We start from the raw sequence: 57,671 nt of genomic DNA, 5'->3' as shown, positions 1-57,671 counted from the left end.
GGTTTATTTTAGCAGCATCAACACCGGCGGCACCCGCTAAGTTTTTCAAGAAAAGATTTGCTTCACCAATTGTCCGGTAAGCTCCTGCCCACGCTCCGGCAGTAAAACCTTCACTTGCTGTTACAGAATTAAATAATGGCAGCGGACTAAAATAGCTTGGAGGGTTAACGTCTGTACCTCTTACATCTACATATATGAGTGCGCGCCCGCCAAACCAGTTTGCGTTTTGTAGCTGATCATACATACCCACAGCGGCTTTCTCTACACGATCAGGGCTTGAAAAAGCAGAAGAAGGTGATAAACTGGTATATGGTTCCTGGAACAGTTGCTTGCGGCAAGATGTCCCAGCTACAGCAATAATAATCGATGAGATAAGTATGGCTGATTTATATTTAATTATATTTTTCATGTCTTTACTTTTTAAAATGAAGCATTTACGCCCAAAGTGAAAGTCCTTGGTTGAGGAACTGCACGGTTATCCAGGCCAGTTTGAAGATTGGTGTTATTTCGGTTACTATTTACTTCAGGATCTATTCCGCTATATTTTGTAATAACAAATGCGTTATATAACTGAGCTGATATCCGAAGATCTGATAAACCCAAGCGGTTTAGTGCTGTTTTAGGAACACGATATCCTAAAGAAACAACTCTTAACCGAGCAAAATCACCTTTTTCAATGAAACGATCAGACCCTTGGTTGCTATTTACATCCAAGCTATAAACACGTGGCACAGAAGTGATTTGTCCGGGAGTAGTCCAACGTTGCAAAATCCTGGCATCGTTATTTTGGAAATTGTTTGTTAACAAACCGGAGTAAGTAACGTTATAAAGGTAGTTACCACCAGAGTATACAAAAGAGAAATTAAAATCGAAATTTTTGTAAACCAGGGTATTATCGAAACCACCATACCAAGTTGGTGTACCGGTTTTGCCTTCCAGATATGATTGATCGGTTGCTGTTAAAGCAGCGATAGCACTACCATCTTGTGCAGTGTATTTTTGCAATACCTGATTCCACATTCTTTTAACACCATCAGCACCATACCACATGGCATAACCTGTAGCCGGGTCAACACCTGCTGAACGGTAAACTTTATATGTACCCAACGGGCGACCTACGCTTGCTACAGTATTACCTGAAGTAATATCAGCATTGTTATTTGATGTAACTAAGCTTAATACTTTATTAGCAACATGTGTATAATTAAACGAAGTAGTCCAGCTAAAATCCTTCAAAGTAACATTTTTGGTGTTTAAGGTAAACTCGACACCACGGTTTCTCATTGAACCAATGTTAGTTGTAATCGACGATCCTGGCACACCAACCGTATACAATACAGGGGCAGCTAAAATTAAACCGTTGATATTATTGTTAAAATAATCGGCATCTAAAGTGATGCGGTTATCAAAGCCTGATATGCTAAAACCGATATCTGTTTGTAACTGAGTTTCCCAATGTAAATCGGCATTGCCTAATTGACTGCTGGAGAAACCATTAAGTGCGGCATATAAACCACCACTATATAGTGTCCTTGCAGCATATGCACCTACACCTCTGGAGTTACCCACTTTACCATAGCTGCCTTTAATTTTTAAATAACTAATGTATTTATTGTCTTTCAAAAAGTCTTCTTTTGAAACAATCCAACCTGCAGAGACGCTTGGGAACGTGCCCCATCTGAAGTTAGCGCCAAAACCAGAGAAAGCATCCCTACGAATAGAACCTTCAAGGGAATATTTTTCATCAAAGCTATAACCTAAACGGCCAAAATATGATTCTAAGCCGCTGGTAAATAATGAACCGCCTGATGCTAATAATAATGCGCCCGATGCAGAGCTTGGATCAGCACCGCTATACGCTCCATCAATTATACTTGTAAAAAAAGGATCGGCAAAGTTATTTGCTGATGCATAAGTAAGCTGCTGTTTGGTAAATTGATACTCACTACCTACAGTTGCAGAAACTCGGTGCTTTTGTGCAAAGGTATGATCATAGTTAATATAGTTTTGCCATACAGCCTGGTTACGGGTAGTGTAATAATCTTGCACTAAACCTAAGTATGATGCACCTAAACCTGCTATTACAGGGTTACTATATTGGTCTTCAAATGATTTTAAAAGATCAACGCCATATTTAGTAGTGAACTTTAAACCAGTGATAGGCTGTATTTCAATAAAGCCATTGGCAACTATGTTTTCAGGCGTAATATTATTACGTTGTAATGCTGCAGACGCTAATGGATTATAAATACGGTTACCAATTAAGCTTGTACCGTTAATTGCTAAAATATTGTTTCCTAAACCTAAATACCCAACACCACCTTCTTTTGCGCCTGTATTGGTTAAGTTATAGCCACCCTGCAAAGTTGTGCCTGCGGGGTTATATGGAGAAATGGTTGGGAATGCATTATAACCGGAAATGGTTGCACCCGCCAGGTAATTGTCTGTTAAAACCCCTTTGTTGAAAGAATGTGTATATGATAACTGAATACCACCATGAACATACTTATTAGGTGTCAGATCAAGATTTACCCTTGTTTGTGCAGTTTGCAAACGGTTGTTAAATACGATACCCTTTTGATCTGCATAACGCACCGAACCGTAATAAGCCGATTTATCAGACCCTCCTGATAATGCAAGCGTATTATCAGTAGTAAATCCTTGATTAAAAACCTTTTTCATCCAATCGGTTCTATCTGGGTTACCATCACCATCAATATCACTGTTCACTGCAACTGTTGGGGCTGTACTACCGAAACGATTTTTAACTTTTTCGTTATTGATGGTCATAAAATCATCAGCGCTCAAAAGGTTTTGAACTTTTGCCGGATTAGCCCAGCTTTGTTTCGAGTCGATACTGATTTTTGAAGTTCCTTTTTTACCCTTTTTGGTAGTAACAACAACTACACCATTAGCTGCACGCGAACCATAGATAGCACTTGCGCCAGCATCCTTCAATACATCGATAGATTCAATATCGTCAGGGTTAATTAAAGCTAACGGATCAAAACGTGTGCCGTTTCCCCCATTAAACAAACTTAAGTTTTCTACAGAATTGGCAGGGACACCATCAATTACAAATAATGGCAACGAACTGGATGATATCGAATTAACACCACGTATACGTACACTAACTCCATCGGCTAATGTACCTCCTGCACTTGAAATTTGCACACCGGCGGTTTTACCACTCAGTGCTTTTTCAAAGCTTTCAACAGGCTGTGCAGCAACACTTGAGCCATTTACATGGCCAATTGCCCCATTTTGTTCACGTATTGGTTTTTGTCCGTAACCAATAACCACAACTTCATTTAATTGCCTGTTATTTTCAGTCAATTTTACGTTTGACAGATCTGATGCAGCAGGTAATTCAAGCGTAGTAAAACCTATAAATGAAAATACTAATGTAGAATTGCTTGAGGCATTTACAGAAAATTTACCGTTGCTATTAGTTGATACAGCGGTACTAGTGCCTTTTACACGTACAACAACGCCTGGAAGAGGCAACCCATCGGAAGCACTGGTAACCGTACCAGTAATTGTCCTGTTTTGTGCCCAGGCACTTCCCAGTGCCAAGGAAAACAGCATGAAAAATAAAAGTAAATTTTTCTTCATTTTTGTTAAGATTGAATTAATAATAATTTCTAAAAGGGCGTAAATTATGTTTTATTTATGTTTGTAGCAAAAAAAATAGGTAAAAATTAAAACAATGGCAATTTTATGACCTAACGCTTTATAGGTTATAAGTTATAATTATAGCAATTTATGATAAAAAATATTACAGTAATTGGTTCAGGCACAATGGGAAACGGTATAGCCCACGTGTTTGCCCAGCATGGGTTTGCTGTGCAACTGGTGGATATGAAAGTTGAGGCGCTTGAAAAGGCAATAGATACTATTACCCGAAATTTAGACAGACAATTAAACAAAGGCGCCATCACCGATGAAATAAAACAAGCTACGCTTAAAAATATCAAAACGGGAACCGACCTTGCTAATGCTGTAGCCAATGCCCAATTAGTAATTGAAGCCGCCACCGAAAACCCCGAAATTAAACTGGGGATATTTAAACAACTAAGCGACCTGTGCGGGCCCGATACTATTTTAGCTACCAATACATCATCTATTAGTATAACCCGCATTGCCGCTGTTACTAAAACACCGGGTAATGTAATAGGGATGCACTTTATGAACCCCGTACCCGTAATGCAACTGGTTGAGGTGATACGTGGTTACGCCACAACCGATACGGTAACCAACGCTGTGATGGAATTGAGCAAACAGTTGAATAAAGTACCGGTAGAAGTGAATGATTACCCTGGCTTTGTAGCTAATCGCATTTTAATGCCTATGATAAACGAGGCTATTTATACGCTGTTTGAAGGTGTAGCCGGCGTGCACGGAATTGATACCGTGATGAAACTGGGTATGGCGCACCCCATGGGCCCGCTGCAACTGGCCGATTTTATTGGCCTTGATGTTTGCCTGGCTATATTGAATGTATTGTACGATGGTTTAGGCAATCAAAAATATGCGCCTTGCCCGTTGCTGGTTAATATGGTAATGGCAGGGCATTTGGGGGCCAAATCGGGCAGTGGGTTTTATAAATATACTGCCGGCAGTAAAGAGCTGGTAGTGGCTGATAAGTTTAGCAAGGGATAAGTTTTAAACTATCCGGAAGATCGCTTGTCTTATATTTCATTAAACTACTTAACTATGAAAACGACAAGCAGAATATTAATAGGAATTGCCCTTGCCGGTAGTTTGCTAGCATCGTGCGCGGGCAGTTATTATGTAGCCGAACGGCCTGCTGAACCGGTTTATTACCGCCCTGCAGCGCCTTATCCGGGTGCAGTTTGGGTATCAGGCGAATGGACATGGCGTAATGGCCATTATGTATATACTAACGGGTATTGGACACGCCCGCGTAGTAACCGGGTTTGGATATCGGGAACCTGGGAAACCGGTTCGCGTGGCTACTACTGGCGCCGTGGGCATTGGAGATAATATTAATTTGATTACACCGATTGGTGGGTTGATTACACCGATTTAGGAAGCCGTTCTGGATACCAGGGCGGCTTTTTCTTTTATCATCCTGAAGGAAACCTGGATTTCATTGATTACAAACGCGTCATGTTTAGCCACAGCGAAACATCTCCGGCTTGCATCGCTAGTAATAGTAATCGTATTTGCTTTGATTAAGCATTACCGCTACATTTATGCATCAATAACAAGCGAATGAATAGCAAAGCAATTAGATTACTAAAGATAGCACTAATACTAACTGTAGTAATGGCCAATATTGGCTGCGACCAGGTATCCAAACATATTGTGCGCGAGCGCATCAGCAGCGCTGATTACATAAGTCTGGCCTATAATCATTTTCACCTGATGAAAGTGGAAAACACCGGCGCGTTTTTGAGCCTGGGCGATGGCATCCCCGCACCCATAAAATTTGTGCTGCTGACCTTGCTACCCATTGTCGTATTATTGGGCGGGCTCGGTTACCTGATCTATCAAAAAAAGATTGCCACTATACCACTGATAGCCGCTTGTTTTATTATAGGTGGGGGTATAGGTAATGTGTACGACAGGCTGCTGTACCATTCCGTTACCGATTTTATGCACATTGGCTTAGGCATCTTCCAAACCGGCATCTTCAATATGGCCGATGTTTCTGTTAGTGTTGGGGTAATTGTCTTCCTGGGGTATTATTATTGGCAGGGGAGAGGTAAAAAAAGAGCGATCGTAGAAGTTTAATATGTTGTTATGATAATATTGTCATTGCGAGCGATAGCGTGGCAATCTCATAGTTGGTATATCAAGTTAGGAGATTGCTACGTCGCCCCAACGCACGTTTCCGAGGCAGGCTCCCCGCAATAACAAGCTTTTATTGCTCTTCCTTAAAATACACCTTATAATAATTCATAGCTCTATCGTCATCAAAGCCCTTTTCAATCAGCTTGTTATCGCCGTGTATGTAAATGTGGAAGTTTTTGTCCAGCTTTAATACGCTTTTATAAACCCGCTGCTGCTTTTTTACTGCGTTGCCGGATATCTCAAAATTGTCGTTTATCGGGCTGTCAAACTCCTGCTCGTAATTGCTTTTAAAGCTTTTGAACGATTGTATGGCTTCGGGGTTGCCAATAACTTCGCCGGTAAATTCATCAAGGTCAAATGTCTCCTTTTCTTTAAAATACTTCATGCTGCGGTTCAGCAGGTCAATCTTATCGGCCTTACTCATTTCAAACTCATCGTCCAGCTTCTGGGTGACGAAGTTTTTGTAGATGCTGAGCGTATTGTTGGTTTGGTTAAAGCTATCGTTACGGATCTTCAGCTGTAGGAACTGGTCTTTCCAGTAAACCGCCGCGTCTTGTCCGCTGTTATTTTTGTCGATAACCACCACTTTATAACCGTTCTCTTTTTCTATGCTGAAGATCAGCACGCCTTTGTCCAGCTTATTAATGTTAATTGCGTTCTCTTCGTAATCAACCGTAAAGCCGCCGGTATCGGGATATACTTTTAAATAGGTTTCCTTGTTTTCCGATTTAAAAATGCCCACCACATCCAATTGGTTACCCTCAATCTGTACGTCTTTAAATAACCCCACATACAATTCGCCGGGCTTAATATTAGGGTGATTGGTGACATTATACAGGAACTTGGCGATCTGTTCGCTGGCATCGTGAAACTTATCCGGTTCTTCAAATATCTGCGTAGCAAAATGATAGATGGTGTTCAATTCCAGATCGCTGGGGTGCATCAAATGGTAAACCTCGGTCGATTTTTCGAATGGGGTCAAAAAGTATTGCATCAGTAACTTGCTTAGCAGTTCATCCTTCAGCGCTAGCGGTTGTTTGGATAGCGCATATAACTCGTTTAAAGATTGATTGCCTACGTGGTGCACAGAGATACTCTCCAGTGAAGCGTCGAAAAAAGTTACCATATACCGGCGAAGTTACTAATTGTCGTGAAGCCGTTTCGTCATTAAGTCATTTTTTAGTTATCGAACCTCATGGAACGCCGAAAATCATGGTTTACACTTTTTAGCCCAAAAAAATCATAAAATATTGATTATTAAATACTTGTAGTAGAATTACACCCGAATTTTGTAAACCATGTAAACCATGATTTGGAGGGCTTACCCCGCCCCGACACCTTGCCATATAGGAAGATTGCCCATTTATACCGACTTTTGTCTCAATGACCCAACACCAGGAAGATACCATAGTAGCCCTTGCCACCGCTAACGGAGTTGGCGCCATTGGCGTTATCCGCCTGTCCGGCCCGCAGGCTATTACTATTGCCAACAGCGTTTTTAAGGGTAAAGACCTGAGAAAGCAGGCATCGCATACCATCCATTTTGGACACATCATGGACGGTGACGTGATACTGGATGAAGTGCTGATGTCGCTGTTCGTAGCGCCCAAATCATACACCCGCGAGAACGTGGTGGAGATATCCTGCCATGGGTCTAACTATATTATTGAATCCATCATCAAGCTGCTGATCAAACACGGGGCCCGCGCCGCCAGGGCAGGTGAGTTTACCATGCGCGCCTTCCTGAACGGTCAGCTCGATCTATCCCAAGCCGAAGCCGTAGCCGATTTGATAGCGGCCAATTCTAAAGCCGCCCAGCAAGCCGCTATGCAGCAACTGCGTGGCGGGTTTAGTAACCAATTACAGGCCCTACGCGAACAGTTGGTCACCTTCGCCTCGTTAATAGAACTGGAACTTGATTTTAGTGAAGAAGATGTAGAGTTTGCCAACCGCGAACAACTGCGCAAGCTGGTGCACGAGATAGTGCTTATCATAGGCAAACTGATCCAATCATTTGAGTTAGGCAATGCTATTAAACAAGGGGTAAACACCGTAATTGCCGGTCGGCCAAATGCGGGGAAGTCGACACTGCTGAATGCTCTCCTGAACGAAGACCGCGCTATTGTGAGCCATATCCCCGGCACCACACGCGATACTATTGAAGAGGTGCTGAATATTAATGGCATCAACTTCCGCCTGATAGATACTGCCGGTATCCGCGAAGCAACCGATACGATTGAACAAATAGGAGTACAGAAGACGATGGAAAAGATCAGTCAGACCGCTGTGCTTTTATATGTGTATGATGTAAATGCGTTATCGGCAACCGACCTTACCGCGGACATTGCTGAACTGGTGAAACCTAGTATTCCAGCTATCATCGTTGCTAATAAAACAGATTTACTTGCGCCTACTGCTGCCACTATTCAGGTGCAACTTCCTGATGGCACTGATCTTGTGCAGGTATCTGCTAAAGAAAAGCAGCATATTGATGAGCTGAAACAACTGATCTATCAGCGTACCGTAAAAGGTCAGCTAAGCGCCGATGAAACGCTGATCACCAATATCCGCCACCTGGAAGCCCTGCAAAAAACAGAGCAGGCGCTTATGCACGTCCTTGAGGGCATCCAAACCCAAACCACCTCAGACTTTCTGGCTATGGACATTAAACAAGGCCTTCATTACCTTGGTGAAATAACCGGCACCGTTACTACAGATGATTTGTTGGATAATATATTTAGTAAGTTCTGTATCGGCAAATAATTGATTTTTAATTGTTTACATTATTTTTCATAAAAGTAGATTTTCTCTCATTTGTTCTCATTTTTTGCACTATCTTCAGCTTAAATGTAACATTTTATGGCCGTTCGATCCTGGCAAGCGCGCGGATAATTTCCGGTGAATCACCCCTTGAGCAATTAGGGGCAACCTCCCCGGTTAGCCTTAATGATTACCGGCTGTTTGACTCCGCCTGGCCGATAGGGGCAGCAAAAGCACAGATATTGCCGATGTCAGGAAATGCCGGAAAAGCTGTTGCAGAATTTTCAGGTGTTGACGCAATCACCCCGATCAATTGGCTACCCAGACATCATCACCACTTAAATACCGCAAGGAAAGGATTTATGCAGGCAAAAGCCATCCTCGACGAATGCCTGCATAAAGGTCTTCGGTTATTTAACGGCCAGTGAGAAAGTTTTGACCACACTGCTGCCCGCATCATTTGTACCGGTTACTTCGATGACCACTGGTTTGGTCAGGTCGAACGTGCCCGTGTCGGCGACATAGACCATCGTGATCTTACCGGAAATATCCGAAACATTGGTCGTGCCGGTGAAACGGCCGACAGCGATTTGCCCGCCGCTGGAGTTTGTCTGATAGGCCCTGACGCTTACTGCCGTGCCCGGGCTAACGGTACCCGTAGTTCGTTTCAAGAAAATATTGAAAGAGATTCCCGATCCAGTCTGGTCTACGCTGAGCGAACTAGGTTCCAGTGTCATATCATCCGGGTTCGCACGAAGTACCGTATAAGTTTGGCTCAGGCTCAACGACAGGTCAGCGATGTTCGCAGTCAGCACATAAGTTTTCGGATCGTTGCCAACCATCAGGAACTGATCAGCGGTACCAGCCTGACTTAAGCTCGGGGTGACACTTTTTGGGGTCTGCGAACCTTGGAATACCCCGTCACTGACCGTGAGTGTAACGGGATGTGTCAGCGGTATCCCGGTGACCGCCGTACTGATCTTCAGTAAAGACACGCCATCGGCCCGCAAGCCTGTCGTTGGACTGAAAGTAAATTTCAGCACATCGGTGGGTTTCAAAGCTTGTACGGCAAAGATCAGGTCAGAGGTATAGAGCGGCTTCGTTTTCAATTGCGCATTTACCGTATAATTAGCCGCAGTTGTTCCGAGTGTCAAATAGGCCCAGGCTTCGTAATGGTTATCCATCGGATTTTGCAAGACCGCGGTAACGGTCTTGGTCGATTTATTGGCATCGCTCACATCAAAGGACCCGGCAGAACTGATGAAAACCACTTGCAAGTCATTATTCAAGGTGCTCAACGGGAGGGAAGCGATGAGTTTGATGCGGGTGACGCCATCCGCTTTCAGCAAGTTCCCGGCCACCAGCGCCGCATAATTATCAATGCTAAAGGAAAGCAGGTCGCTGACATTCATCGCAGGAACATTGATCGTTGTATCGCGCTCATACTGCGTTTGGTTTTTGATCAGGGCGCTAATCGTGTAAGGGCCCGATACCGTGCCCAGGGTCAGTACCGTCTTCGCTTCAAAATGCTTGCCGTCACTCGCTGGTATCGCCAGGATGTCCACCTGCGTTGCGGAAGCTCCCGTTGTATTGAAAGTCCCCTGCGAACACTTGAACGTCACCGTACGATTGGCCGCATCGGCATCACCAGGCAAAGTCGCCACCAACTGCAGCTTCGTCGCGCCATCGGCGTGCACCTTTTTGGCATCCGAAAGTGTTTTGTAGTCCGGCAAAGTGAGTTTAATTATATTATCGATTGGCGTTACCTCTGGCACCTCTGTTTTACAACCTGACAGTACGGCCAGTATCACTATAGCCAAATAAAAGACCCGTTTGATTGCTTCCATAGTTTCTGTTATATTTTTACGACATTGTAGACCAAGTCTGCCGGTGTGGTTGGCTGGTCGAACTTATCCTGCACAGCTGCCTGCATCGCCATTTGGTCACTTGGGTCATCTGTATCACAATTGACCGAAAAGGAAATGGTCGCTTCATCACCATCCGCCAATTTACCCAAAAGCGAAGTTATTTTACGCCTGCCATTACTGAAAGTAAAATGGCCTGGAGGTAAATTTAGCGTGGCGAGCACCTTGGGCACCTCGTCGGAAGGGTCTACGGCTACTTTTACCTGTAGATCGATATTGGTGCTGGAGCCTTTCTTTGAACCGGCGGGATAAGCTAACTGAACAGGTCCGCCCTGGGATACGATCGTGATGTTGACTGCTGACATGATTTTATTATAATGTAGATAAAGATTTGATCAATTTCCCAAGCGCGATATCGATCGCTAAAGTTACCGCAGGTGCGACCTTGACCTGTGTCGAGGTGACCAACGGGTTCAGACTCTTTTCCCGGTAAACCAGGCCAGCGAAATTCAACCGCGCCAGGGTACTAAAGCGCCAACCGATGCCAAACAAAGCGCTGGTCTTAAATCCGCCGTCATTAAAAAGATTCGAGTAGCGATCGTTGACATTGCTGGCAGAGATAGTTTGTGTAAGTCCCACGAAAAGACTAAAGGTTTTTCGGATCCGGTCCCAGCCATGGAGTGAAGAAATGGACGCATTCCTGTTGATCGGACTGAGGTAAATATTAAGCCCTTCATGTACGAAAAAAGTATTAATGCCAAAAGCATTACCCATCCCGATATCGACACCAACATACAGATTTTTATTCGCATCAACGTTTTGGTCGGCGATCGACGCGCCGCTTAGCAGATAAGTTTTTTTAATATAAGTATCGGCCATCAGGCGGGCGAACTGATCATTGAATGTCGTGTAGTCCTGCAACTCCGGTGCGATAGCGTTCAATTTCGCTAAATAGTAAAACAAGCGGTTGGCGATCAGGTCAGTATGCATAACCGGACTAAAAAGTTGACCCGGATGTGCAGCATCCCCAAAAAAAGCTTTGGTGTCCAGTAAACTAAAAATGCTGTTCAGTACTTGTAGCGACGGAATGCTGACTTGCCCGTCCACCGTGGGCTCAATGGATTTAAACGTTCCGCTGATCTTGCCGCTGCCATTGATCAATGCGGCAAAGATATTTGGGTTCGCAAAACCATTATCCAGTAGCGTAAGGGCATCCAGTACCGTCATCGCCTTATAGTCTGGGATCGATGCGTTGAGTGGCTGGTCCAGTAAATTTTTGGTAGCGTCCGATAAATTTGTTTTGGCAATGGCCTGATCCAATTTGACCGTGATAGGGGATCCCGGGTCATTCAGTAAGCCAGGCGACGCGGTGGACATTTCTTTGGCGATCTGTTTGAGCGATTCCGTATCGCCAGTCGATGCCGCAGCGGACAGGACTTCCATATAGCCCTTGAACCGATGGAATCCAGTGGTCAGGAAAAGCGGTTTAGGGGAGCCTCTACCATAGGTTGCCAGCATTTCGTTGGCAGAGATCGTCTGACAAAAAAACCATAAGGCGGAAATGGATGCCGGATCGACCGCACCGGGCCCGGTGTTTGCAAGCGTACCGTCAGGGTTGATCTTTTTATCGCCTTTGATCACATCGAGGACCTTAGTGCCATCAGCGACTGTTGTGGCGATATCACTTAATTTGCAGGTGAAACCAGGTACCGCCGCATTCCATATTTTTTTGGCATCAGGCGTTAACACCGCGGTACCCTTGCTGATATCCGTAATGTCGTCGGATAAGCCTTGGTAAGCCGACAAAGCTGCACCCGGCAAAAAGGCATCGATTTTCTTGAGTAAACGGTCGATACTTTCCTGTTTAGCAGCTTTAAGCCGCGCCACCCGATCAGATGATAAAGCGAGCTGCGTTTTCAATTCCTTGAAAGGGGTTTGAGTAAGATCGATCAGCAGTGGCTTTTGATCACCCATGACCAGATCACCACGTTTATCGGTATAAGTACGTATGACAGCCGTTGCGGCCTGACCAAGAGCTGCATTATCGATCCCCTGGCGTTTGTTGATCGTCTCAAAGGTAATCTGTGTCTTCAGTAAGGCCACGATCTTTGCGGCCAGTTCTCCTTGCTTGGCCCCGATGTTATTGGCCAGGTAGACCCGGAAACGGAAATTGTATTTCAAGTTATCGTGTAATGGCCCGGCATTTAACGAGAAAGTGGCCGTTGCATCGTCAGGACGGTTCCACACCTCGGGAACCCTTGTAAAACCATCGGCTCCGATGGTATTTACGTTTGGATAATAATGGGGAGATTCGATAAAACTGCAGCTTATCGGAGGCGTTACCGCGGTTTTAACCAAGGTATAATTTTGATAAGTATATTCATCCCCCGTACCAGCGCTTCCTTTCTCTTTGATGGTAAACTTGACGTTGTGTTTTCCGGTATAGCCAAAGTCGCTTTCATTGACGGTAATGTATAAGGAGTCATTTTTGGTCGCCCAATCGATACCGTCCTTGTCTCCAGTGATCTTATATCGTTTCCCTTTCACTTTAAGTCCAATGGCGTACCACCGGCTGTAATTTGCGTTTCGGGGATCGATCCGGTAGGTCAACTCTATCTTTTCAATACCTGTCGCCGAACCGGCCATGACAAACGCTTCGTCGAACGGTATCCCGGAACTTGAAGCATCTGCTGCTAGCACAGTACCGCTGATATTGACGGAAACGATCACCGGTTTGCGGAGCTGCCCGGAAGCATTCCATGAACCCAGGCAAAAAAAGAGCGCAAAGACAGGTATAAGGCGTTTCATAGTTGATAAAATCTTTGGTGCTTTAAATTTTAAAAAAAACATAATAGGTTAAGGATCAGTAACTTTGTGCAATCGACAGGCTGCAGCCGCTCCCGCCACAAGGAACACCTCGAATATCGAAACTGGTTAGTGTTTTTTAATGAGTCAGCGATCAAGGGGCTGAGTGGTTCAATGCGTTCGACAAAAATCGCGTCACCGGCGGCGTTTTCGTCCGCGTAAAGATCAGCGGGCAGACCACGCTGTTCCTTATTCGTATGCAGTTCATACCAGTTCGATTCCCGGCCTTCTCCAATGCCCGGTAATTGCTCGCGAAAACGCTTAAGCGAACTCTTCAAAGAAATCGCAGGTACCCGGCTTTCCGCTAAGGCATTACGAAATTGCTGGCTTCGCAGATGGACCCATCCGCCTGCGGTATTCATAAGCAGACAATGGAACTCCAAGAAAATATCTTGCACGTCCGAATCTACTTTATCTACGTAAGCGTAATAGCTACTCATAGTTTAGCCGTTAAAAGTCATTTCAATATACTCAGGGGTAACTTTGTAACAGCTTTCGAACGCTTCATTTTCGGCATTGGTGAATTTGGCTCTTTCCGCGACCGCTTCGGTCGTTTGGATCAAGGCTTCATCAATTCGGAACACCCGGCCTTTGGTCTTGCTGATTAGCGTACCGAGCACCCCCGGCGAAGGCATGGTGTTTTTCCAGATCGTATTGATATGCCCGTAATCCAAAGTGGCGACGGACATTAGCTCGGGGCTTTCCATCAGGTCAAGCCCGCTCCGCGAAGCCGTACCGTTATGGCTCAAATGATGACCGACCTTATAAAACACCGTGCGTTTGAGCAGGTCTTTCGCCGTCACGGTGATCTCCTGCCCGTTCTTTTGCACAGTCCATTTCAACGCCGGATTATGCCAACTCTCCCAATTGCCCGATTGCGCATCGCCCGGGAAAAGCAATACCTTACCGCTGCTCGTAAATTCGATCGCCAGTACCAAACTGGTATTATTGATGTATTTTTCCAGCCGGATGGCCAAACTCCCGGCATAGTTCAGCCAGTCGCAATCGATATTGCGATAGCTGTTTTCTTTCTGCCCGAAAAACTTTTCTTTTGCCGCTTTATTTTCAGTTTCGCCCATGGCGAAACAATCAAGAAAGGGAAGACTGTCCTCGTTCATTACACCAGCCAGCGCCATGTCGAAACCGGGGTTATCACCAACCGAGGTTTTCCTGTCGTAAACATCATCCTTGACCTCTTCCGTTTTGAGGGAGAGCTCACTCTCCGGTGGCCCCAGTACATAAAAACGGATACCTTCGGTACCAGGCAATTCCGGCACCGGTATACCCGGCTTACAATAGAACGGCGCTTGGCCACTTTTAGCCCGAAGAACATTCATCACAAAATCCATCGCACGCGACATTTCTGTCGCGCCGCTACCATCCGCTGCCGCTAAGGGTTCCTGATAAAGTTCTAGTGATTCCTGCAAGCTGTCAGCGAACCTTTGCTTGGCATCTAAAGTTTGCGCCATACCGAACTCCCCGCCGAACTTCGCTTTATAATCCGGGTCCGCTAAAAATCCGTTCATCTTGCTGATGGCAGATTTCAGGGACTCGACATTCTTCCCGTATTTCTTTTTGAGTGTGGCGGCCAGCTCATTGGTCGGGTCCTCGGTCCAGCCAACCCAGACCTGCCCAATCGCGATCTTATCGAATTCGGAACGGGCGCGGGAAAAACCAATGATATGGTCCAGGTGCTCGTGGGTAATGACCAGCAGGTCGATATTGCTTTTCAGATCGTCATTGATGAGCGCGACGAATTTTTTAAAATAATCGCCATCGCCTTTACAGGAACCGCAATCGATCATCATGGTAAAAGAAACCGTTCCTTTTTTCAGGAATTTCAGAGTAAAACAATCACCGGTACCGATCCGGTAGGTGCGCAGTATGATCTGGTCGACTTGTTTTTCCATAATTAGCAGCTTTGGTGGATAAGGGCGAATGGCTCGGCCGGCGAGCTTTGGAAAGCATCGCCGAAGTATAAACTGAAAGCATTGAAATTATCTTCGTTGCACATGAATCGGAACTGCTTTTTTAATCGGTCCTCGTTCAGCGCCTTGACCCCGTGCGCCATTTGCGACAGGTCGATCAGCGGTTTACTGATCACATACTTTAACTTCAAGGTATCCAGGTCAAAGATCAGTGTGCAGGACCCCCGGAACTCGAAACAATGCTCCGGAAAGGGGGCCGCAGGCTGCGGATCGACACCCGCGAAGGTTACCGAATCCCAGTCATCCGGATTTTTGAAGCTAAAACGCACGACGCTGCGCTGGATCATGGTAAGGACGATCTGGTTAATAATCTTGCCATCGGGGCCGACCCGGTTCGCCAGTTTAAGGCTATCAATACTGAACGAAGGCGCTTCAAACCCGTGCGCCTTCGATGTTTTGATGCCCAAAGCTTGCCAGCCATCGGTAAAAACCAGGCCAGTAAGCTTTTCGAACTCCGCGGAACCGTCGAATTTAGTCGTAATCCTTTGATGTAAACCCATGATCCTGCCATTACCCGTGTCGCCGCCAGCGATAAAAGCATTGGTGATCTCGAATATCTTAGAACGGTTATCCGTATAGTAAACTGCTTCCCGAAATTCCCGTAAAAAGACACCCAGAATATCAAATGAGGAATTGAGTGTGGGTATATTCTCTGCTTTGTACAACAAGCTTTCGACTGAAAGGGTCTTGATTCCGGTAGGGTAGATGCCCCGTTTGCGGAAAGCATCGATAAAGGCCAGCCTGTAGCCCCGTGTATCTTCCCGGATACTGTCCACATCCGCTGTGATCAGTGCGCGCAGATAATCACCGAAGTTCAGATCGGTTGGCGGGCAGTAATCCAGCGCCCGGATACACATCCGCAGGACATGCCCGGAGGTCTTGGCCGCTTCGTCCGCCAAACGGTCCACCAGATCCGGATGGATCTGCCCCTCCGGTAAAATACCCGTTCCGCCGGTGTAGATCCGCAGCAGGTCAGCGATGCGGTTTTTATAGATGGATAAGAACGCTTCGAAGATGGCCGCCACCAAAATGCTGCCCCGGTCATGCGGTTCGAACGTACTGGTATAAGCCGTCGGGTCAGGTACCTGCGGCTTCCACTGTCGGGTCACCGGGTCGATACCGCCGATCGCATCCCGCAGCGCGCCATAATGGCCGATCGCCTTGCCAAATTCCTGCGCCAGTTCGCCCAGTAAATTCTGACTTTCCAGGTCACCTCGGGTTTTGCGGATCTGGTGCTTGAGCACGTCGGGAAAAGTAAAATGCTGGAAAAGGGCGACAATATCCGCGAATGCTTCATGAAAGGCCAGCATATCCGGGTTGGCCGGTGTTGTATAACTGCTGTGCATCCCATCCAGCAAAGCATGACTGGTCTCGTGCGCGACGATATCATGGCTCAGGCAGGTAAAGACCAGCGATCCCGGCATCTGCAGGGTTACATCGTCCGGACTCGCTGAAAAATAACCGAACAACAAAGCCTTTTTCTGCGGACTGTAATAAGCGTTCGCCTCCCGCAAAGCATGCGGGTAGATCCGCAGTTTTTCGACGAATTGATTATAATAGGCCCCTTTTTCATTATCGATTTTACGATTGCTCCACATCGCCCGCCTGCCTAAAGCTTTTTCAAAATTCTGTATGGTTGTCATCGCAACGGCATACACCATTTGCTGGTGGAACATCGGGTTGCTTTCACTCGTATCCAAACCATCGGACGCCAGGATATGCGGATGGTTGAGATCGACTCCCGTATAAAATTTCCCGGTTGAAGGGTCATAATCCACGACCTCCAAATATTCGCCTGAAGGCCCTGTTTCCAGCCCTTCTTCCCAGTAAACTTTGTAAACGATCTCGTTGATCACGACCGTGTCCATCTTTAAAGATAGGGAAGGGTCGAAGGCATAACCCCGCAGTTTGCGGTGGTCAGGTTTGCGGATCAGGTAAGGTGCGCTATTGCTCATGGGCTTCAACTATTAAAATAGAGAGGGGCAGTACAATCGTAACTGGATTTCGGTCATCGCCGCCGAATGGCTGATCATATCCTCGATCAAGGTTTTATTCAAACAGGTGAGGTTCGTGCCGATTTGCCGGATCGCTTCCAGCCGATCTGCACCCAAAGGGATAGCATCGGCAAAACGGCAATTAGCCTCCAGCTGTGCCGTAATCTCTGGCCGAAAGATTTTTGGATCGGCGACCCAGGCAGCAGGCAAACGATGTGCCGTCGTCAAGGCGTCTGTGATCTTGCCGCCGATCATATTGTCTACAAAGCCGCTGACCAGCTTATCCAAGCCCCACCCCAAAGAAACATAAGCGATGTCTTTCCCGCTGGCATTCTGATAAATGTTCTGTGTTATCTGCACGTTCTTGATCCGTGCCATAAAGACATCCACTGTACGCAGTAGCAGGGTAAAGGTATTGTTATAGGCACGTTCGAAAGGCAATTTGTTCCCTGCATCGCTCACCAGTACGATATCACAATTGAAACGGGATTTTTCCTGGGTCAGTTTATGCACCCCCTGGTTATCGAACACCCCGCCATCGACCAGCTTGGGATCGATCCTTTTTGTCTGTTCCTGATCCGCAAAAAATTCCGGGGCGATAGACACCGGCGTAAAAGCGAAAGGCACGCAGGAGGAGGCCATGACCGCTCGGGCGACCGGGAAACCATTGTTCACAAAAAGAACCGGCGGTTCTGCTTTGGTATAAAAGGAATCGCCCATATAATCATTGGAGAACGTAAATGGCCGGGCGCTCTGTAAGTTGGTCGAACCGATGGCGATCTTCGGCCCGAAGCTCAGCGCAGGCAATTTGGCACCATGATAGAAATACGCGTCGTAAGCACGTTCTATTACTTTCCCTGCCGGGAATAAACGGAACTGGAAACGCACCAAAATATAAATCAGCAGAAAGATCGGAACGGCCGCCAAAGGTGCCCAATGTGTAAAACTCAAAGCGACCGAGGCAACAATGAACAGCAAGGCCAGCAGTACCGTCCGGACAAATTCCCAGGAACGCAAGGCATAACCTATCACGCTTTTCGTGGAAAGCGCTTCGATCATCTCCGCCTCGAATTCGGCATAAGGCTGGTCAGTCATACAAAATACGGCCCCGGTGATCGAACCACCTGAGATCGTCGACAAGACATCAACTTTTGACAATAAACCCAGCTCGTTCACTTTGCGAAGCGTCCCGAGATGAAACCCCGCCGCTCTATACCCCCCGCCCGAAAGCGCGATACCGAACCTTAAACTCCCCATGTTTTTTCCTCCTTTAAATTGGGGGTACCGTCCGTCACTTTCAAAACGAACTTCGTCAGCGCCGCATCAGTTGGCTGGTAATCAAAACTGATGTCCGCAGCGGTCACCCTGGGCTTGGCGACCACCTCGTCATTGATGGTCACCACGATCGTTTTCGGATCCAGGTTCGCGCCTGGTATCTTGACATGGTTAACCGCTTTCGGATCAATCTTGACCGGAACGACCTTACTCATGTCGACCGAAACTTTCTTGGCCGCAGGATCACCATTGGGGTTAGGGCCGCCATTGCCGCCAGCACCGCCTCCTTTGCCGTCGCCCGGCGGGGTCCCGGTCGGATTCGGACCGCCGAAAACAAGAGCGTCGAAAACGATCTTTAACTTTTGCAGTGCGACATCGGTGAACAGCCCGGTCAACCCTGCGGTCAGCATGATGGTAAACAGATTGACCGGGGTACCGGCAGCCGGTACCGAACTATTGGTCGCTAAATAAACGATGAGCGCCAACCCGGCAGCCATGAAGGGCTTGATAAAATACCAGGCGATCCAGCTCCGCTGGAACAGCTTCATTCCGATATAATAGGTCAGTGAACGACTGACATGGATCATATTACCCAAAAAACCAAAGGCTGCCACCAGGATCAACAGCAAATTACCCAACTGTATGGTGCAATGCGGTTTGACGCCCACCAATTTCATAGCAGCCGCTTTTTCTTTTAGTTTGGTCAAATTATCCTGTAATTCTTTCTGTAGCTTAAGGTCTGCTTCCAACGTTTTCTTAGCGACCGTATCGGTGGGTTTACCCAGTTTGGTGATCTCAACTGTCAGTACCGCAAGTTTTTTCTGGGCCGCATCGGCCTCTGCAGTGCCCGCAGTCGTTGCAGGAGCGCTGACCGGCCGTACGTGGAACGGACGATTGACAAAGGAGGCGTTCCGGTCTAACCCGGGATCGGCGGGCCACCAGGCAAATATGATGAACAATAAAAAAATAAAAGTCCCCAGCACGATCGCGACCGCGCCTGTCTGCTCCGTGGAGCTCAGTTGTGGAACATCGGGTTGCCCCGTGTCATTTGCCATGATATCAGGTTTAGGTATGTGTTAATAAGGTTGTTACAACTTGTTATGATAAAAATAAGTAATAATAATATACGATGTACAAAAAATGATATTTTTTATTTTATCGTTGACCTTCGAAGAATAACAGACCGAAATTATGCAAGCCTACCAACGCATCTCCAGAACTGGCTCTGCCAGCAGCAAGACAATTTAAAGAAGTTAGCTGGCTTACCAGCACCCCAATTCCGGCAGCTGCCTTTTGAGAGTAAAGCCATTAATGAAACATGCCTTTACTGGCAAAAGGAATTACAGCAGCAATGGCCTGACCAACAAAACACCGATACTTTATTTTTTCCAGCTTACCAGCCGATATCTTCCTGGCCATGTCCGGCAACAAAAAGGCTAAAACCCTGCTCAAAGTCCTCGCCGTACAATTTCCTTTAGTGGAGATCAACTTTGACCTGGAGGATCAGAAAAGGTGCTTCGGCAAAGGCCTGTTGATCTGTACAGACGCGGTCATCAGCCTCGTCACCGCTCAGGGCTATGAGGGCGAAGTATTGGAACAATTAAATTTGATAAACCCAAATTTAGCATGATCGCCCCGCGATATCATTATATGACCGCTTGCATCAGAGAATGACCTGATCGCCGTCTTTTTAATTATCATTCATTTTTTGGTAATTCATTGGTCGCCATACCAAAACAATGGCTGTAGCCATCATCATCAACCAAAAAGAATTCGGATTGACCATAATCCTGCGCTACAATTTCAGACACCCCATAACCCAAATTTTTCAAATGCCGGTGTATGCCCAACAGATCATCTGGCGTCCAGTAAAATCGCACACCCTCGCAGTGCTCCGGAACAGGCTCCCCCGCCCGTTGGTTCAACCAAAAGAACATAGCTTCTCTGTGCACCATACAACCAACCAGGCGACCGTCTTCGCGCATTTCCCGGTCTGCGGCCAGGCCCAAACCTTCCGTCCAGAACCTTAGGCTTTTCTCAAGGTCTGCGCTCGGGATCACCGGCATACAATAATTTACATTCATCAATTTAGCCTTTTCATAAATGTAAGCAATAATTACCCCAAAGGGTGCCTGCGTTAAAGCGATTGGGCTAAACCCACCAACAGTCCTTCGGCACCTCTGATATAACAAAGCCGATAGGCATTTTCATATTGTACAATCTCGCCAACCAGCGTTGCGCCCTGTTTTTGTAACCGCTTCACCAGTTCATCAATATTCGTCACTGCAAACATAGCCCGCAAATAACCAAACGCATTGACTGGTGCATTGCGGTGATCCTCAATGACCCCGGGATCGAGAAAACGCGATAACTCTAAACGGCTATTTCCGTCCGGCGTCACCATCATCGCAATTTCTACCCGCTGGTCAGGGAGGCCTGTGATCCGGCCGGCCCATTTACCTTCGACGACCATCCGTCCCTCCAGCTTCAGGCCGATCTCGGTAAAAAAAGCAATCGCTTTATCCAGGGATTCCACTACAATCCCCATATTGTCCATTCTTAATAATTCGCTTGATGCCATAAACTAGTTGGAATAAAATTTGTTAACTATTAACTAATTATTAATAACAAATATATTGACCTATGAGTACAAGAGGAAGTAAAGTGGAAAGGAATTCCGTTTCGGATCAGCCCCACGAGATCAAATACGAAGCGCATAAAGAAGGCACCAGTGCTAAAGCCATCAAAGAAGCCAAGAAATCGGTAGGCAACCAGCGCGCCGCCATTGAAAAGAAAGTGAAATAGCCGGTCATTTGTAAAGAGGGCGATGCCGATCAGCGTAAAGATGTGGCAGCGAACCTGGCTTAGCTGCGCTTCTTTTAAACGGGAAAATGGCCGCAGGTATATGAACAGTACACGCCGTACAGTAAGAAAAACCAGTGGCAAATCATATAGCTAATGAACATACCAGAAAAAAATAAAGAACAAACCGATGAGATCGGTGATGACTTAGAAAGCGGCAATGAAGTAAACCAAGCGATCGAACAACAAGGTGATGACGCTACTGCTGGAATTCCGCGTGATACCGATGCGGCTAAACATGACAAGCCAGCCGACAGCAACCGTGAATTGCAAGGTGCGCCATAAATAAAAAAGGAGGATTTATGCCCTGGTACAACGGCGATTACCCGCCATCTTATAAGAACCAGCCGGTCTATCTGCGTGAAAAGGCGGTAGAGATCGCCAATGAGATTATCAAAGAAAGCGGCGATGAAGGCATTGCTATTGCCACGGGATTAAAGCGTGCACGGCAGTATTTTGAAGAACATCCGGACGAAATACCGGAAAATGAAAAGTGACCATGCCCTCGGCCGTTATCAAAAAATATAGTTACGATGCCGCCAGTGAAACCCTGGAGATTATCTATCATTCCGGCAAGGTCTATCATTACCTTAATGTGCCCGAAAAGGTCTTTAGGGAAATGCGCTCCACCATGGTCAAGGGCATTTGGTTCAACCGGCACATCAAAGGCAAATATCCGTTTGAGGAAGCAACGCCGGGTTTAAACCAAACGAATTTATTTGAAGATCAACCGAAAAGGCGGCCGTAAGAATGTCTTGTTAATGCTGGTACTGCTCCTCGGTAACCTGCTCCATCCAGTCCACGACCTTGCCATTCAGGTTTTCCTGAATGGCAATATGGCTCATCGCGTTGGTTGCCGAAGCGCCATGCCAATGCCTTTCATTTGGTTCGAACCACACTACATCGCCAGGGCGCACTTCTTCCACCGACCCGCCCTCGCGCTGTACCCAGCCCAGCCCGCTTATAATGATAAGTGTTTGTCCAAGCGGGTGTGTATGCCAGGCGGTTCTCGCGCCCGGTTCAAAGGTCACAGTTGCAGATGCGCCGCGCCTGCTTCCATTCGCATCGAATAAAGGATCGATCCTGACGGCACCGGTAAACCATTCGGCTGGGCCTTTCATTGAAGGTTTGCTTGCTATTCTTGTAATTTCCATGTTAGTTGAATTTGATTCCCGTCAGTTCTGCACAAGTCGCTAAAAAACGGTCCTGTAAATTCGTATCGTCGGCTTCGGGATTGTTTCTTTTTTCTTGTCTGTGAAAAAAATATTTGCCACTTGGCCCATCATGTGTAGCCAGCCAAACCTGAGTTTCGTAGCCCTGGCGCAAATCATCCGGCGCACCTGCGCCGCCCATTTTGGTCGGCACCCATCCCGGATCAACTGCATTTGATTGCACATCCGGCCATAGCCGTGCTACCGCTTTAGCTAATAATACTATGTGCAGCTTGGTATCAGAATAATTAACCGTTTTAAAATCCGGTTTAAAATGCCCGCCTGTATGCATTCCCGAACTCAGATAGATCAGTCGTTTAGGATGATGCATCAACCCTGTCAGCACATATGGCGCCAATGTATTCACCGCCAATAATTGCGAGGAAGGCACCTGGTAAACGCCGGCATTATGGATTACCGCATCAAAAGTTGCCAGTGCGTTGGCCTTTGCTGCCAACTCTTTAACCGCGCCCATATCAGCTAAGTCTGCTATAAGCACATCCTTTGCGCCTGGCACTTGTTGCAACGCTTCCTCTCCACGTTTTTCATTTCGGGCATGCAGCACTACGTCGTGTCCCTGTTTTATTAATTCCTTAGCCGCCAGCTGGCCCAAACCATCTGCGGAACCAGTGATAAATATCTTTGCCATTGTATTTTACAACAAAGCTAAATTATCTTTGTTGTGATGAAAAAACCCATGCCTTTTGATTTTCTGCTGGATTACCTGCCCGCTAAAGTGGTCATTAAACCCGCTATCGGCATGTATTATATTTATTTTGAGGGCAAGATCGTCCTTATTTTCCGCAAGGTCAATAAAAACCCGCAACACAATGGCATCTGGATCGCCACCCAGCGCGAAGACCACACCAGCCTGAAAGCAGCAATCCCTGCGCTTACCGATTTTGAATTTGAGGATCACGTTACCGAACCCAACTGGCTTTTGCTTAAAGACGGCCACGAAGATTTTGAAGAAGCCGCTATTAACCTTTGCGAATTGATTGGCCGCCGGGATAAAAGGATCGGCAAGGCTACCGCGAAAGCTGTGCAGCTCACTTCCTGACATCCAAATAACATTATTTTTTGCTCTTGTGCTTATCTTTGTATGTTAAAGATTTACAGCACCTTCTCCCGCAAGCACCAGTATTCACTGTAATCTCTCTGAGAACTATTTTGCTCATCGCGTATACTAAGGCACCAGATCTTTAGCATTCACATTTAACATTTACATACATGAGGCAACTTAAAATAAGTGAGTCGATCACCAATCGGGAAACCGCGTCGTTGAATCAATATTTGTCAGATATCGCAAAGATCCCGATGATTACTCCGCAGGAAGAGGTGATCTTAACGCAAAAAATCCGTGAAGGCGACCAGGCCGCTTTAGAGCGGCTAACAACTGCGAACCTAAGATTCGTAGTATCGGTAGCGAAACAATACCAAAGCTCGGGGCTGACCCTGGGCGATCTGATCAATGAAGGCAATGTGGGACTTGTTAAAGCCGCCAAGCGCTTTGACGAAACCAAAGGTTTCAAGTTTATATCCTACGCTGTATGGTGGATCCGGCAATCCATCCTGTCGGCCATTAATGAGCAATCACGTATGATCCGGCTACCTTTAAACAAAGTTGGGGACCTCTCCAAAATTGCCAAAGCCGCATCAGCTTTAGAACAGCAGTATGAACGGCAGCCAACACCGGAAGAGTTGGCTGAAAGCCTGGAGATCACCGTGGAAAAGGTAAGCGATGTGTTGGGCCATTCCGGCCGGCATATTTCCTATGATTCGCCCTTTTCGAGTGAAGAAGATAACACTTTACTGGATGTGCTGCAAAGCCCCGAACCTGGAACGGACAAAGCACTGATGACCGAATCTTTATCTACCGAGGTTGCGGAAAGCTTACGGGTACTGGGCGAAAAAGAAAGAGATGTTTTAACCCTATTTTTCGGTCTGGGCGATGGTCAGGCCCACAGCCTGGAAGAGATCGGGGATAAATACGAGCTTACGCGTGAACGGGTCAGGCAGATAAAAGACAAAGCACTGGCCAGGCTGCGGGCTAATTCCCGTACCTGGGTATTAAAAGGATACTTAGATTAAGCAAACCTCCATTCTTGCGCTGTTGGTTTATCTGATATTAACGAAAAACTAATTAAGCTGCGCCGTTACTCCGCCCAGGGCGAATGCAAGATCAGCTCACAATAGTCTTTTGGCTGGTAGTCCGGCATCATACAGGCACAAATATCGGCGTTGATGCTGCCGTAGGTGGTATGGGGTTTATGTTTAAACCCGTCAAAAAAAGTGGCGATCATCTTTTTCTTTAAGTCATTGCGCGGGAATTGGCGGACAATTTCTTCACGGATGCTGTCTGGCAACTGATCATAGCCCTTGCCGATAACATCCAGCGCCGCGCCATAATTGAGTAAGGCAACCTCTGGTTCTTTATATTCCGCGATACCCGGCGAGGTATGCAGCGCGATAGTATCCCAGACCAATTGAAGTGCTTGTGGCGAAACGCCATAGCCACGCAGAAAATCGCGGGCAGCGTTTGCCCCATCCACTTCGAAACGTTTGTCCTCGCTGCGGTAATGCGGAGTAAGGCCCAGGTCATGAAACATGGTGCTCACATACAACAATTCCGCGTCGTACTGAAGCTTGTTTTGCTGGCCATTGTGGGCAGCGAACAAAAATACCCGCAAGCTATGGTTGTATAACAGTTCACTCCCATGTTCGCGCAATAATTCCGTGGCCTGGCTGGCCATGGCACTGTCGGGTATTTGGATACCGGCTATTGTTTTCATAATGCTTGTGTTTTAGTAGATACCCCAATGCGGTTTAAAAAGTTCATATGGCTGATCGCTATCATTATATCGGCAATTTCCTTTTTTGTAAAAAATGCCTGTAGTTTTTCATACGCCTGATCGGAAAGACCATGCTGGAAAATCAGCGTCATTTCCTCGGCCACTTCGAGCACCGCTCGTTCGGTATCAGTGAACAGCGGGCTTTCCTGCCAGGCAGGCAAAGCAAATATGCGGCGGACGGTCTCGCCATGCTGTAATGCTTCCTCGGTGTGGTAATCGATACAATAGGCACATTTGTTGATCTGTGAAACCCTGATCTTGATCAGATCGATCAGATTTTTTGCTAGGGTAGACTCCTGAAGGCGCTTGTCCATTCCCGACATGAACTCCCAATAGCGGGGCTCTTCCGCCCATACATCCAACCGGTGTTTAATTACTTTTTTCATCACGAATTAATTTATGTTACACAAAGGTGAGAAACATAAACCCTGAAGTTCTTAAACTGGTTTAAGAAATAAACTTCTTCCGCAATTCACTCAGGTATTCCGGTGTGAAACCCAGGAAAGAAGCCAGCAGGTATTGGGGAACCCGTTGGGTAAAATCGGGGAATTGCTGAAGGAAATTCAAATATAATTCCTCTTTGGAAAATTCATATAGATACCTTAACCGCATTTGAGACGCGGCATAAGCCCGCTGGAAAACCAGATGAAAATAGGCCTCTATTTCTGGCAATTGTTTAAGTAGTTGGCATTGCCGGTCTGCACTGATGCTTAACACGTCAGTATCCTCGGTGGCCCGAATGGAAAATTGCGCGATACCGCCTTTAGGAAATGCCGTAAAATCAGAAATCCACCAGTTTTCTATGGCAAAATCAATCGTTTGCTCCGCTCCGTTTTCTTTCAGGTAACACAACTGGACACAACCTTTAATTAAAAAGAACTTTTCAAAGCAGTGCTGTCCTTCGGTTAACAGAAGGGCTTTTCTCTTATAGTGCTTCTGCTCAAAAAATGGTTCAATTGAAGCACTCTCCACCTGGATCGAGCAACATTTCCTGATATGACTTAGCAGTTGTGGTATCACTATACCAAAATTACAACTTAATAAGTGAAACCAACCAATGTGCGAAGAGTCCTTGGCTATCGGGACCTTAATAATGAACAAGCACCGGATCAAATGAAAATTGATAAATATTGCTTGCGCACACGTTGTTGTGAAACGGTAGGTGGTATTGCTCTGTCTTGCTGTATTGGGATAAGTTAATAAATAAGCCCTTGCTTTTAGGCAAGGGCTTATTATTATGAAGTGCTGTTACTGCACTTTTAAGCTAATGGTAGAAGTGGCTGTTAACGAATTTTTATTGACAACTTGCGCCTCTACAGTAATAATTGTTCCTACAGCAGTCCCCGCAGGAACCTGGTATTGCAGGTTTAACGAATCGGTGCGGGAAACAGTTGAATACGCTTTTTGATATGCTGTACTTGAGATATTTGCTTTACCGCCACTACCTACTGTCGCATTCAGGTTGATCTTATCAATAGGGTCATCCGACCAGTAACGCAGATCCAGCTTAACAGTGCTGCCGGCTACCGCAGTGGTGGTTCCGGCTGGGGTAGTGGTAAAGCTGGCAATAACAGGATTATAGCCTACAATGGTCACATTATCCTTTAAAAATTGATTTGGGGCAACTTTTTTACAGCCCGTTGCAATTACTGCTACTATAACTGGTATAAATAGCAGTTGATATATTTTAAATTTCATGACATTCATTTTAATTATTGAAATAACCAAAGTTTTGTTGTCTGATCTAAGTTCTTCGGAACGTTTGGATTAACACCAAATTCACTGTTTGAATAATTTCCACGTTGCACCCATGGGCCGCCTGGTAACAAATTTCGGAACGGTTTAGTCAGGTTCTTATAAATCGATGTATCATATTGATATCTCCGCATGTCTGTCCAGGTTTCCATTTGCAGAAATAGTGCGATATATTTTTGCAGCATAATGTCTGACAAGGTGAGGTTAGCAGCACCTTTTGATATCAATGGGTTATTAACGTACGTATTCATATCAGTGGTAGTTACGCCAAGCTTGGTCATATTGCCTTTAATACCATTAAGATATGCTGTGTATGCGTTAGGCTTGTCATTTAGATTAAAATAAGCTTCGGCCTTTATAAACTGTATTTCAGCATAGGTAATAATTGGCAGTGGCGATATATTCTGGCCATAGTATGTATTTGAAGTAATATCAACATTTGCCAAATTTGCGCCTTGCTCGTTATCCTGGGTACCTACCGGCCGGCCAATATAAGTTGGCTTTCCACCATTATCAACCAGCTTGGGCAAGCGTGGATCTAACAACCCGGGATATAAGCCCGCGGTTGCATCGCCATTCATTAAATTGACGAGATAATTTGATGGGCGTACATAACGGCTGGTTGCTGCAACGTTTGAAACGTTTGTAAACCACGGATTTTGCTGAGTGGTGTTGTATTTTAATTGCAGATCATTTGCGCCATTTAAATCGGCCGCATCGGTAAATGAATTATTAACATCATTTATAGCCAATTGATAATCTGCAGCTGTTTTCTTTGCCAGATGCAGATAATACCTTGCGCGGGCGGCATAAGCAGCTTTCTTCCACTTGGTAATATCACCGGCATAGATCAGGTCTGTAGTGCCAACTTTTAGTGAAGCTAAAGCTGGTATAGGCTGATTCAGATTATCGATAGCCTTATTTAGCAGATCAAGAAGGGATGTGTTATAAATATCCTGCATGGTATCATAATGCGGGGTAATATTGGCCGTTCCCTGGAAAGCTTCTTTATAAGGCACATCGCCCCAAACATCAGTGCTTTGCATTAAGGTTAGCGCCATCATTAACCGGGCTATACCTGCATATTGGGGGGCGCCGGCGGCGTCTGCACGGGTAAAAATATCTTTGTAATTTGGCATGGCAGATAAGTAAGCCGAACTCCAAAGCTCATCAAAGCCATAAGGGTTGTATGAGTCGATATTTGCTGCATAGCTGGCATTGCCCGCTAATTGCTGCGTATAAAAAATACCGTAGCGCGAAGCACCATAAAATGCTGATGCAAGGTACTGCTCGCCAGATGGTAACAGGTTGTTAATTGTAGCCTGCTCTGGTGAAAGTTTGTTAGGGTCGGTATTAATATCTAACGCCTTCTTACATGATGCTGATAACACACAACATATAGTTGCGGTTATTAGTGAATATTTTGTATGTCTGGTCATTTTAGTAAGATTAGAAGTTTACATTAAGTGCCATAAATATGCTGCGTGTTGCAGGTATACCCGTGCCCACATAGCCTACAGCGTTTGAAGCAGCCCCATAGGTGCTTGATTCGGGGTCAAAACCAATAAACGGAGTACTTACCCATAAATTATTTCCCGTTACAGATAGCGTAGCCGACTTGATAAACGTTCTGCTTAATATTGATTTTGGCAGGCTGTATGACAGGCCAACATTTTGTAACCTGATCCATGAAGCATCCTGAAAACCGTTGTTCTCTGTAGCAACTTCATACTCGTACAGATTGCTAAACAAGCTTTGTGTAATGTTAACTGTTTGAGTATTGGGAGCATAAACCGGAGCTGCGGCAGTACCAGTATTAACCACGCCTTTATAAACTACAGCTGCATTTCTAAATTGTGTCTCAGCGCCAATACCCGTTATGTAACGCTGGTATCGGGATATATCAAATACATCGCCGCCTTTGCGGAAGTTGAATTGGAACGACAGGGTAAAGTTTTTATAACTAAATGTACTGCCTATACCGCCCACCCAATCAGGAAAGGCGTTACCAACCAGGTAATTAACAGCAAGATTTTGATTTACACTTGGGAAACCATCAGAACCGATGATCAGTTGCCCATTGTACGGGCTGTTCGGGTCACTAACACGCTGATACGGCCAACCATACCAATCGCCTGGCCTGCCACCGGTTTTAATAATCTCTTTTACCCAGGGCGTGGCCGGTTGAAAAGCAATTTCACTTACACCCGGAGGCATAGTTAATACGCTGCCTTTTGTACTTGACCAATTGGCATTTGCTGTCCATTTAAATTTATCATTGTTAAATACAGTTGCGCTCAATAGTAACTCAATAGAGTTATTTCTGATTTTGCCGGAGTTAGTTACATAAGTATCAAAGCCCGAAGCTAAACTTGTAGGCACCGGTACAATTTGATTAGTACTGTAAGTGATAGCATAGTTGGCATCCAAAGTAATCCTGTCATTTAAGAAATGGAATTCACCACCAAATTCAGGGCCTGCATTACGTTCTGGCAGTAAATTGGAGTCACCAATTGTTGTTGCCTGCCTGATGCCACTTACGCCATTAAAAGCTTGGACTGTTTGATAATATAACCCAATCTGATACGGATCAGTATCCTTACCCACAGCAGCATACGATACTCTTAATTTACCGAAATTGAATATCGGGTTGTTTTGCATACCCAAAGTTTCTGTAAACACATAAGATAAGCTTGCCGATGGATAGAAGAATGAACGGTTACTTTCCGGTAGGGTTGATGACCAGTCGTTACGCCCGGTTACATCTAAATAAAGCGTGCGGTTATAACTTAAATTGGCTTCTCCAAAAACACCGAATATATTCCTTTTACTTGATGAACCTGTCGGCGCATAAACAGAATAGTTATTGATACTGATGAATTTATCTACAATAGCTTGTGATGCATTTGTTGATAAGCTTGAGCTTTTTATATTGGTGAAAGCTTGCCCAACAAGTAATGATCCTGACCACTTGCTGTTAAATTGTTTAGTTGCTTTGGCTATAAAATTTGAGTTGATTTCATTATAGCCCAGCCTCTGCTCGTCCATTGAACCTAAACGGCTAATGATTAACCCTTTTTCGATATATGCTTGCCTAAAATCAGTGTAATGGTCTACACCTACTTTATAATTAATGTCCAGCCAATTGGTAGGTGTAAAATCGAAACCTAAAGTTCCGATTATACGGTTCACATTAGTTTTCAGATAAGCATTTTGCGCGAAATAGAAGGGATTATCAATACTGGCATTATATACTTTTTGTGTACCATCGGCATTCAGGTAATCTGACGGATCGACAGTATTGGTGTGTTTCATCAGGTAATAAATGGCGCCAGAACTTACTCCTGTACGTGGGTTTGTTGAATTGGCATTAATGTAGTTTGCGGTTGCATCAAATTTAAGTTTATCCGATGCCCGTAAACTTGTATTGATACGGAAAGAGTTTTTATCGTAGGTAGAATTAGGTACAACACCTTTTTGATGGGCATTATCAAAAGATGTATAGTAAGATATTTTATCAGTACCGCCACTTGTAGTAAATGCATTTTGCAGCATATGGCCTGTTTTAAAGAACAGATCATAAGGGTTATACACAGGGGTACCCGGTGCAATAGGAGGCCCCCAGGTATTTAAAGTAATTGCATTAGCACCAAGGTTACCGTTGCCATAAGTAGTTTGAATAGGAGGGGTACGTGTTACATCATCAAAGCTAAAGCTGGTTTTATAGTTGAAGCTGGTTTTGCCGGCTTTGCCTGATTTTGTGGTGATAACGATAGCGCCGTTACCTGCACGTAAACCATATAGCGCCGAAGCTGCCGGGCCCTTTAACACGGTCATTGTCTCAATATCGTCGGGGTTGATATCGGAAAAGCGGTTTGAATTTTGAAAACCATCACCACTGGCACCGCCAAACTGGTCGGTATTGTTTGATACGGGTATACCATCAATTACAAACAAGGGCTGGTTATTTGCCGATGGGCTTAATGAATTGATCCCCCTTATCTGTATCCTGGTACCAGAGCCGGCCGCGCCACCATCGCTGGTTATCTGCACCCCAGCCAGCTTGCCTTTAAGGGCGTTCAGCGGATTGGTTTGATTGCTTTCTGCAATATCTGCAGCATTTAATTGCTGTGCCTGATAACCCAGGCCACGTCTGTTTTGTTTAATACCTAAAGCAGTTACAATTACCTCGTTCAGGCTTTTGGTATCTGCTTTTAGTTTTACATTGATCGGGCCGCTGCCTGTTACGGTTTGCTCAACAGGTTGCGTACCCACAAAAGAGAATACTAATACCTGGCCCTGGCTTGCTTTGATAGTGTAAGTGCCATCTACACTGGTTTGTACCCCGGTAGTTGTGCCTTTGACTTTTACAGTGACACCAGGCAATGGGGTATTGTCTTCGGCTGATGTAACCCTCCCGCTGACTGTATTTTGCGCCAGGCTTTGCATAGCGCAAAAAAGCAGCAGGAAAACGAGCAGTAAACTGTTTTTCATACTTGCGTTGTTTGGTTAATTAATAGGTTGTTTGTAGGTAATGTAATTAGGCGTACATGCAGAAAAACGCATAATTGCAAAACTAATAATAAAGGTATATAAATTATTAATTAAAAAATGAACGTTTATGCCAATTTTTATTTAAAAACATGCAGAAAAACGCATTTTGCAAACGTCAAAATGAAATCGAATCCAATGATCTGTACTGGGAAGGCAAGTCATTGATTACCAGCGTCCATATAAAGGGCTTAGTGTGCAGTTTATAATTTCCTCATTCTGCATTTTTTGAGGCTTGGGTGGTCAAACCAACCTTGTGGCCCGATACAGCAAAATAAAGAATGAAAATATAAGATGGCACCAATATCCAATAGGCTTGCTGCGTGTTGAATACATCAGCCAGGCGGCCATAAAGCAAAGGCAGGATGGCCCCACCAGCAATTCCCATTATAAGTAATGATGAACCAATTTTGGTAAACTTCCCTAAGCCGTTAATAGCCAAGGGCCATATAGCCGGCCACATAAGCGAATTGGCCAGACCAAGTAGCGCAATGAACATGACAGATGTATAACCATGTGCAAAAATAGCTACAATAGAGAAGATGACCCCTATTATTGCTGATATCTGTAGGGCCTTTACCTGACTGATGTATTTCGGTATGCCGATAATGCCAATAATATAACCAATGATCATACATATTAATGTACAGGTGGTAAAAAACTTGGCGGTAGACAAAGCGATCCCTTGTGATGCACCATAACTAATGATAGTATCTCCGGCTAATACTTCAACACCGGTATACAAAAACAGGGTTGCTACCCCTAAAAGTAAATGCGGGAATTGTAATATACTTGTTTTAGCAGTACGGCCAATAGCGCCGCTGCTATCTTCTTTATCCGTATCTATCTCTGGAAGAGTGGATAGGTATACCATTAATGCAAGTATCACCAATACAACAATGATGCATACATATGGCCATATCACTCTGGATGAAAGTGCATTGAGTTCAGCTGTTTTTTGCACGGGGTTCATTTGTGCTATGCGCTGAGTAAGGCCATCGGTATTTTTTAATGTAATTGCTGCCAGAATGATCGGCGCAATGGCTCCGGCAACTTTATTACAAATACCCATAATGCTGATGCGCCGCGCGGCGCTTTCGGCCGGGCCTAATATGGTAATATACGGGTTTGATGCTGTTTGTAGTACTGCAAGGCCCGTACCCTGCACAAATAAACCTAATAGGAACAGTCCATATACACGTGTAAATGCGGCAGGGATAAAAATAAGTGCGCCTGCAGCCATAACTATCAGGCCGCATGCCATACCATTTTTAAAACCGGTCAGTTTTAATAATCGCGCCGAGGGAATGGCCATTACCAGGTATGAAATATAAAATGAAAACGCCACCAGATACGATTCAAAGTTGTTCAACTGGCACGCTATCTTCAGATAAGGGATCAACACTGAATTTACCCAGGTAACAAAACCAAAAACAAAAAATAAGGCACCAATAATGATGATGGGTGACAAGCCTTTTGCATTTGGCCGGCCGGTTTGTTGTGCAGTTGTCATAGTGTTCTTTTATCTAAATTATATTGGTATGTTAATTACGGCTTTACTTCAAATGCCGCATTTTGAGGGTTTATTGCGGTCGAGCTTACCGGACTGATCTGTTTTTGCCCCCTAAAATTAGCCGATTTGATGATTGCGGGATATTTACGCTCAAACGGGTGTGTATATATGTGTATATAATTGTGAGGTAAGTGTAGGTTCACTACCATCGGTAGTGTAATGGATCTGGGGTTTGTAGCTGTCTGTAGTCAGGGTAATGGTAGCTTCATCAGCGCCATTGTTAATATTGACATGCTGCCACACGTTATAGGCGCTTTTTGAATAATTAATGCCTAACTGATCATAACGCTGATATTCAGTTTCCATGCGTTTCTTGAAATCCTCCCAGTTTTTCAAAGCAGGTTCAGTCCAGGCAACCTCGGCCATGGCCGCAAGCCGGGGGAAAGCCATGTACTCCACCTTTTGAGGCGAATGAATATACTCCGACCAGATATTGGCTTGCAATCCTTTAATGTATTTTGCTTCAGTAGCGGGCAGCGAATCGGGTACCGGATTGTAATCGTAAACCTTTTGTAGTGTGAGCAAGCCGCCTATAGCTACAGGTTCCTGGTAGGGTTCTCCCTGGTAGTAGTCAAAATACATAAAGCTTGATGGGGTCATGATCACATCATGATGCAATTTCGCAGCTGCGATACCACCGGCAATGCCCCGCCATGACATCACAGTAGCATTCGGCGCCAACCCACCTTCCAGTATCTCATCCCAGCCAATTATGCGTTTATTTTTGGTGAGTAAAAAATCTTCAATGCGCTTTATAAAATAGCTTTGCAACTCGTGCTCATCTTTAAGCCCCTTAGCTTTGATGTGGGCCTGGCACTTAGGGCATAATTTCCAGCGGTCTTTAGGGCATTCGTCGCCGCCAATATGTATATAAGGGCTTGGAAAAAGTGGTATGATCTCGGTAAGCACATCCTCCAAAAATTTAAATGTTTGTTCGTTGCCGGCACAGTAAACATCTTTCTGAATTCCCCATTGTACAGGCATTTTAAACGGCCCGCCAGTGCATGAAAGCTCGGGATAAGCCACCAGGGCTGCCAGAGAGTGCCCCGGCATCTCTATTTCGGGTACCACATTAATGTATCTTGCAGCGGCATAGGCTACAATTTCCTTTATTTGTTCCTGGGTATAATAACCTCCATGCGGGTTTTTGTCTATTTGATTGGGCGAGCGGTCAAATTGGGTTCCGGCCCGCCAGGCACCTATCTGGGTAAGTTTAGGGTATTTCTTTATTTCTATCCGCCAGCCATGATCCTCGGTTAAATGCCAGTGAAATGTGTTTAACTTATACATAGCCATCAGGTCGAGATATTTTTTTATAAAATCGACCGAATAAAAATACCTGCCGCAATCAAGCATAGAACCACGCCAATTGAACCGTGGTTTATCTGTAATATTTACACATGGGATGCGTGCAGCCGATGAACGAACTGGCATTAGCTGCTCTAGTGTTTGCGCAGCGTAAAATATACCTTTTGGGTTATTCGCTGCTATTTTGATGAAGTTTGATGTTGCAGCTATTGTATACCCATCATTGCCAAGCGTATCGGCTGCGCCTTTTAATGATAAGAGAATGCTATTACGAACATTTACGGCCCCGGTTTTTACAGCGATCTTAAAACCAGTTTTTTGCCTGATAGCCTCTGATATGATCCCGGCGATAGGCGACAGGCCGTTGCCATCAATTATAATAACGGTTTGACTATTGATTATAAATGTACCAGGGGCAATATGCAGGTTTGAAGGGTAAGGGATAAGGCTTAAGTTATTGTTTGATACAGTACTGATTGAATTTTGTGCCTGTACAATTAACCCGCACAGGGCAACAAGGAATAAAATAAATAGCTTTTTCATACGCTTAATTGATCGGTTATATCTGTAAAATAGCCCTCACCAAAAAATTGGGGCAGATGGAAGTTAGGTTCATTTGATACGATAGTATTCCAGGCTAAATAATGTGGGACCGGTAGTTCATCGCCGCATTTATAAAAGTTCATCCGGCAAACTGTATTGGCCAGCGATGAAACATTATGATGCTGGAATACCCCAAATGGGATAATTAAGGTTAATTCCCAATAAATGCTAAAATTACCCGTAATGTGTTTAAGATAGGGAAGGCAACTGATATTGCGGATAACGGTTTCGGCTAATAAATGCCTGTTCTCCCTGTTAGCGCCGTAGCCAGCCTGGCATGTACCCATGCAATTGAATTCGAAATTATAATAAGCTGTTTCATTGCCAAAACCGATGAAAAATTCTACACAGGTATCGGTATATACGGGAGAGTTGATTTTGCGATGAAGTGCACGTATGTTATTTTCTTTAACATAGTATTTCAAAAAAATACAATCAACCCCATGCGAAATATTAAAATGAACCTCAGGCTGATACGGGTGCGATGGCCATGGAGTGGCGCTAATAGCATGTCTCTTTTGTAAGTCCATTAATAATGAAACTTCCCACAGGTCGCTTAAACTATCAATAGTTGATAAAAATGGGATATTTAACTGTCTCATTCAGGTGCTTATTGCCTTAGGCATGGCGCTTATATTGTAATTACGATATGCACGCAAACAAATATAATATATTTGCGTGTGCGCGCACACTTTTGAATAAAAAAATTATTGTTGACCTGTGAAATAATTAAGGTTTTCTTTTGTAACAATATCCAATGGCAAATATTTTAACATGGGGACATCTTTCTTAAATACTAAGTGGTCGGCCAGTTGATATATGCCCCAATAGCCTTGTCCCTGAGGGTTTTGATTGATTAGGAAGTTAATGATATTCTTATTAAGAAAATGTATGTTTTGCGGTAACAGATCGTACCCAATGATGCGTACATTCTTGATAAAGCGTTGTTCAAGATATTTGGCTATTTCGTGCGCTTTCGAGGTGGTAACAAACACGCTCGCCAAATCAGGGATAGTTTCCACTACCTCGTCCATTTGCTTAATAAAGGTTGATGATTTAGCAATATTCAGTTCGGTTTTAACAATCTTATATTGTGGCAGCGAATTTTGGATAAAATAATTTCTCAGGCCTTGTTCCTTTTTCATCAAGTGAGCTGCATTGCTTATTTCCTCGTCAATGTGTGCAATCAATATTGTACCGGCTTCCGGTTGACCGTAATGTATCAGTTTTCCAGCAAGGTAGCCGCTTTGATATGAATCCTGGCCGATATAGCTTAACGGATCAAATTCAGCAATTTGTGTATTAAATAATACAAACGGAATGTTATTATTCTTCCATCCTTCAAAAAAAGGCAACACCTCGCGATAAAAAATGGGAGATAATAAAATACCATCAGGAGAGAGGGCACTGATTGCTTGGGCTTGTTGTATAAAAGACCCGGCATCGTACGGGTTAAAAACAAACTGGGTCACCTTAACTCCGTATTGCTTTAGTTCTGTTTCAGCTTTTTCAATCCCCGATTTTGGGGCCAGCCAATAGGAATCGTAATGATGATCGGGGATAAGCGCTGCAAACTGATAAACCCGGTTTGATCCCAGGGCCCTCGCCATCAGGTTGGGCTGGTAATTCATTTCCTCAATGATCTTTAAAATCCGTACCCTTACCTTTTCAGAAACCCGGCCGCGGTTATGTAACACACGATCAACAGTGCCCGTAGAAACTTTTGCCTTTATAGCGATGTCTTTGATACGAACGTTCTTATTGTCCATCTAATATGATATTAGGGCGGGAATATTTAAGGGGTGCAAAATAATAATTTTTAAAAGTAATAGCTGCGTATTATTATTTCAACGTCAAAAAAAATGCAAGTTTCAGTGGAACTGCGAAAGACTGGATGTATAAATCCTTTAGTAAAAATTATTAATCGCAAATACTAATAATATTAGCATTTTGTTATATTTGAAAAATATTAAGGAAGTAAAAATGTCCCGTCAAAGTTATACCATAACCGAGGCCAAAGCCTGGATCAGGCATAAAAGTGGCACTGGAGAGATAATTAAGATTATACCCGACCTGGAAAATAATACAGGGGGCATAACGTATTTATTATATACCGCCTATGAAAAACAGCCTGAATACCGTGGACGGATCTTGTTTGACGCGCAGGGTTATTGGATATATGATGGCGACGATTTAGCAGTTATTGAACAGGAGCAAGTAGCAAGGTTTATCATTCATCATATTGAAACCATATGAAAAAGATAATTAATTACCGGCTGACACTATCCGAAAAATAATTATTGAAGAGTAAAAAAGTTAGCCTGAAAATAAGAGAATGGAACAACTAAGTTTTTTTGCAGAAGCCGGGCAGAGTAAAGGATTGCCAAAAGAACTGTTGGAATACCGTGCCGGATTTATTGACAGGGGTACCAGCGATCGTTTATTACATACCTTTATTACCGAAACACCCTGGAAACAGACCATACAAAAGATGTGGGAGAAAGAATACCTTACTCCGCGATTAACGGCCTGGTACGGTGATGCAGGCACCGATTATTCAATATCCGGCAAAATATCTAACCCCAATCCCTGGACACACGAATTGTTAATGCTAAAAGACAGAGTAGAACAGGTAGCTGGCATACGATTTAATAGCGTTTTACTGAATTATTATCGCGATGGAAACGATTCTGTAGCCTGGCACAGCGACCGAGAAAGTGTGTTGGGTAAGAACCCTATTATTGCTTCGGTCAGTTTTGGACAGGTACGCAGTTTTGATATTCGTAATAAGGCAGACCACAGTGAACATTACTCGGTGCGGTTGGAACATGGTTCATTCCTGTTAATGAAAGCAGGGTTGCAGGAAAATTGGGAACACCGCATCGCGAAGTCTCCTAAGCCAATGAAAGCCAGGGTCAACCTGACCTTCCGGGTAGTTATTTGATTTCGGAAGGTTTTACTGGTATCAGCCAGCCGCATGTTTCCCATCTGATATATATTCAGGTTATATAGAATGTCCATTAGTTTGGCATTTATCTTTAAACAATACTGCCTTTAATCTACTACTCCTTACTTACTAATAAATGCAAATCAAGGTAGATACTTGAATATGCAGGTGTATAGATATGGCCCTAAATAAGGTATCATTTTGATGAAAGCTACGGGCGTTTTTAGTTTAATTACCAATTAAAATAAAATTTGATTTTTTAATATAAAATATAATTTATACATTCGGGTACGTAACCGATGTGCTAATAACCGCGTTTTAACTCAAGTAAATGAATCAAGATCATTCCCGTCGCAATTTTATCCGTAATGCCGCAATTGCAGGTATAGGTGTTACACTGGCTAACCAGGCCCCCTTTTATTCTTATGCAAAAAACAAGTTGTCAGATAATTTGCGCATCGGAATCATAGGGCTTGATACATCGCACAGTGTAGCTTTTGTGCAGGCGCTAAATAAAGATAAGGCAAATGCCGAGTACATGGGATATAAGGTAGTTGCTGCTTATCCACAGGGTAGCCGCGATATTCAAACCAGTGTTGAAAGAATACCGGGTTATACTACAGAAGTGAAGAAACTGGGAGTTGAAATTGTTGGTTCAATAAAGGATCTGCTTAAGAAAGTGGATGTGGTAATGCTTGAAACCAACGACGGTCGTTTGCACCTTGAACAAGCTACAGAAGTTTTAAAATCGGGTAAAAGGTTATTTATAGATAAACCGATAGCCGCATCGCTGGCTGATGCGATAGCCATTTTTGAAGTAGCAAAAAAATATAACGTACCAATATTTTCTTCTTCGTCCCTGCGCTTTACAGCCGGTGCACAAGCAGTAGTGGCTGGTAGTGTAGGCAAAGTTTTAGGTGCAGATGCTTATAGCCCCGAGAAATTTGAAAAAACACACCCTGATCTGTTTTGGTATGGTATCCACGGTGTAGAAACACTTTTCACGGTAATGGGTACAGGTTGCAAAACGGTAAGCCGTTTTACAACTCCCGGCGCAGACGTAGTGGTAGGGATATGGGAGGGCGAACGTATAGGGACTTTCCGCGGCCTTCATGATGGGAAGCAGCAATATGGCGGTACAGTATTCGGCGATAAAGGGGTGACCACCTTAGGTGCCTATGGGGGGTATGATCCCTTATTAATTAAAGTCCTTGAATTCTTTAAAACAGGTATACCACCGGTGACAGAAAAAGAAACGCTTGAAATATGTGCCTTTATGGAGGCGGCAGACGAAAGCAAGAAAAACAATGGTGCCCCAATAAGTATGGACGATATGTATAAACGCGCAAAAGCAATAAGAAAATAACCATTAAAACTAATAGCGCATGTTTTTGACCTGATTATGTACAAACAAAGAATTACCGGTTGTTTAGCAATTGTGATACTTATTGCAGTATTTACCCGCGCAAGCGCGCAGCGGGAGTTTGGCGGTATGTATACCAAAGAGCGCATTGCAAACCTGCGTAATAATTGCGATAAATACGTTTGGGGTAAAAAGCTTCAAACCAAGGCTATAGCAAATGCAAAACATTGGATAACAATTAGCGATGAACAGTTGTGGGGTATGGTGCCAGGCCAGGCTTTACCCCGGTGTATTGATGTTACGCTGGATAGGCGTAAAGGTAAAACAAAGGCGATTGGATGCCTGGTTTGTGGTAAAAAAATATTCAGTTTCGGTAACTATCCCTACGAGCCTGATATTTTGAATAAACCATGGAAGCTGACCTGCCCATCATGCCATAATGTTTTCCCTACAAACGATTTTGGAAAGTATTACCAAAGCGGTATAGATGAGACCGGGGTCTTTAATCCGGCTAAGGCCGATAGGAAATTATTGTACAACACCGCCCATCCCGACCCTAAAGATCCGCTGCATATGTTTGGCGTAGATGACGGCTATGGTTATATAGATAAAGATGACCAGCCACATAGGTTTATTGGCTATTTCACTTATAAGTATTGGGATTATCTGCTTAATGGAATAGCATTACTTGCTGATGCCTATTTATATACAGGTGATAAAATTTATGCACATAAGGCGGCCATTCTCCTTGATCGCATAGCCGACGTTTATCCGGATATGGAATGGAAACCTTATGCAGATGCAGGCTGGTACAATTCAGACGGCGGGTCTAACCTGGGTAAAATAGGCGGATCAATATCAGAGACTGGTTTAGCACAGTCAATGGCAACTTCGTACGATAAGATCTTAAGTGGTACTGAAAATGACCAACAGCTTTACCAGTTTTTGCTTCAGCAATCAAAAAAGTATAAACTAAAATCGGAAAAAGGTACCCGCAAGCTGTTGGTGGATAATATTGATGAAGGGATATTGCGTACCGCATTCCAGGCTGTACTTTCTAAAAAAATACGTGGCAACCAGGGGATGCACCAATTAACAGTTGCTACCTGTGCCATAGCGCTAAATACCGCTCCTGAAACTACAGAATGGCTGGATTGGTTATTTTCCTCTACTGGCGGAAATATACCCTGGTTAATGGTAAATACCATGGACCATGATGGCAGCACAGATGAAGGTGCTCCAAACTATACATTTTTATGGGGAAAAATGATTGCCCGGTTAGCCGACGAACTGAAACATTACCCCGCATACACACACCACGATATTTTCAAGGAGTTCCCCCATATTACCCCTGCCTTTTTACTACCGTACCGTTTGGCTATACATGGTAAAGCTATTCCCAATTCGGGCGATTCAGGCGCTACAGGCTTAGTTAGCAGTTCAGGTGTCGATCCGCAGTTTATGGCTCAGGGCTATCGGTACACTCGCGATCCTGAAATTGCCGTAGCCGCTTATAAAAGCAATGGGAATTCGGCTGAAGTGTTAGGACGGGATATCTATGCTGCCGATCCGGATGCGTTAAGCCGTGAGATAAAACAAGTTGCCGAGAATACAAAAGTTGTTCCCCAAAATGGTTACCTGGTAAGTGGTTTTGGATTAGCGGTATTAGGTGCGGATAACAAGTCCTCTATATCACTGGCCCTCAACTATGGGCGCACTATTAAGCACGCGCATCCCGATATGCTAAATTTTGATATTTGGGGCTTTAATAATTGGCTTGCGCCAGATCAGGGTTATCCTGAATTTGCCACCAACTGGCCCAGTAACCAGGAATGGACAGGCTCCACACTTTCGCATAATACAGTATTGGTAAACAAAACACCTCAAAAGGAAATATGGAGTGGGAAAATCAATTTTTTTAAGCAATTAAATGGATTTGCAGCAGTAGAGATAGACGGTAAAAAAGCATATCCCGGCCTTAAAACCTACACCCGTACCATGTGTCTTATTAGTTCCGATAGTAACGCGTATGCCGTAGATATTGTTAGGGTAGCGGGCGGTGATGATCATGTTTATGGCTTTCATGGGCCACCGGGATTGGTAAACAGTGAGGGTTTAAACTTGCAATTGCAAACTACAGGTACTTATGCCGGAGTAAATATTGAAAAGGGCGCCAAAGCAGCAGAGGGAAATTTCCCTATAGGCTATTCATATCTGTACAATGTAAGGGCAGATAAAAATCCGCCTGCACAATTTATGTTAGACTGGAAGGCTGCAGCAGGTTACAGGAATGTTTCGGATAAAGATGATATACATTTAAGATATTACGCTTTAAATCAATCTGCAGATGTGGCCCTGGCCGATGGCGATCCACCGCAAAATAAACCGGGCAACCCGCGTAAACTGGATTATGTATTGATCCACAACCAGGGTAATAACCTTAACAGCACATTTGTTTCAGTAATTGAGCCTTATAAAACCCGGCCTTTTATAAAGTCGGTAAAAAGGCTGGATGATGGTAAAAGCACTTATGTTTATCTTAAAGTAGAGCTAATGAATGGTAATACCGATTTAGTGCTATATAATTCACTTACTGATAAGACTATAAAATTAGCTAACGGCCCTTCTATGAATGGTATGGTGGGGTATGTACGCGAAAATGACGGCAAAGCGCTTGCGGGAGCTTTGATAAACGGTACATCATTAGCCTATAATAATTTTACGCTCCATTCAACTGGTCCCTTAACAGGTAAAGTAGTAACCATGAATAAACAACTATCGGGTGGCGGATGGATAGTGGTTGACACGAAACTCCCGACAGATGGTAGTTTGAACGGACAGCCCATTATGGTTGCTGCAAACAGCGAACGCGATGCCTGTTATACAATAACAAGTGTAGAGAAATATAATAATGGTTCAAAAATATTTTGCGGGCCTATTTCATTTGTGCGCGGCTCTGGGGAATCTCCAAAACAATATTTATACGATTTTGATGAAGGCGCCCCGTTTCAAATCCCATCACATGCCATATGGGATAGTAACATAACAAAAGAATAAGCTCAATATCTTAAAACACAACTGAGAATTTACATCATATCAAACAGCTACAATACTAACACTCTCTAAACGATCATAAAATGAAAAATAGAATTACTTCAACACGACGCACATTTTTGAAACAAAGTTCCATTGCTGGCATAGGCACTGTATTAGCATTAAATGCAGCCCCATCTGTTTTCGCCATAGGTTCAAAATCAGCCTCGACGCCTGCATTGCTGGGTGGCCAGGCCGCCTGGGATACCTCAAGGTGGATAAAATGGCCAATATGGATACCAGAAACAGACGAAAAGCGTGTGCTTGAAGTATTAAGGAGCGGTGTATGGTCGCGGGCCTCTGTAGTAGCCGAATTTGAGAAGGCCTGGGCACAAGCATTAGGCGCTAAACGCAGTCTTGTAGTTTCCAATGGTACTAATGCTTTAATTGTCGCGCTCGATCAATTAAACATACGCGGGGGCGATGAGGTACTTGTGCCACCATATACATTTGTTGCCACAGTACAAGCTATTTTAGCCAACGGTGCTATGCCGGTGTTTGTTGATGTTGATCCGCAAACTTTCCAGATCGATCCAAATAAGATCGAAGCAAAAATTACCCCGCGCACCAAAGCGATATTGCCTGTACATATATTAGGCTTGCCTGCGGACATGGATCATATTATGGCGATTGCGAAGAAACACAACTTGCTTGTTGTTGAGGATGCCTGTCAGGCGCCGTTAGCCGAGATAAATCATAAAAAGGTAGGGACAATTGGCGATGCCGGATGCTTCAGCTTCCAGAACTCAAAAAATATTCCAATAGGCGAGGGTGGAGCTATTGTAAGTAGTGATGATGCGTTTTTAGACAGGTGTTTCTCCTATCAGAACCTGGGTTTGCCATATGGCAGTTTTGTTGGAAAGCCAAATACCGGAAGCCTGATGCAGGGTACCAAAGTAAGGCTGACAGAATACCAGGCTGCAATTGGGCTGGCCCAACTAGCCCGCTTGCAGGCGCAAACAGTTACGCGTAATGAAAATGCAGCTTATCTAAGTGCAAAAATTGCCAAAGTGCCGGGTATATTGCCTTATAAACTTTATGACAATGTAACGCAGGCTGCTTTTCACCTTTTTCCGTTCCGCTATAAATCCGAAGAGTTTAAGGGGTTATCACGCGCTGGGTTCCTGGAATCACTAAGGGCCGAGGGTGTCCCATGTTCAAGCGGATACACTACATTGAACGATCAGCCATTTATTAAAGAAACTTTCGAATCTAAAAACTATAAAAAAATATATCCTAAGGAAATGCTGAATTACAAAGATTATATGGATAGGAACCAGTGCCCCCAGAATAATCAGTTATGTAATGAAGCGGTATGGTTTACACAGAACCTGCTTTTAGGAAGCAAAGCAGATATGGACGCCATAGCGTCTGCTATCGAAAAGACACACGCTAATGCCGAGCGTTTGAAGAAAGTAGTTAAAGGATAATAAACGCATAAGAGCGACCGGCAATAAAGTAATGTAATAAGCCCTTTAGTTAGGATACATTTATTAACGTCATGTATAGAAAGCATACAATGTAGACATAAACTTTACCCATATTACGGGTACGTACACAGTATTAACCTCCTAATCAATTTCATTATGCGAAAAATTTATACGCCAATGCGAAGACCCAGATCAAACAGTCCTTTAAGTATAGGGATGATGATAATGATCCTTTTCGCGCTTTTTGTTTTCCCACAACAAATCTTCTCACAAAACATAAAATCAATCACAGGATCAGTAATAGAATCCGGACAGCCGCTTCCAGGTGTGAGTGTGAAAATTAAAGGTGTAACGACAGGAGTTGCAACCGGAAATGACGGAAAATATAGTATCAAGGCCAAAAGTACCGATGTGCTGGTATTTTCTTTTGTAGGCATGGAAACCCAGGAAATAGCTGTGGGTGAACAAACGACCATTAATGTCACAATGAAGGAGCAGCCTGCTGCCATAAACGAAGTACTGGTAATAGGGTACCAAACCGTAAGAAAAGCTGATTTGACCGGCGCTGTAGGATCTGTAAAGATAGCCGATATTAATAAAGCCCCTGTTTCAAACTTTGCTGAAGCATTGGCTGGCCGCGTGGCCGGTGTGCAGGTATCATCAAATGACGGACAGCCCGGTAATACGATGAACATCCAAATCCGAGGTGCTTCATCTCTTAACAATAGCGTGCAGCCATTATATATTATTGATGGTTTTGCTACAGAAAACTATGAAAGCGCTAACCTTAACCCGGATGATATTGAATCGATAAATATATTAAAAGACGCGGCATCAACTGCGGTATATGGCTCGCGCGGTACTAACGGTGTGGTTGTAATAACAACAAAACGAGGTAAAATTGGGCGCCCGGTAGTATCCTTTACAAGCTCGTATGGCAAACAATCTATTCGCCGGCAAATTCCATTGATGGATCCTTACGAATTTGTAAAATATCAATTCGAGCGTAATGCAGCTGATGCGACCAGCAATTATCTTGCTAATGGTAAAACACTGGAATCATACCGTAATATGCAAGGCATCAACTGGCCTGGTGAAATATCACGGACAGGGTCGATACTTAAAAATAATGTTGCTTTAAGAGGAGGTAATGCACAAACCAAATACTCGGTGTCGGTGGCAAGTTTCGATCAAAAAGGTGTGCTGATCAATACTGGCTACACAAAATATCAGGGCCGTGCCACCATTGATCAAACCATTAGCAAGAAATTCAGAACAGGCTTCACCGCGGATTATATGGAAGTTAAGGCTTATGGCGTACAAGCTTCAAGTACACCAGTCGCCTCGCTTTCCAGCGCGCAGTGGTTTAGGGCATGGGCCTATCGCCCGATACAAGGTTCCAATACTGATTATAACCTGCTGGAATCTGATGGCGACCCGGAAAGTATCAATACTTCAGATATTCGCCTTAACCCCAAAATTTCTGCAGAAAATGAATATAATTATAGTTCGTACGCAAACCTGACGGTTAACGGATACCTTACCTGGGATATTGTAAAACATCTGCAATTAAAAGTTACGGGTATTAAAAATGTGCTGCGCCCCGAACAGGACCGTTTTTATAACTCAAAAACACCGCAAGGCAGCCCGTTGAACCCGTTAAGGCTTAACGGCATTTACGGGTCGATCCTGCAAACAACCATGGATATTTGGTCGAATGAAAATACATTAACCTATATAAATACTTTTAATAACGTTCATCACCTTACCGTAGTTGCAGGCAACAGTCAGCAATCATCTCACAGTCGTGCTTATGGCTATACCGGCACCAACCTGCCGAACGAAAGCGAAGGTATGGCGGGCCTTGATGAGGGCATCGCAAGTGCACCGGTAGCCACTGCAACCGGCAGCAGGCTTTCTTCATTCTTTGGCATTGCCGATTATAATTATCAATCCAAATATTATCTCAAAGTAGCATTAAGGGCCGATGGTTCTTCAAAATTCCCTAAACAGTGGGGCTATTTCCCAACAGCCGGTGTTGGGTGGAACATGCATAACGAAGAGTTTATTAAGAAGATCCCTTTCATCAGCTATTCAAAACTGAGGGCCAGTTATGGTGTAACCGGTAACAACCGTATTGGCGATTACGACTGGTATTCAACTATTGCGGTTAATGCTACTGCAAACGGCGCCTATACCTTTAATAATGCGCCAACATTAGGCGCTTATACTACTGGTATTGAAAACCTCGGCCTTACCTGGGAAAAGACCACCACTAAAGATATTGGTTATGAGTTAGGTTTATTCAAAGACCGTATCCAACTGGAAGTAGACGTTTACGATAAATCGACTACAGACCTGCTAATATCCGGCGCACCGCTGGCGGCATGGACAGGCTTTGCCACAGCTACACAAAATATCGGTTCGATGAGAAACCGTGGTTTGGAAATCAGTGTTACTACCACGCCTATTAAAACACGCAAATTTACATGGGAAAGTAATTTCAACATCAGCTTCAACAAAAACAAGATAGTTGCTTTAGCTCGCGGTCAGTTACAAACTATAAACTCACCATCGTTTGATGTTTCGTTCGGCGATATGTACCTGGCCGAACTAGGCGGGCCAGTTGGCCAGATGTACGGTTACGTATGGGATGGCAACTATCAATATGCTGATTTTAACAATCCCGCGCCTGGCGTATATGTACTGAAACCGGGTGTGCCTACAAATGGCGCCGCTACACAACAACCCGGTGATATTAAATACAAAGATCTGAACGGGGACGGAACGGTGAACTCGCTTGACAGGACGGTTATCGGCCGTGGCCAACCCATCCATTATGGAGGTTTTTCAAACAACTTCACTTATAAAAATTTCACCATGAACCTGTTCTTCCAATGGTCGTATGGAAACAATGTTTATAATGCCAACCGTATTATTCTTGAGGGTAATGCCAACGGCCGTACCGATTTGAACCAATTTGCCAGCTATGAGAACCGGTGGTCGCCAACCAATCAGGATGCGCCAAACTATCGTGCGGGTGGCCAGGGGCAGGTAGGCTATTTCTCATCACGCACAGTTGAAGACGGCTCATACCTGCGCCTGAAAACTGCGTCACTTGCGTATAGTGTTCCCGCTAAATATCTGAAAAGATTTTCGCTAAGTGCTTTAAGCATTAATGTTTCAGCACAGAACCTTATTACCTGGACCAAGTATACTGGTATGGACCCCGAAGTTTCAACCAGGGGCGGCTTAGGCGTATTAATGCCCGGATTCGATTTTTCACCTTATCCGCAATCCCGCACAATTGTGCTGGGCGTAAACGCATCTTTTTAACAGTGTTAATTTAAAACATATTGATATGAAAAAATTAAAATGCTTACTTATTCTTATCGCCCTGATAAGCGTAAGTTCATGTAAAAAGTTTCTGAGCAAGCCCAAGCCGGAAGATAGCCTTGCGCCTTCCACCTACTTCCAAACTGCCGATCAGTTAAATTATGCCCTGGCTGCCGTGTATAATATTTTACAAAGTGGCGAACTTTATAAAACCAAGTTCCATTACCTTAAAGGGTGGGAAGCTGACGAGGGCTTTGCAAGGGCAAGTAACTTTACTACTTATTTAAACAGTAACCAGTTCACCTCATCTACGGCTGATGTTTTTGCCTATTGGCGCGATTTATATAAAGGTATTGCGCGTGCCAACGTATTAATCGCAAACGTAAACAGTAACCAAAGCATACCGCAGGCATTGCGCGATCAGGTGCGCGGCGAAGCCTTGTTTTTAAGGGGGTATTATTACTTTCTGTTGGTACAAAGCTACGGCGGTGTTCCATTAACTACAGAGCCTGTTACCGATATCAATAATCTGGACAAGCCGCGTTCAAGCATAGCTGAAGTATATACGCAGATATTGAAAGATATGACCGATGCGGAAGGCCTGGTATTGAAGATCACTCAGCTGGGCTACGGTGGCAGGGTAAGTAAATCTGCGGTGCGTGCCATACTGGCGCGCGTTTGCCTCAGTATGGCGGGTCAACCGCTGAATGATGTAGCTAAATATGCCGATGCACGCAAATGGGCCAAAATGGTGATGGATGATACCGAAGCAGGACATGCGCTGAACCCAAGTTATTCGGACGTATTTATTAAAGTAGCGCAGGATAAATATGACATTAAGGAAAGTATTTGGGAGGTTGAGTTCTCGGGCGATGGTACCGGTACGTTTTCCGCTGAAACCGGCCAGGTTGGTTTCAATTGCGGCGCTGTACAAACAGCAGCTGTGGCGCCCGCGGTTACTACGGTAGGTAATGCCTCGGGCTATATGTGGGTAACTTCCGGCTTATATAACTCATACGCCCCTGGCGATGTGCGCAAAGGCTGGAACGTGCAGAATTACAACCTTGCTGCCGACGGCACCAGGACATACAAAGCATTCCCTGCTAACCAGGCATCTATCTATACCTTCCCAAATGCCAAATGGAGGAGGGAATATGAGTTAGTGCGTCCTTATCACCCTAACCAAACGCCTGAGAATTTTACAATCATACGGTATTCAGATGTACTGCTAATGTTTGCCGAAGCCGAGAATGCGGTAAACGGCCCCACAGCCGATGCCTACAATGCCCTTAACCAGGTAAGGCGAAGGGCTTATGCTATAGGCGGTATTAAAACCATTACTGTTACCAACGGAGGCTCAGGATATACAACTGCGCCCACTGTAAGCTTTACCGGCGGCGGTGCTGGCGGCGGTGCCGCTACCGCAGTTGTATCGGGCGGTAAAGTAACTGCTATTAATCTTTCACCCAATCACGTTACCTGGTTAAGCTACGGGCAGTATACTTCTGCCCCTGCCGTTACTATAACCGGTGGCAATGGCACGGGGGCTACGGCTACCGTAACCTTATTTAATACAGATGATGCCGATGCCCCTGTTGGGATGTCGAAACCGGATTTTTTGAAATTTATACAGGATGAAAGAAAACGCGAATTGTGCTTTGAATCGCTGCGCAAGTTCGACCTGATACGCTGGGGTATATATGTAAATACTATGCAAGCTGCATCGGCACAAGCCGCTGCTGATGGTGTAGGGGCTACCAGTGTTGCACACATGATTACCTGGTATGGCCTGGTGACTGACAAATTCGTGTTACTCCCAATCCCTGCCCAGGAATTGCTGAACGACAAAGCACTTACACAAAACCCCGGCTGGAATTAACCTTAAAACAACAGAAAATGAAATTCAGATATCACTATATATTAGCAGCTGCCCTCATTATCCTGACGGCATCGTGCAACAAAGACCATCTGCAAAAGCCTGGCGAACCATCATTTGATGTGACAACTGATGCTACAACCTACAAGGCAGGGCAAACCATCACTTTCAATATCAACTGTGATGCCGATATAGTTGCCTTTTATTCAGGCGAACCGCAAAAGGAATTTGACTACCGAAACGGCAGAATAATAGACAATAGTGACGGCGGTGCAAAGCTATCATTCAATAGCGGCGTATCAGGCGGTACCCAGGGTACTTTAAGTGCGACTGCACCACCACAGTTAGCGGTATTGGCTTCAACCGATTTTAACGGTCAATATGATTATGCAAACGTTACCAAAGCTACTTGGACGGATATAACCGCACGTTTTAAATATGCTACAACCGCCACATTGATCACCTCAACTTCAGTTGACGTATCAGACCTGTTAGTAGCAGGCAAGCCTATTTATTTTGCTTACAAGTATATTACCAAACCCCAGGCTATCAATGGAACAGCAAGGAGCTGGTTTCTTGAAGCATTTACACTGGTGAGCAAAAAAAATATAGGCACTACCAACATACCTGTCAATCCAACCATTGTAAACCAGATACTGGCAGGTTTCCGCATTGTTGACCAAAACCCAACAACTGCCCCTGCCCGATCAAGCGTAAGCAGTTCCAGGGTTACTTTGTTAGGAAACCTTTACGACCCGGTGAACGATCCCGGCAACGACCCGCAAAGCGAAAACTGGGCGGTAAGTACGGCTATCAATACAGCTTCCATTAACCTGGGAAATGACAAAAGCGTAGCAATTAAAGACCAGGAAAAAAGCACCCCACTTACTAACTACACGTTCAGTTATGCTCAGCCAGGTACTTATAAAGCAACGTTTGTCGCATCAAACAATACTGTAAATAGCACTAAAGAAGTGGTTAAACAAATAGTACTCACTATTACACCGTAAATGTTCATTGCCCGGAGGGTTTTCTTCCGGTCTTATTAATAATTTTATGAAAAAGATATTACCAATAAATACGGCCGGCAAATACATTTTTATGCTGATGTCGATGATTATCGTGTTGGCCCCTGCTTGTAAAAAAGACAAAACAACAAACCAGGGTAATGTAACGGCAGCAACAAGTTTACGCCTGGTACATAGCTCGTATAACAACAATGCTACCCCTGCCGATTTGTATGTTGATGATGTGAAACTTACTACAGGCGGCGCTGTGGCCTTTTCAAATGCTTCTTCATATTATCCGTTAACAAACGGCTCAAGAAAAATTTCGGCCAAAACAAACACTGGTGCGGTACTTGCCGATACCACGCTTAATATTGCCGATGGTATCCAGTATTCTTTTTTTATAAAGGATAGGTTATGGACAAATGCTACTAATATTACCACCACCTTAAAAACCGGTTTAATCGCCGTTGCCGATAACAATACAACCGCGCCCGATGCAGGGACTGCGAAAGTGCGTTTTGTGAATATGAGTTCGCAGCCGCTAAACGCACCATTAGGGTTGCTTACATTTTTACAGGTAAATACTGTTGGCAGCACAGCGGCAACCACCACATTAACACAAGCACTTGGTTTAAAATTGTTTAGTTCAGACTATGCTAGTTTGCCCGCAAGCTCGGTAACATTTAGAGTATATGGTGCTACATCCGCAGCTGCGCTTTTAGACCCGGTAAATACCGTAGACCTTACTGCGTCCCTGGAAGCAGGTAAGCTATATACGCTGTATGCGGTATCAACTCAGTACACGGTTAAAACAGCTACCAAATCGCCGCTGGCGTTAAAATTGGTGGCAAATAACTAAATTAGTTGTCGGCAGCTAATGATGACTTACTAATAACGGCTATGATAAACAGGAGGAAATTTGTTACGGGGGCGGCTTTATCGGCTGCGGGTATGGTAATGCCGGCGGGCTTGCTGAAGGTATCATCCAAAGATAAACATGACGAACCTTTAACAAGCGATGCGGTAGCTTCTTACGATGTTATGAAAGAAGTGATGAAATACCGGAAAATAGATGCCCACATCCACGTCAATTTGTTTGATGGCCCGCCTGAAGGAAATATTGCATTTGCCGATAGATTGGGTATCAATAAAATGATTATTTCGAGGCCAATAACCAGCGGTGAAGGTACACCTGTCAACTTTAGATCGTATAACGACCTGGTAATGCAGGCCATGAAAAAATACCCCGACCGTTTTGTAGGTCAGCTTACTTTAAACGTACTTTATCAAAAAGAATCGCTTGAAGAAATAAAACGTTGTGTTGACAACGGGATGGTTGGTTTAAAAGTTTATACTCAGGTAAAAATTAGTGATCCGCTGTTTTATCCTATCATCGAAAAAATGATCGATCTGAAAATGATCGTACACTGCCATTCCAATTGCCAGTTAGGCGTTGCCGGTTATCGCATGAAATATGATACCAAAATAAAACCCAATACTTCCATACCCGAAGATTTTGTAGCTATAGCAACAAGATATCCCGAGGGTATGTTCCAGTACGCGCATATAGGTGGCGGCGGCGATTGGGAGTATGCCTGCAAATCGTTCAAAGGCCATCCAAATATTTATGTAGATACATCGGGAAGTAATAACCCCGAGAACATGATCGATTTTGCCTTAAAGGAATTAGGAGAAGACAGGCTATTCTTCGGTTCGGATAACTGTTATTATCAAAGTGTTGGAAAAATACTGGCCTCGAACGTTACTGAAGCGCAAAAAAAGAAGATATTTTATGGTAACTATAATAATGTATTAAGAAAGTCAGGAAGGAATTTCGATTGACGGTGATACCTTACCTTAATTAAGCCACCTTGCAGTTCTGCAAGATGGCTTCTAAACACATGTGACTTTGATGAAACAATACCTCAGTAATAATTACTAAGGAATATTGGAATAATCTACACACTGAAACTGGAAGTCGGCATAGCCAGATTTATTCTGTGCCTCAATACCAACATAAGCTTGCAACGCGCCGCTATCGTCAATAATTTGCATTAATGCAAAAGGGTGTCTGTTCCCGCTGTAGCATGGCCATTCAGCATTAGAAGGTAAGCATGCGCAAAACACCGAATAACCAACCTGGCGGTTAGTACCGCTAACTGTAAAATGGGTTACATTACCTGTACGCGAGGTTTGGCAACTGGCTGTACATCCCCCTGCCGCTGAATTATAATGATGTAAGGTGACTGCAGGTGTAGGGTTAGAAGGGGTAGTACTACCTGTAATATTAAAGGCTGCGGGTTCCCATGCGCCGCCACCAACAGGCTGTGTTGGTAAGATTGTTAAAGTACCAGCGGCGTCCTGATGCGCATAAACATGTTTAGGGTTTGAGCCTGTAAAGTTTGGCATACCTGCGGCCACAATTTGCGAAATGTTTTTGTAAACAGTCCATGCCGCATTGCTACCATAGCCGCGGCCATGGGTTAAACTATAATTTGAGCTGGTTAAATTCACGCGGGCCAGTCCAGTTTGTGGCAAAGTAACATCCCATGCATCGGTAGCTGTAGTAGCAACCCCATCAATTGTTGCCCAGGCAATATTAAGGGCATGGGTTGATGTATTATAAGTATAACTGCCCGACCAACTTTGATGAATGGAGGCGCCTGTAGTATTCCACCCGGCAGGGACGTAGTTGTCACAAACAGAAGTAACCCCGTCCATAGTACAAGTATGGCTACCGCCTGCAAATGCACCGGTACCCGTTTTTACATCGCTAAACCAAGTCCATGATGTGGCAGCAACTGTGCCATTTGAAGCGTTGAATGTCCAGTTAATAATGCGTACCCAGGTACGGCCAACATTATCAAAATTACCCATAGTTACAGAAAAATTGGTTTTACCTTGTGGCAAAGGCTGGGCTGAGTTAACTATCAGCTTACTGTTACCGGGTGTCGGCTGGTCGGTATTTACCTGTTGTTTTTTTGCGCAGCCAATGGCCAGGGCGGTACCGACGATGGATAGAACAATAATTTTTTTCATGTTATTTGCTAAATAGCTGGCAACATGTTTTTTCAACGGCAACTTCTCAGTGCCGCTACAAGGACGATTTGTTTTCATAATGTATGTGATTAATAAAAATTTTAAATAAATAGTGTACGTACCCGTAAATAATGCAGATTAATGCATTGCTGCATTATTTATAGGACTACTAACGTTTTAAGCAGATTGATTTAGCGATAACTAATCGCCTTTATAATTTATTTAGACCGGGCGGTATAAAGTATATTATAATAAAAATAACCTATTCATTACACAAAAGCAAATTTTTGATTCCCCGCTATTTATTTTTGCTACTTTTATTAACCCAATTTTAGTTATGCTTAAAGAAGAGCGGCAGAAAATGATCATTAAGGAGATCAATCTCCACAATAAAGTATTATCTACAGATTTAAGTTTGTTGCTTAAAGTTTCTGATGATACCATCAGGCGCGATTTAAAAGAACTTGTTGATTCGGGTAAAATTTTAAAGGTGCACGGCGGAGCGGTAAGCCCATCATTTGTTTCAACCTTTACCACGCAAACAGATGTTTATGCAGCCGAGGAAAAGAAAAGAATTGTACAAAAAGCCCTAAAATTAATTAAAAACAACAGTGTTATTGTCACCGAAGGAGGTACGACTATGCTGGAGCTTGCCCGGATGATCCCCGATCACATTAAGGCTACCTTTTTTACCATAAGCCCTCAGGTTGCTATCACACTTTCTGAGCACAGTAACCTGGATGTTGTCACTATTGGCGGAAAACTGGTTAAAAATGCAAATTTACATATAGGTTCGGCTGTAATTAACCGCCTGGCCGAATTGCGGGCAGATATTTGCTTTTTAGGCGCTAATGCTTTTTCGGTGAAGGATGGATTAACCGATGTAGACTGGGAAGTAGTGCAGGTAAAAAAAGCACTTATCCGTTGTGCTAAAAAAGTGGTTGTAATGACTATCTCAGAAAAATTGGACACCGTACAACGGCTAAATATTTGTGGTATCGACAAAGTGGACTATCTTATTACCGAATTGCCTGTAAACAGCGATATATTAAAGCCATACCAAAATACTAATCTTGTCCTGCTTTAGAAAACAAGCCTGATTTTAATCAATTGATATGTTATACTGATTTTATTAGTTTACGGCAGTAATGGATGCTCGGTTGGTGTGTGTTTAAGTACGCTGTCTATAAAATGATAAGCTTCCAATCTAACTGCTGGCGGAAAATCGTGTGTGGCTTCAGGATATCTTACCTGCAAATTAGCAGGTGCATTTAAAAAATTATAAACCTTCGATACGTTGCTAATACCTTTTTTTACTCCGGCCACATTAAAATTAGCATCGTTTAAAGGCGAGTTTGAAAAAAATGGGCGTGGGGCAAGTGTCGCAATAACCTGGTCAAAATCAAAGGGTATCCGGGCCGCATCAAGTTTGTATTTATCGCGCAACAGTGGCATGTAACGATCCTGCGCCCAGGGCCCAAGCTTACCGCCAAATTTTTTTGAACCTTCCTCGCCAATATCATAATTATCAAACAATGTCCAGCCGCAGCTTGCTACTATTACCTTTATACGTTTATCAAACGCACCCAAAAACATGGCGTTATGCCCACCCAACGAATGGCCGATAACACCTATACGATCAGGGTCTACATATGCCCTGCCCTGCAAAAGATCGACACAGCGCATATGATCAAAAATGGCTTTCATCGTTCCCGATTGGTAGCGGTCTTTTCCAAAGTCATAGTCAGCCATATCGCCAAAGCTTGGATAATCGGGCGCTATTACTACATAACCGCGCTGTGCCAGTTCCTTTGCATACGCACGGTTTGGTTTAGGGCTGATGCCGCTTAACACCCTTTTGCCCAAAGCATCGGTGCCGTGTAATACAACTAAGGCAGGCAGCTTTTTAAGTTTGCTTTTCTGATGCGGGACATATAAAAGCGCAGGGAGCGTTTCGTTAACTGCTACTGTAAATTTGATAGTATAGCAAGTGAAATTATCCTCCTTTACACTATCAATATATTTAATATTTAACGGCGGAAGACCTTTCATGGAAGGAAGCGGCCCCATAGCTTGTTGCATGCCTTCCAGAATTTGGGCCCGTTTCCGCTGCCATTCAGCCAATGTTTTAATAGGTGCATTTTTCCCGGCTTTATTTTTATAGGTGAGCAGGCTGTCTGTATAATTAACTTTCCTGGCCATACAGCTAAAAGACGTGACAAGTATCACCAGTGAAGTTACAGCGGAGAAGAAGAGTATTAAAGCATTCCTTTTCATATAGCTATGTATAAATATGTATTGTACAGGCTGACAAGATTAAATTTTAATTGCACCGCCTGTGCGTAACTTATGTCCGTAAACGGCATAATAAAGAATAACAAAATAACAAGGCACCACTATGCAATAGGCATAATGGGGTGTAAACTTATCGGCAAGCCGGCCATATAGTAAAGGCAATACCGCGCCGCCGCCTATTGCCATAATTAAAAGTGACGATCCGAGTTTAGTAAAACGCCCCAGGTCGGTAATAGCTAATGGCCATATGGAAGGCCACATGAGCGAGTTGGCCAAGCCTAGAAAAGCGATAAACATAATGGAAATATAGCCACTTGTACAAAGGGCTGCTACAGAGAAAATTATTCCCAATATTGCAGATACCTTGAGGGCATTTTCCTGGGTGAAATACTTAGGGATGCAAATAATGCCAACAATATAGCCTACTAACATGCCGCTTAATGTACAGGCTGTAAAAAACTTGGCGGTTGATAATGCTATGCCTTGCGATGCCCCATAGTTAACTATAGAATCGCCGGCGATAACCTCGACACCTACGTATAAAAAGAGGGTAAATACGCCGACTATTAAATGCGGAAACTGAAATATACTTGTTTTATGGGCATTGGCCGAACCAGTGGCTTCATCTTCCTCAGCTTCAACTTCGGGCAAGCCGGAAAAGTAGATCACAACAGAAAGGATCATTAAAACAATGCTGATAATTATATATGGCATAATAACGCGTTGTGCCAGGGTATCCAGCGCGGCTAATTTTTTAAGGGTGGGCATGGCGTTAATACGCCCCTGCAATCCATCCGAATCGGCCAGGATCACAGAACCTAAAATAATAGGGGCCATAGCCCCAGCCACCCCATTGCAAATGCCCATAAAACTGATCCTTTTTGCTGCGCTTTCACGGGGGCCCAAAATAGCAACGTAAGGGTTTGCGGCGGTTTGTAAAATAGCAAGGCCCGATCCCTGTATAAATAATCCCGTAAGGAAAAAGCCATATGTCCGGTATATAGCAGCCGGTATAAAAACCATCGACCCAACGGCCATTAATACCAGGCCAATAGCCATTCCATTTTTAAACCCGGTCATTTTAAGCACCCAGGCCGATGGGATGGCCATAATTAAATAAGAAATATAAAATGAAAAAACTACCAGATAAGCTTTGAAGTTGTTAAGCTGACAGGCAATTTTTAAATAAGGTATTAATACCGAACTAAGCCAGGTAACGAAACCAAATATAAAAAATAAAGCCCCGATGATGATCATCGACCGGTTTATATTAGGAGCGCTATAGTTTCCATCGTTCATGATATATGTGTTTAGCGGTGCAGTTTTTTAATTCCGTTAAGTACAATATCGCGCACATTGGCCGGTGGCACGGCCGACTGGCCATACCAAAAAAATGAGTCGTAACCCTCGTATGTGCTGTCGTGGATATGCCAGTCCCGTGGTAAGTAACTGGGCACGTCATTACAATATCCGGCTACGGAAACCAATTGATCCGGCCATAGGGCGCGAATGGCTTCCGCATATTCTGTAGTAACTTCCCTGGAAAGGCCTACCAATTTCCACGGCCCTATATTGATAATCTGGACGTATAAAGGCATCGTTTTAGCCACTGTGCCTTTTTTGTAGTTATCCAGCATAATATTTGCCCAACGAACATTCTTTTCGCGTTCCAATAGCTGGGTTAATACAAACTGCCCCTCGGCAGAATAGGGTGGCGTATTCTTTTTTTCTTCAATCACAGCCGCCGCATTTTCAGCTTTAAAATCCTGTACTTTTTTAAGGCTCCAGGGTTTAACAGGGATCTGTATCTCATCGAGCGAGTAAGATATATCACCGGATACTTTTTTCATATCACTATTTAACCTGTTTAATACATCATCAGCCAATTCTTTCCCGGTGCTCTCATAGTCTAATACGCGTGGATTGATATCGCCGCCACAACCCTGCACAAAGATTGCCTTATAGCCGGTTTTTTCCTGGATAAGCCTTTTTGCTACGCC

The 57,671-nt window shown here is 44.2% G+C and carries 52 protein-coding genes (2 of these 52 cut by a window edge); 23 read left to right on the top strand and 29 right to left on the bottom strand.

What is annotated here, in order from left to right; genetic code table 11:
- Nucleotides 1–409: the 5' end (the start) of a RagB/SusD family nutrient uptake outer membrane protein gene (locus IRJ18_RS14845; RefSeq protein WP_194107104.1), read on the bottom strand. Its footprint begins 995 nt before the window's first position; only the first 409 of its 1,404 coding nucleotides appear in the window; its start codon is at nt 407–409; the stop codon falls past the left edge of the window.
- An 11-nt stretch (nt 410–420) separates the two neighbouring features.
- Nucleotides 421–3,615, bottom strand: coding sequence for a SusC/RagA family TonB-linked outer membrane protein (locus IRJ18_RS14840; protein ID WP_194107103.1), 3,195 nt, complete (start codon nt 3,613–3,615; stop codon nt 421–423).
- Between the two features lie 150 nt (nt 3,616–3,765).
- On the opposite strand from IRJ18_RS14840, the gene IRJ18_RS14835 reads away from it, so the two are divergent.
- From IRJ18_RS14835 to lspA, 3 genes are all read left to right on the top strand, one after another.
- The gene (locus IRJ18_RS14835; protein WP_228072878.1) at nt 3,766–4,662 is read left to right on the top strand and encodes a 3-hydroxyacyl-CoA dehydrogenase family protein; all 897 of its coding nucleotides are present in this window, start codon (nt 3,766–3,768) and stop codon (nt 4,660–4,662) included.
- Between the two features lie 54 nt (nt 4,663–4,716).
- A complete protein-coding gene (locus tag IRJ18_RS14830; protein ID WP_194107102.1) occupies nt 4,717–5,007 on the top strand; it encodes a YXWGXW repeat-containing protein in 291 nt (96 codons plus the stop codon).
- Nucleotides 5,008–5,238: 231 nt separating this feature from the next.
- Nucleotides 5,239–5,760: a signal peptidase II gene (lspA, locus tag IRJ18_RS14825; RefSeq protein ID WP_194107101.1), complete on the top strand. Its 522-nt coding sequence runs from the start codon at nt 5,239–5,241 to the stop codon at nt 5,758–5,760.
- Nucleotides 5,761–5,890: 130 nt separating this feature from the next.
- Here lspA and IRJ18_RS14820 read toward each other — a convergent pair whose 3' ends face one another.
- Nucleotides 5,891–6,946: a nucleoid-associated protein gene (locus IRJ18_RS14820; protein WP_194107100.1), complete on the bottom strand. Its 1,056-nt coding sequence runs from the start codon at nt 6,944–6,946 to the stop codon at nt 5,891–5,893.
- Nucleotides 6,947–7,203: 257 nt separating this feature from the next.
- On the opposite strand from IRJ18_RS14820, the gene mnmE reads away from it, so the two are divergent.
- Nucleotides 7,204–8,583 (top strand): tRNA uridine-5-carboxymethylaminomethyl(34) synthesis GTPase MnmE, encoded by a 1,380-nt coding sequence (gene mnmE / locus IRJ18_RS14815; RefSeq protein WP_194107099.1) that lies wholly within the window; start codon nt 7,204–7,206, stop codon nt 8,581–8,583.
- Between the two features lie 11 nt (nt 8,584–8,594).
- Nucleotides 8,595–9,008 (top strand): hypothetical protein, encoded by a 414-nt coding sequence (locus IRJ18_RS14810; RefSeq protein ID WP_194107098.1) that lies wholly within the window; start codon nt 8,595–8,597, stop codon nt 9,006–9,008.
- On the opposite strand, the gene IRJ18_RS14805 is transcribed toward IRJ18_RS14810, so the two are convergent.
- The 8 genes from IRJ18_RS14805 to IRJ18_RS14770 are packed head-to-tail and all read right to left on the bottom strand — an operon-like array spanning nt 8,991 to nt 19,622.
- Nucleotides 8,991–10,427, bottom strand: coding sequence for a hypothetical protein (locus IRJ18_RS14805; RefSeq protein ID WP_194107097.1), 1,437 nt, complete (start codon nt 10,425–10,427; stop codon nt 8,991–8,993). The two genes, IRJ18_RS14810 and IRJ18_RS14805, sit on opposite strands and share 18 nt — an antisense overlap.
- An 8-nt stretch (nt 10,428–10,435) precedes the next feature.
- Nucleotides 10,436–10,810 carry a hypothetical protein gene (locus IRJ18_RS14800; RefSeq protein ID WP_194107096.1) on the bottom strand — a complete coding sequence of 125 codons (375 nt, stop codon included), beginning with the start codon at nt 10,808–10,810 and terminating at the stop codon, nt 10,436–10,438.
- Nucleotides 10,811–10,817: 7 nt separating this feature from the next.
- Nucleotides 10,818–13,253: a hypothetical protein gene (locus IRJ18_RS14795; RefSeq protein WP_194107095.1), complete on the bottom strand. Its 2,436-nt coding sequence runs from the start codon at nt 13,251–13,253 to the stop codon at nt 10,818–10,820.
- A 29-nt stretch (nt 13,254–13,282) separates the two neighbouring features.
- The gene (locus IRJ18_RS14790) at nt 13,283–13,750 is read right to left on the bottom strand and encodes a hypothetical protein (RefSeq protein WP_194107094.1); all 468 of its coding nucleotides are present in this window, start codon (nt 13,748–13,750) and stop codon (nt 13,283–13,285) included.
- A gap of 3 nt (nt 13,751–13,753) precedes the next feature.
- Nucleotides 13,754–15,220, bottom strand: a complete 1,467-nt coding sequence (locus IRJ18_RS14785; protein ID WP_194107093.1) for an MBL fold metallo-hydrolase — start codon at nt 15,218–15,220, stop codon at nt 13,754–13,756.
- 2 nt (nt 15,221–15,222) lie between these two features.
- Complete coding sequence (locus tag IRJ18_RS14780; protein ID WP_194107092.1) at nt 15,223–17,253, bottom strand: gluzincin family metallopeptidase; 2,031 nt, start codon at nt 17,251–17,253, stop codon at nt 15,223–15,225.
- Nucleotides 17,254–17,265: 12 nt separating this feature from the next.
- On the bottom strand, nt 17,266–18,549 hold the full coding sequence (locus IRJ18_RS14775) for a patatin-like phospholipase family protein (protein ID WP_194107091.1): 1,284 nt from the start codon (nt 18,547–18,549) through the stop codon (nt 17,266–17,268).
- Complete coding sequence (locus IRJ18_RS14770; RefSeq protein WP_194107090.1) at nt 18,537–19,622, bottom strand: hypothetical protein; 1,086 nt, start codon at nt 19,620–19,622, stop codon at nt 18,537–18,539. The genes IRJ18_RS14775 and IRJ18_RS14770 overlap by 13 nt, the downstream gene beginning before the upstream one ends.
- A gap of 362 nt (nt 19,623–19,984) precedes the next feature.
- Here IRJ18_RS14770 and IRJ18_RS14765 point away from each other — a divergent pair, with 362 nt between their 5' ends.
- Complete coding sequence (locus IRJ18_RS14765; protein ID WP_194107089.1) at nt 19,985–20,197, top strand: hypothetical protein; 213 nt, start codon at nt 19,985–19,987, stop codon at nt 20,195–20,197.
- 67 nt (nt 20,198–20,264) lie between these two features.
- Here IRJ18_RS14765 and IRJ18_RS14760 read toward each other — a convergent pair whose 3' ends face one another.
- Both IRJ18_RS14760 and IRJ18_RS14755 read right to left on the bottom strand, forming a co-directional pair.
- Nucleotides 20,265–20,651, bottom strand: a complete 387-nt coding sequence (locus tag IRJ18_RS14760) for a VOC family protein (protein ID WP_194107088.1) — start codon at nt 20,649–20,651, stop codon at nt 20,265–20,267.
- 53 nt (nt 20,652–20,704) lie between these two features.
- A complete protein-coding gene (locus IRJ18_RS14755) occupies nt 20,705–21,148 on the bottom strand; it encodes a VOC family protein (RefSeq protein WP_194107087.1) in 444 nt (147 codons plus the stop codon).
- Between the two features lie 62 nt (nt 21,149–21,210).
- On the opposite strand from IRJ18_RS14755, the gene IRJ18_RS14750 reads away from it, so the two are divergent.
- From IRJ18_RS14750 to IRJ18_RS14735, 4 genes are all read left to right on the top strand, one after another.
- A complete protein-coding gene (locus tag IRJ18_RS14750) occupies nt 21,211–21,372 on the top strand; it encodes a DUF3606 domain-containing protein (protein WP_194107086.1) in 162 nt (53 codons plus the stop codon).
- 153 nt (nt 21,373–21,525) lie between these two features.
- Nucleotides 21,526–21,714 carry a hypothetical protein gene (locus IRJ18_RS14745; RefSeq protein WP_194107085.1) on the top strand — a complete coding sequence of 63 codons (189 nt, stop codon included), beginning with the start codon at nt 21,526–21,528 and terminating at the stop codon, nt 21,712–21,714.
- A 17-nt stretch (nt 21,715–21,731) separates the two neighbouring features.
- Nucleotides 21,732–21,926, top strand: coding sequence for a DUF2188 domain-containing protein (locus IRJ18_RS14740; RefSeq protein WP_194107084.1), 195 nt, complete (start codon nt 21,732–21,734; stop codon nt 21,924–21,926).
- A 2-nt stretch (nt 21,927–21,928) separates the two neighbouring features.
- Nucleotides 21,929–22,177 (top strand): KTSC domain-containing protein, encoded by a 249-nt coding sequence (locus tag IRJ18_RS14735; RefSeq protein WP_194107083.1) that lies wholly within the window; start codon nt 21,929–21,931, stop codon nt 22,175–22,177.
- Between the two features lie 10 nt (nt 22,178–22,187).
- On the opposite strand, the gene IRJ18_RS14730 is transcribed toward IRJ18_RS14735, so the two are convergent.
- Together IRJ18_RS14730 and IRJ18_RS14725 are read right to left on the bottom strand one after the other, a co-directional pair.
- On the bottom strand, nt 22,188–22,583 hold the full coding sequence (locus IRJ18_RS14730) for a (R)-mandelonitrile lyase (protein ID WP_194107082.1): 396 nt from the start codon (nt 22,581–22,583) through the stop codon (nt 22,188–22,190).
- Nucleotide 22,584: 1 nt separating this feature from the next.
- Nucleotides 22,585–23,289, bottom strand: a complete 705-nt coding sequence (locus tag IRJ18_RS14725; protein WP_194107081.1) for an SDR family NAD(P)-dependent oxidoreductase — start codon at nt 23,287–23,289, stop codon at nt 22,585–22,587.
- Nucleotides 23,290–23,325: 36 nt separating this feature from the next.
- Here IRJ18_RS14725 and IRJ18_RS14720 point away from each other — a divergent pair, with 36 nt between their 5' ends.
- Together IRJ18_RS14720 and IRJ18_RS14715 are read left to right on the top strand one after the other, a co-directional pair.
- Nucleotides 23,326–23,700, top strand: coding sequence for a hypothetical protein (locus IRJ18_RS14720; RefSeq protein ID WP_194107080.1), 375 nt, complete (start codon nt 23,326–23,328; stop codon nt 23,698–23,700).
- 170 nt (nt 23,701–23,870) lie between these two features.
- The gene (locus IRJ18_RS14715; RefSeq protein WP_194107079.1) at nt 23,871–24,731 is read left to right on the top strand and encodes a sigma-70 family RNA polymerase sigma factor; all 861 of its coding nucleotides are present in this window, start codon (nt 23,871–23,873) and stop codon (nt 24,729–24,731) included.
- Between the two features lie 65 nt (nt 24,732–24,796).
- Here IRJ18_RS14715 and IRJ18_RS14710 read toward each other — a convergent pair whose 3' ends face one another.
- From IRJ18_RS14710 to IRJ18_RS14665, 10 genes are all read right to left on the bottom strand, one after another.
- Nucleotides 24,797–25,432: an HD domain-containing protein gene (locus tag IRJ18_RS14710; RefSeq protein WP_194107078.1), complete on the bottom strand. Its 636-nt coding sequence runs from the start codon at nt 25,430–25,432 to the stop codon at nt 24,797–24,799.
- A complete protein-coding gene (locus IRJ18_RS14705; RefSeq protein WP_194107077.1) occupies nt 25,429–25,878 on the bottom strand; it encodes a carboxymuconolactone decarboxylase family protein in 450 nt (149 codons plus the stop codon). Before IRJ18_RS14705 ends, IRJ18_RS14710 begins: the two co-directional genes overlap by 4 nt.
- 61 nt (nt 25,879–25,939) lie before the next feature.
- Complete coding sequence (locus IRJ18_RS14700) at nt 25,940–26,512, bottom strand: Crp/Fnr family transcriptional regulator (RefSeq protein WP_317174091.1); 573 nt, start codon at nt 26,510–26,512, stop codon at nt 25,940–25,942.
- 228 nt (nt 26,513–26,740) lie between these two features.
- Entirely contained in the window at nt 26,741–27,190 is a 450-nt protein-coding gene (locus tag IRJ18_RS14695; protein ID WP_194107076.1) for a hypothetical protein, read from the bottom strand.
- Between the two features lie 14 nt (nt 27,191–27,204).
- Nucleotides 27,205–28,686 (bottom strand): SusD/RagB family nutrient-binding outer membrane lipoprotein, encoded by a 1,482-nt coding sequence (locus IRJ18_RS14690; RefSeq protein ID WP_194107075.1) that lies wholly within the window; start codon nt 28,684–28,686, stop codon nt 27,205–27,207.
- Between the two features lie 10 nt (nt 28,687–28,696).
- The gene (locus IRJ18_RS14685; RefSeq protein ID WP_194107074.1) at nt 28,697–31,741 is read right to left on the bottom strand and encodes a SusC/RagA family TonB-linked outer membrane protein; all 3,045 of its coding nucleotides are present in this window, start codon (nt 31,739–31,741) and stop codon (nt 28,697–28,699) included.
- Between the two features lie 271 nt (nt 31,742–32,012).
- A complete protein-coding gene (locus IRJ18_RS14680; protein ID WP_194107073.1) occupies nt 32,013–33,311 on the bottom strand; it encodes a sugar MFS transporter in 1,299 nt (432 codons plus the stop codon).
- A gap of 150 nt (nt 33,312–33,461) precedes the next feature.
- Nucleotides 33,462–35,222 (bottom strand): beta-N-acetylhexosaminidase, encoded by a 1,761-nt coding sequence (locus tag IRJ18_RS14675; protein WP_228072876.1) that lies wholly within the window; start codon nt 35,220–35,222, stop codon nt 33,462–33,464.
- Nucleotides 35,219–35,884, bottom strand: a complete 666-nt coding sequence (locus IRJ18_RS14670) for a carbohydrate-binding family 9-like protein (RefSeq protein ID WP_194107072.1) — start codon at nt 35,882–35,884, stop codon at nt 35,219–35,221. The genes IRJ18_RS14675 and IRJ18_RS14670 overlap by 4 nt, the downstream gene beginning before the upstream one ends.
- Before the next feature lie 105 nt (nt 35,885–35,989).
- A complete protein-coding gene (locus IRJ18_RS14665; RefSeq protein WP_194107071.1) occupies nt 35,990–37,051 on the bottom strand; it encodes a substrate-binding domain-containing protein in 1,062 nt (353 codons plus the stop codon).
- 214 nt (nt 37,052–37,265) lie between these two features.
- Here IRJ18_RS14665 and IRJ18_RS14660 point away from each other — a divergent pair, with 214 nt between their 5' ends.
- The 10 genes from IRJ18_RS14660 to IRJ18_RS14615 all read left to right on the top strand — a co-directional run bounded on the left by IRJ18_RS14660 (nt 37,266) and on the right by IRJ18_RS14615 (nt 52,179).
- Nucleotides 37,266–37,538: a hypothetical protein gene (locus tag IRJ18_RS14660; protein WP_194107070.1), complete on the top strand. Its 273-nt coding sequence runs from the start codon at nt 37,266–37,268 to the stop codon at nt 37,536–37,538.
- Between the two features lie 79 nt (nt 37,539–37,617).
- Nucleotides 37,618–38,226: an alpha-ketoglutarate-dependent dioxygenase AlkB family protein gene (locus IRJ18_RS14655; RefSeq protein WP_194107069.1), complete on the top strand. Its 609-nt coding sequence runs from the start codon at nt 37,618–37,620 to the stop codon at nt 38,224–38,226.
- Between the two features lie 334 nt (nt 38,227–38,560).
- On the top strand, nt 38,561–39,595 hold the full coding sequence (locus IRJ18_RS14650; RefSeq protein WP_194107068.1) for a Gfo/Idh/MocA family protein: 1,035 nt from the start codon (nt 38,561–38,563) through the stop codon (nt 39,593–39,595).
- 36 nt (nt 39,596–39,631) lie between these two features.
- Nucleotides 39,632–42,649: a heparinase II/III domain-containing protein gene (locus IRJ18_RS14645; protein WP_194107067.1), complete on the top strand. Its 3,018-nt coding sequence runs from the start codon at nt 39,632–39,634 to the stop codon at nt 42,647–42,649.
- An 80-nt stretch (nt 42,650–42,729) separates the two neighbouring features.
- Entirely contained in the window at nt 42,730–44,115 is a 1,386-nt protein-coding gene (locus IRJ18_RS14640; protein ID WP_194107066.1) for a DegT/DnrJ/EryC1/StrS family aminotransferase, read from the top strand.
- Nucleotides 44,116–44,271: 156 nt separating this feature from the next.
- Nucleotides 44,272–47,451: a SusC/RagA family TonB-linked outer membrane protein gene (locus tag IRJ18_RS14635; RefSeq protein ID WP_194107065.1), complete on the top strand. Its 3,180-nt coding sequence runs from the start codon at nt 44,272–44,274 to the stop codon at nt 47,449–47,451.
- A 25-nt stretch (nt 47,452–47,476) separates the two neighbouring features.
- A complete protein-coding gene (locus IRJ18_RS14630; RefSeq protein WP_194107064.1) occupies nt 47,477–49,330 on the top strand; it encodes a RagB/SusD family nutrient uptake outer membrane protein in 1,854 nt (617 codons plus the stop codon).
- Nucleotides 49,331–49,347: 17 nt separating this feature from the next.
- Nucleotides 49,348–50,337 carry a DUF5017 domain-containing protein gene (locus IRJ18_RS14625; protein WP_194107063.1) on the top strand — a complete coding sequence of 330 codons (990 nt, stop codon included), beginning with the start codon at nt 49,348–49,350 and terminating at the stop codon, nt 50,335–50,337.
- A gap of 46 nt (nt 50,338–50,383) precedes the next feature.
- Nucleotides 50,384–51,196, top strand: coding sequence for a DUF4397 domain-containing protein (locus IRJ18_RS14620; protein ID WP_194107062.1), 813 nt, complete (start codon nt 50,384–50,386; stop codon nt 51,194–51,196).
- A 41-nt stretch (nt 51,197–51,237) separates the two neighbouring features.
- Nucleotides 51,238–52,179: an amidohydrolase family protein gene (locus tag IRJ18_RS14615; RefSeq protein ID WP_194107061.1), complete on the top strand. Its 942-nt coding sequence runs from the start codon at nt 51,238–51,240 to the stop codon at nt 52,177–52,179.
- A 96-nt stretch (nt 52,180–52,275) separates the two neighbouring features.
- Here the strand turns inward: IRJ18_RS14615 and IRJ18_RS14610 are convergent, their stop codons facing one another.
- On the bottom strand, nt 52,276–53,376 hold the full coding sequence (locus IRJ18_RS14610) for a hypothetical protein (RefSeq protein WP_194107060.1): 1,101 nt from the start codon (nt 53,374–53,376) through the stop codon (nt 52,276–52,278).
- Between the two features lie 337 nt (nt 53,377–53,713).
- On the opposite strand from IRJ18_RS14610, the gene IRJ18_RS14605 reads away from it, so the two are divergent.
- Nucleotides 53,714–54,463 carry a DeoR/GlpR family DNA-binding transcription regulator gene (locus tag IRJ18_RS14605; RefSeq protein ID WP_194107059.1) on the top strand — a complete coding sequence of 250 codons (750 nt, stop codon included), beginning with the start codon at nt 53,714–53,716 and terminating at the stop codon, nt 54,461–54,463.
- A gap of 50 nt (nt 54,464–54,513) precedes the next feature.
- Here the strand turns inward: IRJ18_RS14605 and IRJ18_RS14600 are convergent, their stop codons facing one another.
- The 3 genes in view from IRJ18_RS14600 to IRJ18_RS14590 are tightly spaced (at most 39 nt apart) and all read right to left on the bottom strand, a layout consistent with a single transcriptional unit that may run on beyond the window.
- Complete coding sequence (locus IRJ18_RS14600) at nt 54,514–55,653, bottom strand: alpha/beta hydrolase (RefSeq protein WP_194107058.1); 1,140 nt, start codon at nt 55,651–55,653, stop codon at nt 54,514–54,516.
- A gap of 39 nt (nt 55,654–55,692) precedes the next feature.
- Nucleotides 55,693–56,970, bottom strand: coding sequence for a sugar MFS transporter (locus IRJ18_RS14595; protein WP_194107057.1), 1,278 nt, complete (start codon nt 56,968–56,970; stop codon nt 55,693–55,695).
- Between the two features lie 11 nt (nt 56,971–56,981).
- Nucleotides 56,982–57,671, bottom strand: the 3' portion of a protein-coding gene (locus tag IRJ18_RS14590; RefSeq protein WP_194107056.1) for a hypothetical protein. The gene runs 1,302 nt beyond the window's last position; 690 of the gene's 1,992 nt are visible here — the last part of the coding sequence; its start codon lies beyond the right edge, outside the window; the stop codon is at nt 56,982–56,984.

Origin of the sequence: Mucilaginibacter boryungensis, from assembly GCF_015221995.1 — a bacterium.
Classification (GTDB): domain Bacteria; phylum Bacteroidota; class Bacteroidia; order Sphingobacteriales; family Sphingobacteriaceae; genus Mucilaginibacter; species Mucilaginibacter boryungensis.
Note: the sequence above shows the minus strand (reverse complement) of the source record. Positions and strands in the feature narration are given on the sequence as shown.

Bases quoted from the DNA above. Each gene is read 5' to 3' on its own strand.
- IRJ18_RS14840 (WP_194107103.1), bottom strand. From the start codon at position 3,615: ATGAAGAAAAATTTACTTTTATTTTTCATGCTGTTTTCCTTGGCACTG.
- IRJ18_RS14835 (WP_228072878.1), top strand. From the start codon at position 3,766: ATGATAAAAAATATTACAGTAATTGGTTCAGGCACAATGGGAAACGGT.
- IRJ18_RS14830 (WP_194107102.1), top strand. From the start codon at position 4,717: ATGAAAACGACAAGCAGAATATTAATAGGAATTGCCCTTGCCGGTAGT.
- lspA (WP_194107101.1), top strand. From the start codon at position 5,239: ATGAATAGCAAAGCAATTAGATTACTAAAGATAGCACTAATACTAACT.
- IRJ18_RS14820 (WP_194107100.1), bottom strand. From the start codon at position 6,946: ATGGTAACTTTTTTCGACGCTTCACTGGAGAGTATCTCTGTGCACCAC.
- mnmE (WP_194107099.1), top strand. From the start codon at position 7,204: ATGACCCAACACCAGGAAGATACCATAGTAGCCCTTGCCACCGCTAAC.
- IRJ18_RS14805 (WP_194107097.1), bottom strand. From the start codon at position 10,427: ATGGAAGCAATCAAACGGGTCTTTTATTTGGCTATAGTGATACTGGCC.
- IRJ18_RS14800 (WP_194107096.1), bottom strand. From the start codon at position 10,810: ATGTCAGCAGTCAACATCACGATCGTATCCCAGGGCGGACCTGTTCAG.
- IRJ18_RS14795 (WP_194107095.1), bottom strand. From the start codon at position 13,253: ATGAAACGCCTTATACCTGTCTTTGCGCTCTTTTTTTGCCTGGGTTCA.
- IRJ18_RS14790 (WP_194107094.1), bottom strand. From the start codon at position 13,750: ATGAGTAGCTATTACGCTTACGTAGATAAAGTAGATTCGGACGTGCAA.
- IRJ18_RS14785 (WP_194107093.1), bottom strand. From the start codon at position 15,220: ATGGAAAAACAAGTCGACCAGATCATACTGCGCACCTACCGGATCGGT.
- IRJ18_RS14780 (WP_194107092.1), bottom strand. From the start codon at position 17,253: ATGAGCAATAGCGCACCTTACCTGATCCGCAAACCTGACCACCGCAAA.
- IRJ18_RS14775 (WP_194107091.1), bottom strand. From the start codon at position 18,549: ATGGGGAGTTTAAGGTTCGGTATCGCGCTTTCGGGCGGGGGGTATAGA.
- IRJ18_RS14770 (WP_194107090.1), bottom strand. From the start codon at position 19,622: ATGGCAAATGACACGGGGCAACCCGATGTTCCACAACTGAGCTCCACG.
- IRJ18_RS14765 (WP_194107089.1), top strand. From the start codon at position 19,985: ATGTCCGGCAACAAAAAGGCTAAAACCCTGCTCAAAGTCCTCGCCGTA.
- IRJ18_RS14760 (WP_194107088.1), bottom strand. From the start codon at position 20,651: ATGAATGTAAATTATTGTATGCCGGTGATCCCGAGCGCAGACCTTGAG.
- IRJ18_RS14755 (WP_194107087.1), bottom strand. From the start codon at position 21,148: ATGGCATCAAGCGAATTATTAAGAATGGACAATATGGGGATTGTAGTG.
- IRJ18_RS14750 (WP_194107086.1), top strand. From the start codon at position 21,211: ATGAGTACAAGAGGAAGTAAAGTGGAAAGGAATTCCGTTTCGGATCAG.
- IRJ18_RS14745 (WP_194107085.1), top strand. From the start codon at position 21,526: ATGAACATACCAGAAAAAAATAAAGAACAAACCGATGAGATCGGTGAT.
- IRJ18_RS14740 (WP_194107084.1), top strand. From the start codon at position 21,732: ATGCCCTGGTACAACGGCGATTACCCGCCATCTTATAAGAACCAGCCG.
- IRJ18_RS14735 (WP_194107083.1), top strand. From the start codon at position 21,929: ATGCCCTCGGCCGTTATCAAAAAATATAGTTACGATGCCGCCAGTGAA.
- IRJ18_RS14730 (WP_194107082.1), bottom strand. From the start codon at position 22,583: ATGGAAATTACAAGAATAGCAAGCAAACCTTCAATGAAAGGCCCAGCC.
- IRJ18_RS14725 (WP_194107081.1), bottom strand. From the start codon at position 23,289: ATGGCAAAGATATTTATCACTGGTTCCGCAGATGGTTTGGGCCAGCTG.
- IRJ18_RS14720 (WP_194107080.1), top strand. From the start codon at position 23,326: ATGAAAAAACCCATGCCTTTTGATTTTCTGCTGGATTACCTGCCCGCT.
- IRJ18_RS14715 (WP_194107079.1), top strand. From the start codon at position 23,871: ATGAGGCAACTTAAAATAAGTGAGTCGATCACCAATCGGGAAACCGCG.
- IRJ18_RS14710 (WP_194107078.1), bottom strand. From the start codon at position 25,432: ATGAAAACAATAGCCGGTATCCAAATACCCGACAGTGCCATGGCCAGC.
- IRJ18_RS14705 (WP_194107077.1), bottom strand. From the start codon at position 25,878: ATGAAAAAAGTAATTAAACACCGGTTGGATGTATGGGCGGAAGAGCCC.
- IRJ18_RS14695 (WP_194107076.1), bottom strand. From the start codon at position 27,190: ATGAAATTTAAAATATATCAACTGCTATTTATACCAGTTATAGTAGCA.
- IRJ18_RS14690 (WP_194107075.1), bottom strand. From the start codon at position 28,686: ATGACCAGACATACAAAATATTCACTAATAACCGCAACTATATGTTGT.
- IRJ18_RS14685 (WP_194107074.1), bottom strand. From the start codon at position 31,741: ATGAAAAACAGTTTACTGCTCGTTTTCCTGCTGCTTTTTTGCGCTATG.
- IRJ18_RS14680 (WP_194107073.1), bottom strand. From the start codon at position 33,311: ATGACAACTGCACAACAAACCGGCCGGCCAAATGCAAAAGGCTTGTCA.
- IRJ18_RS14675 (WP_228072876.1), bottom strand. From the start codon at position 35,222: ATGAAAAAGCTATTTATTTTATTCCTTGTTGCCCTGTGCGGGTTAATT.
- IRJ18_RS14670 (WP_194107072.1), bottom strand. From the start codon at position 35,884: ATGAGACAGTTAAATATCCCATTTTTATCAACTATTGATAGTTTAAGC.
- IRJ18_RS14665 (WP_194107071.1), bottom strand. From the start codon at position 37,051: ATGGACAATAAGAACGTTCGTATCAAAGACATCGCTATAAAGGCAAAA.
- IRJ18_RS14660 (WP_194107070.1), top strand. From the start codon at position 37,266: ATGTCCCGTCAAAGTTATACCATAACCGAGGCCAAAGCCTGGATCAGG.
- IRJ18_RS14655 (WP_194107069.1), top strand. From the start codon at position 37,618: ATGGAACAACTAAGTTTTTTTGCAGAAGCCGGGCAGAGTAAAGGATTG.
- IRJ18_RS14650 (WP_194107068.1), top strand. From the start codon at position 38,561: ATGAATCAAGATCATTCCCGTCGCAATTTTATCCGTAATGCCGCAATT.
- IRJ18_RS14645 (WP_194107067.1), top strand. From the start codon at position 39,632: ATGTACAAACAAAGAATTACCGGTTGTTTAGCAATTGTGATACTTATT.
- IRJ18_RS14640 (WP_194107066.1), top strand. From the start codon at position 42,730: ATGAAAAATAGAATTACTTCAACACGACGCACATTTTTGAAACAAAGT.
- IRJ18_RS14635 (WP_194107065.1), top strand. From the start codon at position 44,272: ATGCGAAAAATTTATACGCCAATGCGAAGACCCAGATCAAACAGTCCT.
- IRJ18_RS14630 (WP_194107064.1), top strand. From the start codon at position 47,477: ATGAAAAAATTAAAATGCTTACTTATTCTTATCGCCCTGATAAGCGTA.
- IRJ18_RS14625 (WP_194107063.1), top strand. From the start codon at position 49,348: ATGAAATTCAGATATCACTATATATTAGCAGCTGCCCTCATTATCCTG.
- IRJ18_RS14620 (WP_194107062.1), top strand. From the start codon at position 50,384: ATGAAAAAGATATTACCAATAAATACGGCCGGCAAATACATTTTTATG.
- IRJ18_RS14615 (WP_194107061.1), top strand. From the start codon at position 51,238: ATGATAAACAGGAGGAAATTTGTTACGGGGGCGGCTTTATCGGCTGCG.
- IRJ18_RS14610 (WP_194107060.1), bottom strand. From the start codon at position 53,376: ATGAAAAAAATTATTGTTCTATCCATCGTCGGTACCGCCCTGGCCATT.
- IRJ18_RS14605 (WP_194107059.1), top strand. From the start codon at position 53,714: ATGCTTAAAGAAGAGCGGCAGAAAATGATCATTAAGGAGATCAATCTC.
- IRJ18_RS14600 (WP_194107058.1), bottom strand. From the start codon at position 55,653: ATGAAAAGGAATGCTTTAATACTCTTCTTCTCCGCTGTAACTTCACTG.
- IRJ18_RS14595 (WP_194107057.1), bottom strand. From the start codon at position 56,970: ATGAACGATGGAAACTATAGCGCTCCTAATATAAACCGGTCGATGATC.